General features: G+C 44.6%; 40 protein-coding genes (1 of these 40 running past the window's edge). 26 read left to right on the top strand and 14 right to left on the bottom strand.

Annotation, left to right across the window (positions count from 1 at the left end):
- Positions 1-95 precede the first annotated feature (95 nt).
- Both QT973_RS15775 and QT973_RS15770 read right to left on the bottom strand, forming a co-directional pair.
- Positions 96-1424, bottom strand: coding sequence for a response regulator (locus tag QT973_RS15775; RefSeq protein WP_333055391.1), 1329 nt, complete (start codon positions 1422-1424; stop codon positions 96-98).
- 5 nt (positions 1425-1429) lie between these two features.
- Positions 1430-5902 (bottom strand): PAS domain S-box protein, encoded by a 4473-nt coding sequence (locus tag QT973_RS15770; RefSeq protein ID WP_333391669.1) that lies wholly within the window; start codon positions 5900-5902, stop codon positions 1430-1432.
- Between the two features lie 981 nt (positions 5903-6883).
- On the opposite strand from QT973_RS15770, the gene QT973_RS15765 reads away from it, so the two are divergent.
- The 3 genes from QT973_RS15765 to QT973_RS15755 are packed head-to-tail and all read left to right on the top strand — an operon-like array spanning position 6884 to position 8868.
- The gene (locus tag QT973_RS15765) at positions 6884-8395 is read left to right on the top strand and encodes a mechanosensitive ion channel domain-containing protein (protein WP_333261306.1); all 1512 of its coding nucleotides are present in this window, start codon (positions 6884-6886) and stop codon (positions 8393-8395) included.
- Between the two features lie 10 nt (positions 8396-8405).
- Positions 8406-8558, top strand: a complete 153-nt coding sequence (locus QT973_RS15760; protein ID WP_333055395.1) for a hypothetical protein — start codon at positions 8406-8408, stop codon at positions 8556-8558.
- A gap of 16 nt (positions 8559-8574) precedes the next feature.
- Positions 8575-8868 carry a hypothetical protein gene (locus QT973_RS15755; RefSeq protein WP_333055396.1) on the top strand — a complete coding sequence of 98 codons (294 nt, stop codon included), beginning with the start codon at positions 8575-8577 and terminating at the stop codon, positions 8866-8868.
- Positions 8869-8888: 20 nt separating this feature from the next.
- Here QT973_RS15755 and QT973_RS15750 read toward each other — a convergent pair whose 3' ends face one another.
- Entirely contained in the window at positions 8889-10094 is a 1206-nt protein-coding gene (locus tag QT973_RS15750) for a transposase (protein WP_333055397.1), read from the bottom strand.
- Between the two features lie 127 nt (positions 10095-10221).
- Here QT973_RS15750 and QT973_RS15745 point away from each other — a divergent pair, with 127 nt between their 5' ends.
- Both QT973_RS15745 and QT973_RS15740 read left to right on the top strand, forming a co-directional pair.
- On the top strand, positions 10222-10368 hold the full coding sequence (locus QT973_RS15745; protein ID WP_333055399.1) for a hypothetical protein: 147 nt from the start codon (positions 10222-10224) through the stop codon (positions 10366-10368).
- Between the two features lie 112 nt (positions 10369-10480).
- On the top strand, positions 10481-10768 hold the full coding sequence (locus QT973_RS15740; protein WP_333055401.1) for a hypothetical protein: 288 nt from the start codon (positions 10481-10483) through the stop codon (positions 10766-10768).
- Between the two features lie 84 nt (positions 10769-10852).
- Here the strand turns inward: QT973_RS15740 and QT973_RS15735 are convergent, their stop codons facing one another.
- Positions 10853-11461, bottom strand: a complete 609-nt coding sequence (locus QT973_RS15735; protein WP_333055402.1) for a TetR/AcrR family transcriptional regulator — start codon at positions 11459-11461, stop codon at positions 10853-10855.
- Between the two features lie 115 nt (positions 11462-11576).
- Between QT973_RS15735 and QT973_RS15730 the strand changes: the two genes are divergently transcribed.
- The 3 genes from QT973_RS15730 to QT973_RS15720 all read left to right on the top strand — a co-directional run bounded on the left by QT973_RS15730 (position 11577) and on the right by QT973_RS15720 (position 15442).
- Entirely contained in the window at positions 11577-13004 is a 1428-nt protein-coding gene (locus QT973_RS15730) for an HlyD family efflux transporter periplasmic adaptor subunit (RefSeq protein WP_333374336.1), read from the top strand.
- Positions 13005-13153: 149 nt separating this feature from the next.
- Complete coding sequence (gene devC, locus QT973_RS15725; protein ID WP_333261300.1) at positions 13154-14338, top strand: ABC transporter permease DevC; 1185 nt, start codon at positions 13154-13156, stop codon at positions 14336-14338.
- A gap of 387 nt (positions 14339-14725) precedes the next feature.
- On the top strand, positions 14726-15442 hold the full coding sequence (locus QT973_RS15720; RefSeq protein ID WP_333391667.1) for a DevA family ABC transporter ATP-binding protein: 717 nt from the start codon (positions 14726-14728) through the stop codon (positions 15440-15442).
- Positions 15443-15663: 221 nt separating this feature from the next.
- Here the strand turns inward: QT973_RS15720 and QT973_RS15715 are convergent, their stop codons facing one another.
- Together QT973_RS15715 and QT973_RS15710 are read right to left on the bottom strand one after the other, a co-directional pair.
- Positions 15664-16677, bottom strand: a complete 1014-nt coding sequence (locus QT973_RS15715; RefSeq protein WP_333209052.1) for a glycoside hydrolase family 104 protein — start codon at positions 16675-16677, stop codon at positions 15664-15666.
- A 394-nt stretch (positions 16678-17071) separates the two neighbouring features.
- On the bottom strand, positions 17072-17989 hold the full coding sequence (locus QT973_RS15710) for a YihY/virulence factor BrkB family protein (protein WP_333055407.1): 918 nt from the start codon (positions 17987-17989) through the stop codon (positions 17072-17074).
- Between the two features lie 111 nt (positions 17990-18100).
- Between QT973_RS15710 and QT973_RS15705 the strand changes: the two genes are divergently transcribed.
- From QT973_RS15705 to QT973_RS15695, 3 genes are all read left to right on the top strand, one after another.
- Positions 18101-19186 carry a hypothetical protein gene (locus QT973_RS15705; RefSeq protein WP_333391665.1) on the top strand — a complete coding sequence of 362 codons (1086 nt, stop codon included), beginning with the start codon at positions 18101-18103 and terminating at the stop codon, positions 19184-19186.
- 369 nt (positions 19187-19555) lie between these two features.
- Positions 19556-20449, top strand: a complete 894-nt coding sequence (locus tag QT973_RS15700; RefSeq protein ID WP_333055409.1) for a CNNM domain-containing protein — start codon at positions 19556-19558, stop codon at positions 20447-20449.
- A 118-nt stretch (positions 20450-20567) separates the two neighbouring features.
- On the top strand, positions 20568-20762 hold the full coding sequence (locus QT973_RS15695; protein ID WP_333055410.1) for a hypothetical protein: 195 nt from the start codon (positions 20568-20570) through the stop codon (positions 20760-20762).
- Here the strand turns inward: QT973_RS15695 and QT973_RS15690 are convergent.
- On the bottom strand, positions 20754-21320 hold the full coding sequence (locus tag QT973_RS15690) for a DUF7638 domain-containing protein (protein ID WP_333055411.1): 567 nt from the start codon (positions 21318-21320) through the stop codon (positions 20754-20756). The two genes, QT973_RS15695 and QT973_RS15690, sit on opposite strands and share 9 nt — an antisense overlap.
- Positions 21321-21660: 340 nt before the next feature.
- The gene (locus QT973_RS15685) at positions 21661-28410 is read right to left on the bottom strand and encodes a glycosyltransferase (RefSeq protein ID WP_333391663.1); all 6750 of its coding nucleotides are present in this window, start codon (positions 28408-28410) and stop codon (positions 21661-21663) included.
- Between the two features lie 491 nt (positions 28411-28901).
- On the opposite strand from QT973_RS15685, the gene ftsH3 reads away from it, so the two are divergent.
- From ftsH3 to QT973_RS15665, 4 genes are all read left to right on the top strand, one after another.
- Positions 28902-30740, top strand: a complete 1839-nt coding sequence (ftsH3, locus tag QT973_RS15680) for an ATP-dependent zinc metalloprotease FtsH3 (protein ID WP_006633639.1) — start codon at positions 28902-28904, stop codon at positions 30738-30740.
- Positions 30741-31027: 287 nt separating this feature from the next.
- Positions 31028-31207 (top strand): hypothetical protein, encoded by a 180-nt coding sequence (locus tag QT973_RS15675; RefSeq protein WP_333055413.1) that lies wholly within the window; start codon positions 31028-31030, stop codon positions 31205-31207.
- Between the two features lie 351 nt (positions 31208-31558).
- Positions 31559-32197, top strand: a complete 639-nt coding sequence (locus tag QT973_RS15670) for a bifunctional 4-hydroxy-2-oxoglutarate aldolase/2-dehydro-3-deoxy-phosphogluconate aldolase (protein ID WP_333232878.1) — start codon at positions 31559-31561, stop codon at positions 32195-32197.
- A 101-nt stretch (positions 32198-32298) separates the two neighbouring features.
- A complete protein-coding gene (locus QT973_RS15665; protein WP_333055415.1) occupies positions 32299-32820 on the top strand; it encodes a L,D-transpeptidase in 522 nt (173 codons plus the stop codon).
- A gap of 167 nt (positions 32821-32987) precedes the next feature.
- Here QT973_RS15665 and QT973_RS15660 read toward each other — a convergent pair whose 3' ends face one another.
- Positions 32988-33815: a YwqG family protein gene (locus QT973_RS15660; RefSeq protein ID WP_333314198.1), complete on the bottom strand. Its 828-nt coding sequence runs from the start codon at positions 33813-33815 to the stop codon at positions 32988-32990.
- Positions 33816-33944: 129 nt separating this feature from the next.
- Positions 33945-35534: an Hsp70 family protein gene (locus QT973_RS15655; protein WP_333391661.1), complete on the bottom strand. Its 1590-nt coding sequence runs from the start codon at positions 35532-35534 to the stop codon at positions 33945-33947.
- A gap of 74 nt (positions 35535-35608) precedes the next feature.
- Here QT973_RS15655 and QT973_RS15650 point away from each other — a divergent pair, with 74 nt between their 5' ends.
- The 3 genes from QT973_RS15650 to QT973_RS15640 all read left to right on the top strand — a co-directional run bounded on the left by QT973_RS15650 (position 35609) and on the right by QT973_RS15640 (position 38443).
- Positions 35609-36943, top strand: coding sequence for an AAA family ATPase (locus QT973_RS15650; protein WP_333209039.1), 1335 nt, complete (start codon positions 35609-35611; stop codon positions 36941-36943).
- Between the two features lies 1 nt (position 36944).
- Complete coding sequence (locus tag QT973_RS15645; RefSeq protein WP_333055419.1) at positions 36945-37490, top strand: hypothetical protein; 546 nt, start codon at positions 36945-36947, stop codon at positions 37488-37490.
- Between the two features lie 272 nt (positions 37491-37762).
- On the top strand, positions 37763-38443 hold the full coding sequence (locus QT973_RS15640) for a CPBP family intramembrane glutamic endopeptidase (protein ID WP_333232885.1): 681 nt from the start codon (positions 37763-37765) through the stop codon (positions 38441-38443).
- A 28-nt stretch (positions 38444-38471) separates the two neighbouring features.
- Here QT973_RS15640 and QT973_RS15635 read toward each other — a convergent pair whose 3' ends face one another.
- Positions 38472-38684, bottom strand: a complete 213-nt coding sequence (locus tag QT973_RS15635; protein ID WP_333209093.1) for an ATP-binding protein — start codon at positions 38682-38684, stop codon at positions 38472-38474.
- 1365 nt (positions 38685-40049) lie between these two features.
- On the opposite strand from QT973_RS15635, the gene QT973_RS15630 reads away from it, so the two are divergent.
- The 4 genes from QT973_RS15630 (at position 40050) to QT973_RS15615 (ending at position 45042) form a co-directional block, all read left to right on the top strand.
- On the top strand, positions 40050-41201 hold the full coding sequence (locus QT973_RS15630; protein ID WP_333055421.1) for a glycosyltransferase family 4 protein: 1152 nt from the start codon (positions 40050-40052) through the stop codon (positions 41199-41201).
- A 589-nt stretch (positions 41202-41790) separates the two neighbouring features.
- The gene (locus tag QT973_RS15625; protein ID WP_333055422.1) at positions 41791-43161 is read left to right on the top strand and encodes an O-antigen ligase domain-containing protein; all 1371 of its coding nucleotides are present in this window, start codon (positions 41791-41793) and stop codon (positions 43159-43161) included.
- Positions 43162-43602: 441 nt separating this feature from the next.
- On the top strand, positions 43603-44397 hold the full coding sequence (locus QT973_RS15620; RefSeq protein ID WP_333055423.1) for a WecB/TagA/CpsF family glycosyltransferase: 795 nt from the start codon (positions 43603-43605) through the stop codon (positions 44395-44397).
- A gap of 201 nt (positions 44398-44598) precedes the next feature.
- On the top strand, positions 44599-45042 hold the full coding sequence (locus QT973_RS15615) for a DUF4079 domain-containing protein (RefSeq protein WP_333055424.1): 444 nt from the start codon (positions 44599-44601) through the stop codon (positions 45040-45042).
- Between the two features lie 81 nt (positions 45043-45123).
- On the opposite strand, the gene QT973_RS15610 is transcribed toward QT973_RS15615, so the two are convergent.
- Positions 45124-46032 (bottom strand): alpha/beta hydrolase, encoded by a 909-nt coding sequence (locus QT973_RS15610; RefSeq protein ID WP_333055425.1) that lies wholly within the window; start codon positions 46030-46032, stop codon positions 45124-45126.
- 490 nt (positions 46033-46522) lie between these two features.
- Here QT973_RS15610 and QT973_RS15605 point away from each other — a divergent pair, with 490 nt between their 5' ends.
- The 4 genes from QT973_RS15605 to QT973_RS15590 all read left to right on the top strand — a co-directional run bounded on the left by QT973_RS15605 (position 46523) and on the right by QT973_RS15590 (position 49965).
- Positions 46523-46900 carry a FeoA family protein gene (locus QT973_RS15605; RefSeq protein ID WP_333232886.1) on the top strand — a complete coding sequence of 126 codons (378 nt, stop codon included), beginning with the start codon at positions 46523-46525 and terminating at the stop codon, positions 46898-46900.
- Between the two features lie 158 nt (positions 46901-47058).
- Positions 47059-47301: a FeoA family protein gene (locus tag QT973_RS15600; RefSeq protein WP_333209033.1), complete on the top strand. Its 243-nt coding sequence runs from the start codon at positions 47059-47061 to the stop codon at positions 47299-47301.
- A complete protein-coding gene (feoB, locus tag QT973_RS15595) occupies positions 47301-49640 on the top strand; it encodes a Fe(2+) transporter permease subunit FeoB (protein WP_333055428.1) in 2340 nt (779 codons plus the stop codon). Before QT973_RS15600 ends, feoB begins: the two co-directional genes overlap by 1 nt.
- A gap of 58 nt (positions 49641-49698) precedes the next feature.
- Positions 49699-49965: a FeoC-like transcriptional regulator gene (locus QT973_RS15590; protein WP_333232888.1), complete on the top strand. Its 267-nt coding sequence runs from the start codon at positions 49699-49701 to the stop codon at positions 49963-49965.
- A gap of 191 nt (positions 49966-50156) precedes the next feature.
- Here QT973_RS15590 and QT973_RS15585 read toward each other — a convergent pair whose 3' ends face one another.
- Positions 50157-52130, bottom strand: a complete 1974-nt coding sequence (locus tag QT973_RS15585) for an ATP-binding protein (protein ID WP_333391659.1) — start codon at positions 52128-52130, stop codon at positions 50157-50159.
- A gap of 192 nt (positions 52131-52322) precedes the next feature.
- A protein-coding gene (locus QT973_RS15580; RefSeq protein WP_333339653.1) for an alpha/beta hydrolase crosses the window boundary here: on the bottom strand, positions 52323-52885 show its 3' portion. It continues 175 nt past the right edge of the window; 563 of the gene's 738 nt are visible here — the last part of the coding sequence; its start codon lies beyond the right edge, outside the window — the gene reads right to left on this strand; it ends in the stop codon at positions 52323-52325.

Below are 52885 nucleotides of genomic sequence, written 5' to 3'. Positions count from 1 at the left end.
CCCGCCCGTCCACTCATGACGGGCGGGACGCCCATCCCACTTTCAAGAGTGGAAGTTATTTAATTCTCATTCCTAAGAGACATTGTACCAGGAAACTAAGCAGCTTTACAAGCTTGCTGCCGAATAGGAATTTCAATGACGAATTCTATTCCCTTTCCTAATCCAGGCTGGCAGTATAATCTGCCCCCATGCTTTTCAACGATAATTTGGTAACTGATAGATAACCCCAACCCAGTTCCTTTACCGATAGGTTTCGTGGTAAAAAAAGGGTCAAATAGTTTCGGCTTTAAACTTTCGCAAACTCCCCGACCGTTGTCACTAATATGAATAGCCACCCAATTCTCATCAATTACTTTTGTAGCAATTTGAATGCGGTTCTTGTGTTGTTTCACTTCTGCAAAAGAACGCTGCTGATTCGATTCCTCTAAAGCATCAATGGCATTGGAAATAATATTCATAAACACTTGATTTAATTGTCCGGCATGACATTCTACTGGTGGAAGCTGACCGTACTTTTTTATTAATTCAATCTCAGGATGCTCTGGTTTTGCTTTTAAACGATGATGCAGGATGGTGAGTGTACTATCAATTCCTTCATGAATATTTACAGATTTCACCTCTGCCTCATCTAGGCGAGAAAAGATTCGCATAGACTTAACAATCTCCTGGATGCGCTGCGTTCCTAAGTTGATTGAGTTAAGAACTTTGATAAAATCTTCCTCCACAAATTCCAGTTCTATTTCATCCATTGCTGCTTGAATCCGAGGGGTGGGATTTACATAATCTTCTTGATAGAGATGTATTATTTTTAGTAAGTTGTGAGCGTACTCTTGGGCATAACCCAGATTGCCAGAGATGAAATTTATAGGGTTGTTTATTTCATGAGCAATCCCAGCCGCCATTTGCCCTAATCCGGACATCTTCTCGCTTTGAATTAACTTAAGTTGCAGTTGTTTTAAATCTTCATAGGCTTGGCTCACTTCTAAAACTTTTTGCTCCAATAATGTATTATTTTCTTCTAACTTCTCAGTTAAAACATGAAGCTTTAAATGCAGCTTGACGCGAGCTAATACTTCCTCCTGTTGGAAAGGTTTGGTAATATAATCTACAGCCCCAAGCTTAAAACCCTCAACTTTATTAGCCGTATCCGAGAGCGCAGTCATAAATATAATGGGAATCTGTTTAGTTTCTGGATTAGCCTGTAATCGACGACAGGTTTCAAATCCATCAATTTCTGGCATCATGACATCTAGCAAGATTAGATCTGGGAGAGCATATTTGACTCGCTCTAGTGCCATCTTTCCAGATTTCGCGACCCGAACTTCAAATCCTTCCTGACTTAAGGCATCAGATAAGACACCCAAGTTGGCTGAATTGTCATCAACTATAAGGATTGTACCATTTGCTTGAATTTCTGAATTCATAAACCTTACTTGTAGGACTGAATAAACGTTAAAATCTCTTCGTCTTGAAAGTCTTTTGCCATTTGATGCAATCTTTTAGCAAAGGGAATGTATTGGGGATCTATTTGTTCCAGTAATACCGCCTGCTTAACTATTTCTAGGAAATTTCCCTTCATAGCCAGTTCGTATAGCATTTCCATTTGTGTAGCAGGCGGGGGAATTAGCTCATCGGTGTCTGATGCGATCGCCTGTGGATCTTCATTAGCTTCATAAACCCATTCCAAATCCAGATACTGTTGTAATTTTTGCAGGAGCTCTGTTGCCTGAATAGGTTTGGGAATAAAGGCATTACCTCCTGCTTCTAAACTTCTGTATTGATCGGTTTCAAATACGCTGGCAGAAGAGACAATAATAACGGTGTCTTTGAAATTTTCCGATTCTCGAACCCGCTTAATCACCTCGAAGCCATCGAGTTCGGGCATTAATAAATCGGTAACAATTAAATCTGGCTGCACTTCTAGAATTTTTTCCCAGCCTTCCTGCCCATCGTTCGCTTCAGACACCTCAAAGCCGAGCGGACTGAGCAAATTGCTAATGACCGAACGGTTAGCCCATTTGTCATCAATAACCACAATCTTAGGTTGGCGGTGTTTGATGCCGATAATCTGCCCGCGATGGTCGATTTGAGATGTTTTAACCCATTCATCGGCTTGAGATAGATTGACATCAAACCAGAAAATACTGCCAACATTAATCTCACTTTGAACTTGAATGGTACTGCCCATTAGTTCTACAATCCTTTGGCTAATTGCCAGTCCCAATCCCGTGCCTTCCGTCTGCCGTCTGCGATCGCCTACCTGCTCGAAGGGCTGAAAGATAGCTTGGAGTTGATCCTGTGCAATGCCGGTACCTGTATCGCGTATTTCAAAGCGAATTTTTTCTTCTGTGGCAAAACTGACTATAAAAGTAACACTGCCCTCATCCGTAAATTTAATAGCGTTGCTTAAAAGATTAATTAAGACTTGTCGCAAGCGTTTTTCATCCGCACGAATCCCGATCGGCAGTTCGGGGCTTGATGGAAAATGAAAGTGAATTCCCTTTAGTTCAGCTCGGATACGACACATTTCTGCGACACCTTGCAGGAACGCCGGGAAATGAAAATCCGTGGGCATTAGTTCCACTTTCTGTGCTTCAATCTTCGACAAGTCGAGAATATCATTGATTAAGGTCAGTAAATGGGAACCGCACTGATAAATAACATCAATGCGCGATCGCTCTTCTTCATTCAAGACTTTGGAACGCTGAAGAATCTGCGCGTAGCCCATGATGCCATTAAGCGGAGTCCGCAATTCATGGCTCATGTTAGCAAGGAATTCACTTTTTGCCCGACTAGCTGCTTCTGCGGCTTCCCTGGCTTTTGCCATTACGAATTCCGCTTGTTTGCGATCGTGGATATCGGTGCAAGTGCCAACCCACTCCCGGATGCTGCCATCTTCATTCAGAATTGGCACCCCTCTAACTTGAAAATAACGATAGTTTCCATCCGCTCCGCGGAGTTGATATTCTATGTCATACAGGCTTCTCGTTTGCACTGCTTCGAGCCAGACTTGATTGGTTCGTTCGGAATCGTCCGGGTGAATTGCATCTAACCAGCCAAAACCAATTACCTCAGCTTCGGTTTGTCCGGTGTAAGCTCTCCAACTCGGTAGATCCGGGCATCTTCCTTCAGCATCCGCTGTCCAGACAATTTGGGATGTGGCAACTATTAGCGATCGATAGCGTTCTTCGCTTTGTTTGATAGCATCTTCTGCTTGTTTGCGATCGCTAATGTCATTATTAATTTCGAGTTGGGCACAAGGCTTTCCTTCCCCATCGCGCTGTAATGTCCAGCGACTTGCCACAATAATCTGCCGACGATCGCTGGTGGTGTGCTGCACTTCTCCTTCCCAACTTCCCTGCTGGAAAAACTCTGCCCTTACGATTTCTAACGGTTTAGGAAAGGCTGTTTCCAAGCAGGTGTGAATGTACTCCCCGACTACTTGGGCTTTTGTCCAACCATAGAGCTTTTCTGCACCTTGGTTCCAGTATATGATGCGGTCATCCATATCCCGAATAATGATACCATCGCTGGCTAAGTCTAGTATTTCTAGGGTTTGACGGAGTGTTTGCTCGACTTTTTTGCGATCGCTAATATCTCGTGTTGTGGCGATGATGCCCAGGATATTACCCTTAGCATCCCGCCAAGGAGCTTTTGTAGTAAAAAAAGTCCCGGTGGTCTCACCATGAAAGACATCTTCCTCGTAACTCTCAGTGATTCCTGCTGCCATGAGTTGGCGATCTTTTGCCATAATTGCACGGGCCGTGTCAGGCGGCAGTAATTCCAAATCATCTTTGCCGATGATTTCCTCAATGGGCTTGCCTATGAAGTTTGCCAAATTGGAGTTAAGGGCAACATGACGACCTTCCCGATCTTTAACGACAATGAAGTCTGGTGTACTTTCCAAAATAGATTTGAGCAGTGCATTACGATCGCGCAACTCTGCTTCCATTTGTTTGCGATCGTTAATGTTTCGTGCTATGGCGATCAGGCCGATAATATTGCCCTGAGCGTCCCGCCAAGGGGCTTTTGTGGTTAAAAAAGAAGTATTCTCTTTACCATTGAAAACCTCTTCTTCGTAGCTTTCAGTAAGGCCTGCTTCCATGATCTGGCGGTCTTTTGCCATTATTGCAACGGCGGCAGCCGGAGGAAGGAGTTCCGAATCATCTTTACCGATAATTTCCTCAATGGGTCTACCGTAAAAGGATTTTGCGACCTCGGAATTAAGGGCAACATATCGGCCTTCCCGGTCTTTAACCACAATTATGTCTGGCGTACTTTCCAAAATAGAGCTCAGCAAGACGTTGCGATCGCGCAGCGCAGCTTGCTGTTGGCGCAGAGCTTCTTCTGCTTGCTTGCGATCGGTAATATCTGTATTAGCCCCAATCCATTCCCGAATTGAACCATCCGCGTTCAGAATTGGGACACCACGACAACTCATGTAGCGATATTCCCCGTCATAGCGACGCATACGAAATTCAACTTCATAGAACGATCGATTAGCAACAGCAGTTGACCAGGCAGTGGCAATAGACGAGCGATCGTCTGGATGGATAGCGTTGAGCCCACCCCCTCCCTTGTAATCATCAAATGTCTGTCCTGTAAATGCACATAAAGTAGGTTGCTCGCTGGCCAATTCGCCCTCAGCATTAGCGATCCAAATAATTTGAGCGGTAGCTTCGATCAAAGAACGAAATCTTTCTTCACTTTGTTTCAGGACATCTTCTGCGATTTTGCGATCGCGAATATCCCGCGTAATAGTGGCAATTCCTATGGGTTCATTAGTCTCTGGATCTTTGATCAAAAATAGGGTGTAATCTACCGCGATGGGTTCACCTGTCACGAAATGTCTGAAGCGGAAATCACTCCGCCAACTTCCCTCTTGCATTATTGCAGGCATAATAAACTGCTGTACAAAGTCCAAATCTTCTGCCATGAAAAAGTCGTTCATGTGTTTGGTTTTGGCTTCGTCCAAACTGCTGAGTCCCACCAAATCCAGACCAGCCTGATTCACTAGCATCGGGCGACCATCCATTGAGGCAACGCCAATAAAGTCACGGCTGTTCTCGATCGTTGTAGCGAGCAATTGCCGTTCTTCCTCTGCTTTTTTGCGATCGCGAATATCCCGCGCAATAGTGGAGATAAACTCGACTTCACCCGCTGCGGTTTTGTGAACGATCAAAACCTGGGAGACTGGAATTTCTTCCCCATCGCATGACAAAAACAGAGTTTCACCAGTCCACCTACCCTCTCGCAAGGCGGTGGGAATTACTTCGTTGTGGAATTTTGCCGTTGCTGAGGGAGCTAACACAGAATCTATACTAAACGAAGCTCGTGCTTCCTCTGGGGACATCCCCAGCATTTCCTGTCCGGCTTTGTTGAGATAGACGCTATGCCCTGTCGTATCAGAAACTCCTACTAAGTCGGAAGTTGCTTCCAAAATGGCCGTCAGTCGTGCCTGCTTTTGTTCTGCCCGCTTGCGATCGGTAATTTCAATCACAAGGGCACCAACACCAAAAACCAGGTCATTTTCATCCCGCAAAGGATAGTAAGATGCTTGCCAGTAGCGCAGGAGGCCCGGTTGTCTCGGAGTTTCACCCACTACTTCATAGTCGAGAATTGGCTGGCCCGTATCCAGAATTTCTTGCAAAATTGGTCCCAGATTCGCAGCCAATTCTGGCAGCACTTCACACAGCGACCTACCAATATGATCTGCCACACAAATGCCATTGATCTCGGCCATAGCTTCGTTAATTTGGACGTACCGGAGTTGGCGGTCTAAAATCATCAGTCCGGCATTCGCAGCAGCAAAAAAAGCCTCGAAGTGAGCCTGTCGCCATACCTCTGCTGTTGTGCTCTCTTGCTGTGGCGGTTGGGTTTTCTCTGGTGGGAATTTGCTCATGTTGGCTCGTGCATTTCAGCTTTTATTCTAGAACTTCTGTCCAATTGTGCGATCGCAAGGTTTTCGTTGCCTCCAATTTGGGTACTGAATAAAACGTTCAGTAGCGCGACTATTAGGCTTTCAATCTGCGAGATATGTATCCCTTGCGACACTATGTTTTTTAATTATTCGGATGTATCGCCAAGTATTTCTATTTCTCATCAATTCTATTGCTAATCAATCCTATCGGTAGAACATTGATGACAACTTAACCTAGGGAAGCATTTGTCAATCAGTAATTATGCTCAGCCTTTACTCAGGTTTTGGGTGGACAACTTTGATTTGGGCGATCGAGCAATCATGTCTCGCGCCATATTGATGTCCACCTACCCTCAAATCGCCAATTTTCCACTCCTAAACAAGCAATATTTTAAGTAAAATTACGGATTGACAAATGCGATTAAGTTATATTTCGTCCCCCATATCGGTAGAATGCCAAGTATTCTTGAAACGTTATCAATTTTAGCTAGATCCGTTAAATTTTTACTTAGATAATACATAAAACGGACGCAACTGGCAGAGTAATAGCAATATCTCTCCCACCAGTTAAAGTCATTGTAATACTTGGATATTTGACTTGTCCACTTAAAGAGTCATTGAATAATCCCTGCTTAACTTGATAACGGGACTTAAAAAAAAAATAGTGGAGAGTATGATAAACTCGAATCGAGTTAAGGTTCACTAAAGTTACTAGAGCGCTTTAATAATAGATGAGTCGGCTCTCGGAACGCGAAAAAGTGGCACACTAACCGCAGGCCTGCGAAGACCAAGTATCCGAAAAATTGGCAATAGGGATAACTGCGTAGTATGAGGAACAACATCTCTATGTAACGACTTAAGTTTTTTTACCATAAAAATAGGTTAAAATTTATGATAACGAGTTCAGTATTTGATTTTTACATTGGGTACTGAGGACTTTATTTTTTACTCCTCTCCTTAAAAATGACCACACAAAAAACCTTATTCCCGGAATTTAAATTGAATACAATACCAGAAGAAGTGTTGACACAGATATCGCAAATATTTACAGCTACCCTATTTAAAATAGGTGACAATCCAGTATCCCTGCAGTCACTGGTAGAACTAATAGTGTTGTTTATGGCTATCCTTGTCATAGCACGCTCATTTACGAATTTCCTGAAGGAACGCTTGCTCGTCAGACTGGGAATTGACGAGGGAAACAGGGAAGCCATCGCAGTAATTATTGGGTATTTAATAGTAGCTTTGGGAGTAATAGTCGCCATCCAAAGCATCGGCTTCAACCTCGCTTCTTTTGCAGTAGTTGCGGGGGGATTGGGAGTCGGAATTGGCTTCGGAATCCAAGATTTAACAACTAATTTTGTCAGCGGCTTAACGCTGCTTTTAGACAGGCCGGTTAAAGTCGGAGACTTTGTGGAATTAGAAGGATTAATGGGAATCGTCAAAAAAATCTCGATTCGATCGACCATCATCCAAACTACTGAAGACTCTAGCGTCATTGTTCCCAACAGCAAAATGATTAGCAACAAAATTGTTAACTGGAGTTACGAAAATTCCCTACTCTGTCTGCGAGTTCCCGTAGAAGTAGCCGAGAATAGTAACCCCCTGTTAGTGACAGAAACTCTGTTAAATATTGCTTACGCAGAAGCTGGAGTATTGTACGAACCGAATCCGAAAGTATTGTTTGTCGAGTTTGGTGATGATAGTTTTAAATTTGAACTTTTAGTTTGGACGGACAAGCCGACTGAAAGAGAAATAATTAAAAGTTCTTTGAATTTTGCAATTGAATACAATTTCCGCCAGCATAAAATCGAATTTCCGTTCAATGACCGTGAAATTTATTTGCAAAATCCCGAAGTTCTGTTGTCCATGTTTAACAAAAAAGAAACTGCAATTGACCTCCCGAACAGTTACTCAGAAAATGAGCAAAAACCGCCTATTTTTGCAGAGAAACTGAAAAAGCCATCGTCGCTTAGCTGTTTGCTACGAGAGGTGGAATACTTTGAAAACCTGACTGACCTTGAATTGCGGCAATTGATTGAAGTTGGATACCGGAAACGGCTGCGATCGCAAGAATATTTGTTTCACGAAAACGACCCCGGAGATGCTTTTTACATGATTCTTTCAGGTTCAGTAGAAGTTTTTGTAGAAGCTATTGACAAACACCTGAATAACCTCGGCACTGGTCAGTTTTTCGGGGAACTTTCTTTGATGTTGGGAATTCCCAGAACTGCTTCGGTAAGAGCTTTGGAAGAAACAATTTTGTTTGCCATCAATAAAGAAGGTTTCCAGAAAGTTTTAACTGAACGACCGGATTTATCTGAACAGATTATTAAAGAAATAGTCAAACACAAAGAAGAACTCAGCGAGAGACAGCAATTATTGCGAGAAATGGAATTGGTAGATGCAGCAGAAGAGGATGAAAATCCTGTAGAATGGGTGAGAAAACGGCTAAAAGATATATTTACTGTTTGAAATAATTTCTATGACGCGATTTATTCACGATCTCTTTGCCAAAGAATACCTGGAGGAATTGCTGTCACCGCTCGGAACGGTTAATATCGGCCGCGATGTGACTTCAGAAGTCGGAGAAATCGATGTGTACTTCACTTTCTTCAATCTAAAATCTAAAATCTAAAATCTAAAATCGATCGATGCCCACAGCATCGAAAGCATTGGTAGATAGCTTTAATGCGATACCAGACACAGAGAATTGGATGCAGGGAATTTATTTCTTGGGGGAATCTTTGCGGACTGCAATTGTGGCGATTCACCAGTTGCCCGAAACTCCAGAAACTCTGTGGTTGAGGATTTTGGGCAAAGGGGGAGTGCAGCAAAGGGCTATTTCCCAATTAAGCGCTTTAGCAACAGACGATCCGTTGCGGATTATCGCGCTAGAATTGCTGTATCGGTTACAATCAAATTTATTGACATCCTCCCCGCCGTAAACGGTCGGGGATTCTAAACATCACTGTTTAGGCTTCCTCTTTCCACGACTCGACTTACATTGAGGAGTTGCCTCACCAATGCAGCGGTCGATGTCTCCAGAGGCGTTTAACGTTTCCGTGTGCCCCACGGTACGAAGTCCTAACTCAAGTATGTTGATTGCGGCATTCCAGTCACGTAAGAGTACAACACCGCAATGTTGGCAGCGGTGCGTTCTTTGACTCAAAGACTTTTTGACGATTTCCCCACAGTTAGAACAATTTTGCGAAGTGTAGTGCGGTGGTACAGCAACTGTTACCACTCCAAACACTTTGCCGAAATATTCCAACCATTGACGGAAAGCAGACCATGCAGCATCCGAAATAGATTTAGCTAGCTTTCTATTTTTGACCATATTTCGCACCTGCAAATCTTCGTAGGCAACCAAGTCGCTAGACTGGATTACGCATCTTGCCAATTTCACGGCAAAATCTTTACGTTGTCTACTTACTTTGAGGTGTTTTCTACTTAATCGGTTTCTTGCTTTGGCTTTATTTTTGGAGCCTTTTTTTGTTCTCGAAAGACGCCGATTCAGTCGTTTGAGAGCTTTCTCGGACTTTCTCAGATGACGCGGGTTTTCAATTGTTTGACCGTCTGAATCTGTGTAGAAGTGAGTCAAACCAACGTCCAAACCTAGTGTTTTACCAGTTGGCGTTCTCTTTTCTAGTCGTTCTTGGTCGATCAAAAACTGAACGTAGTAACCGTCGGCTCTACGAACAACACGCACGCGCTTAAGCTGCTTTAATTGGTAGAAGTGCAAGTCGCGAGTTCCCCACAACTTAAAACTTCCGGCTTCAAACCCATCAGTGAAAGTGATAGTACGTCTATCATCCGACAACTTATAGCCTGTTGTTTTATATTCAACAGAGTCGTGCGTCTGATGTTTTTTAAAACGCGGGAAGCCCTTTTTCCCTGGTGTGCTTTTTTTGCAGTTGTCGTAGAACCGCGCAATTGCAGACCAAGCTCTTTCGGCAGAAGCCTGACGCGCTTGAGAGTTGAGTTTAGCAGCCCAAGGAAATTCTTTGGCTAGGACAGCGCAGTAGGCGCTTAACTCGTACTTGCCGATTCCCAAGTTGTCGAGCCAGTATCTCAGACAGCTATTGCGAACGAAGCGAGCGGTGCGGATGGCTTCGTCTAGCCTCTCGTACTGTTGCTTCGTCCCCTCAAGTTTTGCCTCAAATACCAACATAGTTACGCTTGTCGTGTCAGCGTAAGTATAACACAGAAAGCCGTCCTACAAGGACGGGGCTTTAAACCCAATTATTTTAGTAACCGATGCGCCACAAGTATTAGAGCCAGAAGAGCGGGAGTTAATTATGGCCATTGCACCACTTTTTCAACAACAAATACAAGCAGCACAGCAACAAGCTAGAGAACAAGGACTAGAACAAGGACTAGAACAAGGACTAGAACAAGGCCGACAAGAACAACAGCGCTTAATATTAGGAATGAGAATTAAATAACTTGCATTTTTTGTAGGTTGGGTTTCGTTCCTCAACCCAACCTACGAAGTTATTTAATCGACGATCCTTAGAAAACTTTCTGCGAGTTAGATTTGGAGAATTAAGTCCAAAAATGGCACTTTTTCTATCTCCAATATCCAAGTTGGCGGCGGCGGAATTTACAGTGCTGTTGCTGGCAATATCGATGTTAACAGTCGATGAATCTGGGCGGGAATCAGCAGTGAAATTGTTGGCTGAAAGTGTCTTGCAAATACGATCGCCTGAATTGGGCGATCTTCTGCCTGCAGCAGTTACTAATTTATTGGCATTGCCTGTGGCAGAATTGACATTGTTTGTAGAACAACTGCCGCAGTTATCGGCGGAGGAATTGAGGGAAAGGTTAGGAAAAACACCTGACTAAAACCTGCGATCGCAGCCATAAAGGGATCTCGCTCTTTATGGCATTTAAATGATTCTCGAAAAAAAATCCTAGATTTTGTCGCACTTAGGAATTGGACTCCGGCCCTAAAATCAAGTGCAGCAGACCATCGATCAGTCGATCGCGCTCCATTGGGATAATCTCTTTACCGTGCATCATATGCTGCATTAACTGAAAATATACCAAAGATCCGATAAAAATTCGCGCCGTTGCCTCCGGATCGGGCAATTTTAACTCTGGATGCGATGCCAAATATTCCGCTAGCCGCTCGATACCCGGTTTACCTAAGTTTCTCACAAAAGTCTGCGCGAGCTGGGGAAAACGCCCTGACTCCGCAATCACTAACCTCACAAAATTGAGATATTCTGGTTCCTGGGTCGCCTGATCCAATATAGTTGTGGCAGCGAATCGCAGCGCTACGGCAGGTTCTTCATCCAGAACTGTAAAATGGACTTTTTCTCGCGCCAGCCGCTGTACCAAAGCCGCAAACAATCCCTCTTTATCTTGAAAATAGCTGTAAACCGTGGCTTTGGACACTCCCCCCGTCTTCGCTACCTTGTCCATACTCGTGCCCGCGTAGCCGTGGGCTAAAAATTCTTGCATCGCACCTTGCAGGATTTGCTCGGTTTTGTCACCTCCTGCTGCGTCTGGTTCGATCGGTTTTGTCCTTGCCATACCTTGCTTCTGTAATTTTTATTTGGGAGCTTGACATTATTATACTGAACGGTTTAGTATTAGGAGACATCGTAACTAAACCGTTTAGTTTTATTTTCTCACAAAGAGGTATGTCATGGTACACCAACCAACAGCGGACGGCTTATCCTCAAATCCATCCCTAGTTAAAAAACTCCTAGTTGTGGCAGCAGTAGCAACCCTGGGGGCAGCGGGAACCACAGGCTACACGATCTGGCGATCGCGCATACCCGATCCGAACGCAGTAGCCGCAGCAGCAGCCGTCACAGCATCCCAATTAACCACAGTTACAGCCTTGGGGCGACTCGAACCCAGAGGAGAAGTAATTAAAGTCTCCGCCTCCGGTGCCGCGGAAGGAAACCGGATCGATCGACTTTTGGTCAAAGAGGGAGACAGGGTGAAAACAGGCCAAGCGATCGCAATTTTGGATAGTCGCGATCGCCTGCAAGCCGCCCTCGACCAAGCTCAAGAACAAGTGCGCGTCGCTGAGGCAAATCTAGCAAAAGTCAAAGCTGGAGCCAAAAACGGCGAAATTCAAGCCCAGAAAGCGACTATTAGCCGTTTATCTGCCGATCGCAGCAACGAGATCGCAGCGCAACAGGCGATCGTCAGCCGCCTAGAAGTCGATCGCAGCACCGAAATCGCAGCGCAACAAGCCACAATTGCTCGCATCAGGGCCGAACAGCAAGGGGAAATTCAAACCCAAAAAGCCGCAATTGCCCGTCTACAAGCCGAACTCCGCAACGCCCAAAGCGAGGATCGGCGCTACTCCCAACTGTATAAACAGGGAGCAATTTCCGCCTCAACTAGCGACAGCAAAAGCCTCGCCGCCGAAACAACTCAACAGCAACTCAACGAAGGAAAGGCAAAACTAAATCAAATTCAGGAATCCCGCCAACAGCAAATTAACGAAGCCCAAGCCAAATTAAATCAAATTCAACAATCTCGCCAACAGCAAATTAACGAAGCCCAAGCCAAACTCAGCCAAGTTGAGCAATCTCGACAACAGCAGATTAATGAAGCCGTGGCAAATCTCGATCGCATCGCCGAAGTGCGTCCCGTTGACATAGCAGCCGCCGCCGCCGAAGTCAGTGCCGCCGCTTCAGCAGCCAAACAAGCCAAAGCCAATCTGGATCTAGCTTACATCCGTGCTCCCAGAGACGCCCAAGTCCTGAAAATTCATACGCATCCGGGGGAAAAAGTGGGAAACGACGGCATTGTCGAACTCGGACAAACTCGCGAGATGCTGGCTGTTGCGGAAATCTACGAAAGCGATGTGGACAAAGTACGCCTCGGACAAACCGCCAAAATTACTAGCGATGCTTTGACCGGCGAATTGCGGGGAACTGTCGAACATATTGGTTTGCAAGTGCAGCGGCAAAACATTGTTAACACCGATCCTTCTGCGAATATTGATAGTCGAATTGTGGAAGTAAAAGTGCGCTTAGATGAAGCTTCCAGCCAGAAAGTAGCGGGATTAACCAATTTGCAAGTCAAGGTGGCGATCGGGGAAATTAAGGATTAAGAATTTTTTAACCACAGAGAGCGCTGAGGACACAGAGGAAGAGAATAGAGAGATGAATCATTCTGACTTAATTATTAAAGATTAAGAATTGTTCCAACATCAGGTTGCTGTCTTTAATCCAAAATCCAAAATCTAAAATCTAAAATCCTATGATTGCACTAATCAAACCCTTAGAACAATTAAGACGCAGAACTTCCCTCGGATGGCTGCAACTGAGTCACGACAAAGGGCGAATGCTCGTTGCAGTAGCAGGAATTGCCTTTGCTGACGTTTTGATGTTCATGCAGTTGGGCTTTCAAAATGCGCTTTACACCAGCAATACGCGGCTGCACCAAAGCTTGCAAACAGACTTAGTTTTGATTCACCCCCAAGCGCGAAATTTGATTAATTTGTCTTCCTTCCCCAGGCGCCGATTGTATCAAGCAATGAACGTACCGGGCGTGAAATCAGCCGAACCGCTTTACGTGAAAATTGCTAACTGGAAAAATCCCGAAACTCGGCGCGAAACGTCGCTGATGGTGGTGGGTTTCAATCCGAATCGCCCTGCGTTTGCGCTTCCCGAAGTTAACCAAAATTTGAACGCGATTAAATTGCCGGATACCGTGTTGTTCGATCGAGCTTCTAGGGGAGATTACCAAGGGACGATCGCGCAAATCGATCGAGGAAAAGCTGTTAAAGCTGAGGTAGAGCGGCGCACGATTAACGTCAGCGGTTTATTCACAGTTGGAGCATCTTTTGCCGCCGACGGTATTTTGATGACTAGCGATCAAAATTACCTGCGCCTGTTTGCGAGACAAAACGCCGCGAGTGTTAATGCCGGATTAATTCAACTGCAACCGGGTGCTGACCCCGTGGAAGTTCAACAAGTTTTAAAAGCATATTTGCCGCCGGATGTCAAGGTATTAACAAAACAAGAATTTATCGATTTTGAGAAAAACTATTGGGCTAAGAATACTGCGATCGGCTTTGTGTTTAATTTAGGCGTCGCGATGGGTTTTGTAGTAGGAGTAATTATTGTTTATCAAGTTCTCTCAACCGATGTCAGCGACCACATGGGAGAATACGCTACTTTCAAAGCGATGGGCTACCGCAATGTTTATTTACTGGGCATCGTTTTTGAACAAGCTCTAATTCTTTCTGTCCTCGGTTTTTTGCCAGGAGTAGGAGTTTCTTTCGGACTTTATTCTTTAACTCGCAAAGCTACAAACTTACCCCTTTATATGACGCTGCTTAGAGCATTTATAGTATTACTTTTGAACGTGATTATGTGTACTATTTCGGGAGCAATTGCCACTCGCAAGCTGCAATCAGCCGATCCAGCAGATATGTTTTAAGGGAAAATGAAGAATATCATGTCCTCACGATTAACCATAATATTCCGGTCGGAGCGGGTTTTTGAGATGGTCAATTATTGGCCGGTATTGTTGGTGAACCCGCCCCTACAAAAATCGAGGTCGCTCGACCGGACATGATATAAGTGAGTCTGAAGGACACTAAATCCGGGTTATAAAACACTTTATCATACTCGGTGATTGAAACCTTTCCTACACAAATGAAGTCCGCCTCCGCAGACTAAAAAATAAAGGGGTATTAAAGCTAAATTTGGTAGAAATTCCTGAGTGCCAACATATTTTTTGTCAACTTATTTTCTTCTTTTTACTCGGCTATTTAGGCGATGTAAGCGATGAATCATTCAATCTCAAACCTCAAACCAAGAAGTTATGAATTCTACTACTCTCGACCCGACAACCAACGCCTTACAGATTCCTTCACCTATAATTTCCGCGCACCAACTCGACCACTACTTCGGTCAAGGTCAACTGCGAAAACAGGTACTTTTTGACATTAATCTCGACATTAATGCAGGTGAAATCGTGCTGATGACGGGGCCTTCTGGTTCTGGAAAAACTACGCTTTTAACTTTGATTGGCGGACTGAGATCCGGTCAATCGGGAAGTCTCAAAATAATCGGTCAAGAAATGTGCCATGCGAGTTCAGACCAATTGGTAAAGGCGCGACGCAAAATTGGCTATATTTTTCAGGCGCACAACTTGCATCGCAGTTTGACAGCGCTACAAAACGTGCAGATGGGTTTGGAAGTTCACGGGAATTTGTCGCGTTCCCAAATGCGTGATCGCTCTGCAAAAATGCTAGAGTTAGTAGGACTGGAACAGCGGATTAACTATTATCCAGATGATTTGTCTGGAGGACAAAAACAAAGAGTTGCGATCGCCCGCGCTTTGGTCAGTCAACCGCAAATTGTTTTAGCTGACGAACCAACAGCCGCCCTGGACAGCAAATCCGGTCGCGAAGTGGTGAATTTGATGCAGCAACTAGCCAAAGAACAGGGTTGTACTATTTTGTTAGTAACCCACGATAACCGAATTTTGGATATTGCCGATCGCATCCTTCACATGGAAGATGGAAAATTAGCCTAATTTTTAAATTTCCGAAGAATAGACATCCTATCTAATCCGTTGACATCGGAATTATTATCTCTCTCTTCTCTTTCTCTGTGTCCTCTGTGCCCTCTGTGGTTTAATCATTTCGATACAACCGGAATAGACATCACCCATAACTACCCCATTTTCAATTTTGGATGTCAAAATTTAATCCAAAATTCCCAAACTCGAATCTAAACTCGTCCTTGAACTTTTGACTAATTGCTAACCACCAATCCTTGCCGGTAAATTCCCAAATTTTGCAGGTACATTGCTTCGAGTTTGGGCATCGACGATTCTACAGAACCACCATAACGGCGAAAAGAAGGCCAGATGTAAGCGAGTTTTCTGACTGCTGGCTCCAATCGACCCGCTTCTATATCTTCTAATGCACCTTTTTCTCGGATTAACTCTATAGCCATCCAATCTTGATTTTCTGGGCTGAAATCGCGGACGCCAAATTTTTTGGCAAATCTGTCCCAAGTGGTGCTCAGAAACTGATATCGCCCCGCTGCGTCGGAACAGAGTTTTTTGCCGTAGCGACGGCCGCACCTCATTTCTCTGGGATGATCTTGAAAGCTGACAAATTTCGTGCCGGTGTACTGGGTGCGGTAGCCGTCGGGGCTAGCGGTTCCTTCGGCGGCTGCGATGGTGTCGAGAAAGGCTTTGACTCGACGTTCGGGGCTGATGTTATCGAGTCTGCTATCGAGTCTGGGCTCTGGTGAATTCTGGGTTGGAGTTTCGGGCGATCGATCGCGATCGATGTTATTCTCTCGTTTGTCTGGTGAGTCGATCGTCGCAACTTCCGGCAGCCGTTTCGGGGCGGGCGAGCTTCCTGCCGAGACCGATTGTCCCCACAGTCTCGGCGTCATTCTACCTAAGAAAAAGCACAAACAGATTAAGAAACCCCAAGAGAGTTGAAAACGAAGGCGTTTAGACCGATTCCGGCGCAGAACCGGCCACCGGTGAAGGGGGAGTGTTGCGGGCAAAATTTTCGTTTGCTGGCCGAAGGCGAACAGCGATTTCAGCGCTAGCAAGGTTTGCTGGTAGAAACGCGGTGGAAGTTTCCGAGCTCTCATCGCTGCTGCGAAAGTCTCGACATCAGTCAGAGTAACTTGTGCCAGCGGTTTTGCGACAAACACTCGAAAATGGTTGGCCGCCTGCCAGCTAAAGCGCCGGTTGCGGGGGGATTTGCGGTTTACCCACAGGCGAATTAGCTCCATGTCTGACATAGGGAGCAGGTGGCTTCCCAGATGTTTTGATGCGTACAAAAGTACCTCCTGATATCAGTTCAGGTTGAAATATCCCAGTTTGTGGACTTGAGATTGGTTTCACCTTTGAAATTGGGGACTGGCAAGGAAAAAAATCTCTTTCGGGGCGATCGCAAACTTCAAATTTTTCGGTCATCACCGAAGGGGAGCGACAGGGATCAAGATAAACTGGTTTCAACCATATCCAGTGATACTACTAAGTGTTCGCCCGGTCAAGTTCACGGGCAGATTTGGCGATGGGTTGAGTCTAAAATTTAGTGATTCCACAGGTCTCGCCGTCCCAACTGACATAGGTTTCAAGGTGCTGGCATTCGGCTGACTCAAAAGTGAGCGATCGCATTTTTTGTATCTAATATTAAGAATTCTGTCGGTGTTTGGACCCGGAGGATTCCTCAGCTTGAATGCTGAGCAAATTTTTGCGTTTTGCCAGCATCAGGGAACCGTAGCGGTTAGCCCAAACTTGAGTAAACTCAGCACCTAAGAAGAGAATCTGAGCTGAATAATTGATCCAAAGTAAGATAATCACGAACGAGCCAGCAGCACCGTAGGTAGAGGCAATACCGCTACCTCCTAGGTAAACTCCAATTAAGGATTTGCCGATCGTAAACAGCATTGAGGTGATGGCGGCGCCGATCCAAACATCATTCCAGGCAAGATGGACATCGGGCAAAACTTTGTAAATTAAAGCAAAAAGCAGCGTAACTACGCCAAAGGAGAGAGCAAAGTCCACAATCTGCCAAATACCCACTGGTAAGTGCAGCAAGCCGTTCAACCAAAAGCTGACGGCCGCTAAAACGGCGCTCAGGACTAAAGATACTAGCAGTAGAAAGCCTATGCCTAAAATCATTGCAAAAGACAATACGCGGTCTTGCAGAAATCCCCAGATCCCGCGTCCGGGAGGCGGTGAAACATTCCAAATAGTATTGAGGGCTTCTTTGAGATTAGTAAACACATTGGAAGCCCCCCACAAAAGTGTAGCGATACCGAGTAAAGTAGCAATCATTCCCGACTTTGGTTCGGAGGCTTTGAGGATGAGTTCTTGGATGGTTTCGGCGCCATCTTTGCCGATTAAACTTTGGAGTTGACCGACGATTTGACCTTGGGCTGCGTCTGCACCAAAGACTAAACCGGCGATCGCAATTACGATAATTAGCAGCGGGGCCAGGGAGAAGACTGTGTGATAGGCTAGGGCGGCTGCTAGGGTTGGCGCTCTATCTTCTTGCCATTGAGTAAAAGTTTCTTTGAGCAGGGATATGACTGTTTTTAATTTCACGGCATTTGGTTTCCTTATACTTAGAGTATAAAGAATTATACTAGGTTAAGAGTTTTTTAGCCTCAGCCACAAGATAGATTTATCGATTAGCAAATTCGGAAGATTATTTTTATGTCAGATTCCCACACAACTGTTAACAACACCGAGGTAAAACTGTCCAAAAAAGCAATTTCTTGGGCAAAAATTAGCGCATTAGTAGGGGTGGTCAATTTTTTGCTGGTGCTTTTTCATTTCAGTTACCTTCAGTTGCGCCCTATTTATCAGAGCTATTTTCCGGGTTTAGTTAAAATTTATGACCCGATTAAAGGCATTGATTCGAGTTTGCTAAATCCCGAATATTTGAAAAGTGCTGACCAGTTTTGGCGAATAGATACGTTTTTTATTGGTTTTTTTGGGGCGGAATTTTTGATTAAAAGTTTGTTCCACACCCGCCGTAAACCGGGGGTAACTTGGTTTGATTTTGTGCTGAGGCGCTGGTACGAGGTGTTTCTGGTGATGCCGATTTGGCAGGGGTGGCGGATTCTGCCAGTATTGGTGCGGCTGCACAAGTCTGGTTTGGTGAATCTCGATCACGTAGTTGCTCAAGTTACCTATGAACCGGTGGCTTATTTAGCCAATACGATGTCGGAATACATGATGGTGCGGTTTATCAATCAAGCTAAAAGTTCGATCAAACAGGGCGACGTGGCGCAGATGTTGCTGGCGCAGCAGCCGTACCTTCACGTCAATCAGGAAAATACGATCGAACAAATTACCAAACGGATTTTGGATCTGACAATTTACAAAGTTTTGCCACAGGTGCAACCGGATTTAGAAGAATTGCTGCACCACAATTTGGAAACAACAATCAAACAGTCTGATTTCTATCAAATCCTGCAAACTTTCTCTCCGATTAATATTTTGCCGACGGAGATGACTGAACAGCTAGCAAATTATTTAGCTCAAACTGCGGTGGATGTGGTAGCTACTACTTATGAAGACGATAAAGGTAGAAAAATTCTCGATAATTTCAGCCAAGAATTTAATCAAAGTTTACGGCGGGAATTGCAAGATGAGAAAACTCTCGCGGAATTGCAGTCGCTGCTGTCGGATTTGTTAGAAGAAGTGAAGTTGAATTACATTCAAGGCGGGTTGAAGTCCGATCCGGTGCAGACTTTTACGGAAATTAACTCGCTCCGGGGAGTAAGGGAGAGTTGATACTGCAATGAGTTCCGGTGTTGTGAATTAGATTCTTTTTTTTTACTCGCATCTTGCACCATTGTCAAGAACAGGCCGAAAAGCCTGTTCCACAAGAGATGAATTTTCTTGTGGAACAGGCCGAAAAGCCTGTTCCTAAAAAAGTAATTGAGAATGGTGCAATATCTCAGTTAAAACGAACCCCGAAGACGCCAAGGGCGCGAAGGAAGAGAAGAGAAAGAGTTCACAAGTTCTACGGGTAAGGTGTGCAATGCACACCTAGGAATATGGGTAGTGGGGATATCCGAAATGTCGGGGGATAAACCTATCTGAGTCCCAAGCTAAAATAAAAGCATGAACATAAAACATCTATCATATTAGATATCTATCTTGAACAACCTTACTTGCCTGGAAATAGAAGTAGCCCAAACAATGCTGAGTTTAGCAATGTTGGTGGGCTTAACACTTTTAATCGCCTTTTTTGTGGCGTCAGAACTAGCATTAGTATCAGCCGATCGCCATCAAATCCGCCAACTCGCCCACTTGCACGATCGCCCAACCGCCAAAACCGCCCAACTCGTCCACCAAGCTCAAAACAACATACCGCATTACCTGTCTGTGACTCAAACTGGCACAACAGCAGGGAGTTTGCTGTTGGGTTGGTTGGGTGAGGGAGCGACTGTACACTGGATTGAACCGTGGATCGACAAATTGCCGATCGGTCATTTTTCTGCCGTGCTGACTGCTCATTCGATCGCAGTTCCCGTAGCTTTTATCTTAGTAACTTACGTAGAAATAGTCTTAGGAGAACTAATCCCCAAAGTATTAGCAACCCACGCCCCAGAACGTACCGCTTTGCTGCTGATGCCGGCCCTCGAACTCTGCTCAAAATTACTGTGGCCGCTGCTAGTAATTCTCAACGGTACCGTGTGGCTGCTGACTGGTTGGATTACCAGTAAAGAGTCTCAACCGCTGGTGTCATCTTCCCAGGCAACTTTCGTTCAAAAAGATGCTCATTCGGCACTCATTTCTGGCCTATGGGAAGTGACAGCAGTTAACGAAAAACTAGGGTTAAACCTGCCAACTAACCAAGCTTACCAAACAATCGCCGGATTCGTAATCCACAATTTAGGTAAAATGCCCAATCAAGGCGATCGGCTATTGTGGGGCGAGTTAGAAATAGAAGCAGCAAATGTAGTAGAAGGCAGTTTAGAAACAGTGCTAGTGCGTCAGGTAACTCGCCCTTTGTTTGAGACTCAGCAGCCAGAACTTGTGTTAAATTGATCCTAAATCAGGCTTAAATACTTCCTCGATCTATGTATGTGAGGTTGTAATTAGTCGCTCAGTGCGACAATGTACCAGAAATCTGCAGATTGGATAAAGCACAGTTTATGAGGTGGATATGCTGAAAACACTTTGGGCTACTGTTCGACAAGGGAAAATAGAACTGCTGGAGTTATCAGAGTTACCCGAAGGGGCAAAAGTATTAGTAACAGTTTTACCTGATGAAGAAGCTGAGTTTTGGCTTCAAGCCAGTCAAACATCACTAGATACAGTTTGGGACAATACTGAGGATTCAGATATTGGCTTAATTTAACCTTTTCCAGATATATTCATAGCGCCTATAGACGCTTTTTAGTATTTCCTGGGAAACTTCTGTATCTTTGACACAGGTTATGATAGCGGAATCTTTACAATCCATATCGCCAAGAACATAAATTCTCAGATGTTTTGGAATAGCATTGTAAGCTTCTCGCAAGCTACTTTTATTTTCTTTTGTTGGGAATGTTAGGAATTTAGCAAAGGCTTGAACACAAGTATCTGCAACTGTTTGCTTTCCCTGAAGCTGAGCGATGGTATCTTCTACTTCTTTTACAAACTCATCAATCTCTATATAATAAAACTCTAAAGTCGAATTTCCGTAGTAGAGATGGTGACAGCTTATCCTCGCACCCTTGGGAACTTGGGTAACAACCCATCCCTCGGCAACTTTGGTTTTGAATTCCTCAAAGTTAACCCATTCCCAACAATCGATCATACCGTCTTCAAAAACTCGGATGATGGTTTGGTAGTAGTCGCCGTTGTGTATAAAGGCCGACAACCCTTTACCCCGAATTATTTCTCCATTTTCACCGTTTCTATATAATTGAAGCATTTCTTTTGCCCTTAACAATCAAGCGTATTCCAGTAGGGAAACGGCACTGCCGTCTCCTCTTACGGACACGGCGCCGTGCCCAAGGGGTGTCAACTTAAGGTAAAACCCATAGTCCGGCAAGGGTTGAAACCCCTGCCTCAAAGCGAAAGTCCTCTCAAAGAGGACTAATGAGTTAAGAATTCTTCTTCTCAGTCCTCTTTCAGAGGACTTTCGCTATTAGACAGGGAATTCATTCCCTGGCGGACTGCCGGGTGAGCGGGAGAACTGGCGGACTAAAAGCTTAAGTTGACACTAATGGGCAGTGCCGTTTCCCTACAGATATCGCCTACTCCGCCTTCGTTTAGTTCACAGCCACCTTCACCGCACCCCCAACCAACTGCTCGTAATCCGCCAACAACCACGGAGGCAAACAAGTATTCGCATCCTGAACCTGCAACTGTCCAGGGCGACAATACAGCATCGCCGCCAACAAATTATTCACAGCTTTAGGCGCTCCAAACCCTTTACTCAACTCAACAACCAACGAGTTAAAAAACTCGCGATCGCTCTCATGCAGCGGCTCGTTAATAAACCCGCTGCCCAACATTGCTTTGTAACCCTTGCCAAAATCGCTCCGGTACAAAAGTTCCAGTTGTTCCCCGGAAACGCTCAGCCACAAATCTGCAATTTGCTTGCGAATCTCCCGCAAATCTGCTATTGCCAATTCAGCCGTCGGATCGATTTCATAAAAATTGACCGCAGCAGTTAATTGATTGAGAAACTGCGGCAGATAATCTTGTTTGACAAGTGTTGGTTCTGTTGTCGTAAATGCGCTTTCAAACACCTTTTCGTAATCTTCAACCAACCACTGGGGCAAGCGGGTGCGAGCATCGGGAACCCGCATTTTACCGGGTACAAAATACAGCATCGCCCCCAGCAGAGCATTGATAGCTTGAGGCTGCACCAACCCTTTGCTAATTTCGGTCAATTGCTGCAAAAATTTTTGTTCTGCTTCAGTCATTGCTTCTGCTTGCAAGCCACATCCGAGTATTGCTTGATATCCCTTGCGAACTTCTCCTCGGTAAAAAGTTTCGAGTTTCTCTGAAGGAACAGTCAGCCAAAAATCTGCCATTTGTTTTCTGATTTGGCGGAGTTCCAAAACAACCGATTCGTCAGACGGATCGATGCGGTAAAGATTGACGCATCCTAACAGTTGATTCGCAAATTGCGGGGATTGAATATATTGAGCGAGCAAGTCAGAAGTGGACTCAGACTTGACGGTGGCTTCCATCTCAAAAACTTGTTCGTAATCCCCAATTAACCAGTGCGGCAAACGGTTGCGAGCGTCGGGAATTCGCATGGTTCCCGGCGGGAAATACAGCATCGCGGCAAGCAAGGCATTGACAGCTTTGGGATGCACTAATCCTTTGCTAATCTGGGTTAATTGCTGCAAAAATATTTGCTCGCTTTCGATCATCGCTTGACGTTGAAAATCGCTCTTGAGCAGGATTTGATAGCTCTTACCTGAAGCGCTTTTGTAGGCTGCTTCGAGGTTTTCGGTGGGAAGGTTCAGCCAAAAATCAGCGATTTGTTTGCGGATTTGACGCAATTCGGATATTGCTGAGATGTTTGAGGAGTTTCTCTGATAAAGGTTGACGGTGTTCGAGAGAATCTCGTCCAAAGCTGGCTGCTTGGGAATGCTATCCTGTAAGTTGCGCGATGCTTCCAGGTGGCTGGTTTGCCAGTTGCCAAAGAGTTCTTGGAATAATTTGCCGATCGCCCCAGAGTATGCAACACTGTCAAAACAAGCCGGATTAGCTTGCATTTTTTGCTGAATTTCCTGCCGTTTTTGCTGCCGCAATTGCGGGTTAGTGCCGAGGGTAACGGCTAGCTGAATGTAAGATGCTTCGCTATTGGCAATTAAATCAGGCATTTGCAGTTCCCGCAGCATCGCCGAACCTTGGCGGAAGCGCAAAGCATTTCCTTCCACAACCACCGCCGGCAATCCTACTTGCAAAGGATCAATTAACGATGTTGCCCCAGCATAAGGATAGGAATCGAGATAAACATCTGCTAGCTGCAAAAATTCTTTCACATCCGCGCGGCTTGGCAGTTGTTTTACGAACCGCAAGCGGTTGTTATTGACGCCGTATTTAGCGCAGGCAGCGTTCAGATTGTTGACAAAAGGTGTCGCCGGATAGGTGCGAGTCCAAGCCGGCCCGAAGGGATATAAAATCAAGATTGAATCGGGTACAGCAGCTAGAATTTTTACCCAACTCTCTCTCAACTCCGGCAGAATTTTGTAGAAGTTGGCGCCGGAGATAAAAACGGTTGTATTGTCTGAAATTCCCAGACTTTGGCGCGTAGGTTTAACTGTAGCAACTTCGGATTCTGTTGCGTATTTGAAACAAAAACCGCTGCCTTCGAGAACAGCCAACTGTTCGCGATATTGTTCTTGATAACTAGCATCTGGCGCGGTAAATTGACCTGCGATGTAGTAATCCATGTGCCGGATTCCCGTGGTTGTCGGGGAACAGAAAGATGTAGTTTGTACCCGCGCTAAACGGTGGATTGCTAGTGAAGTCAGCGGTTTGTTAATAGCTGTTAAATTCGTACCGAAAAACAGGATATCTAAGTCGTCGGCGCGGATTGTTTTGACTTGCGATGCAAAGTCTTTCGGGAGTGCAACCAGTTTGTCGGCGCGACTTTGACAGTATTGTTCTAATTGGTGGCCGCTGGTGTTGAGCGCGTACAGGTATATCTCGAACTGGTTGCGGTTTAAATGCTCGAAAACCGGGATGGTAGCGAAGGTTTCGGTTTGGGGCGTGAAATGGTCGTTGATGATGCCGAGGCGGATTTTTGTCCGATTTGGCGATCGCGCCGGGAAGATACAATCAATTGAACTGCCGCGATTTTTTAGCGAAAACTCAATAATTTCCGCCCGTTTGGTGTAAATATCGCGCAGGTTTGCCGTGGCAAAATACACCGGGATAAAGTTCGCAACTTGCGAGAAAAATAAGGCAATATTTTGCCAAAGTTGCGAATCGGGATTGGTGAATATATTGCTATGAATGTAATTCACCCATCTTTGCATAAATTCATAGTAGTTGTCTGCTTCTCCAACTGTTTGAAACAGGTTGGGACTGCCAAACATAAATTTGAGATAGTCATTGGCAAACCAGTTGGGAATTTGAGCGCGCTCGTACTTAATCTGCAATTGATCTGCACGTCGGTAAAGCATCGCTGCTAGCAGGTAATTGATGGCTTTTGGCTCATTAAATCCTTTGGCAATATTTGCAGCTACTTCATTAACAAAACTCTGTTCTGCGTGGGTTAGCGGTTCATCTTTAATGTCGCTCTTCAGGAGTATCTGATGTGCCTTACCTGCATCGCCAGCATAGGCATTTACCAGTTGAGCGGGGGGCAGATTCAGCCAATAATTGGTAAGTTGCGTACGACATTGGCTGATGTTAGCGAGGCTTACTGGGTTAGACTGGTCTTTTTGATACTCTCCCAAGTATTGAGATAGCGAATTTAAAAGTTGCGCTATTTTGTTTTCGGGAACTAATTCATCAGCTATTAAGTAGCTATGTTGCTGCAAAATTTCCTCTGACCAACGGACTTCTTCGGGTTGGTAAAGTTGAGAGTGCAGGTGAATAATGAGGGCTCTCATTAAGTATAATTTTGCGCGAACGCTAGCCATTTTTTGGGTTCGGCTAGAGCCGTCACCGTGCTGCCTATAATAGAGATAAGGCTTAGGTAATCGATACCCTAACCAGCCTTTTTCATAGGCCGACACCCAAAATTCCCAGTCTTCACATCCCAGCTTCATCACTTTTTTTAACCCGCCTACTTCCTCGAAAATTCCCTTTCTAAATAAAGAACTAACGGGAGCTTGATTGTCTCTCAAAAACCTATTGGGATCGAAATCACCGTGGATAACTAAATCACAGTTGGCTCCGAAGTGCTGCATATCTGTATAGACAAAACCCACCTGCGGTTTTGCTAATAAAATTTCCAAGCACTCCTCTAGAAAATTCGGATGAATTCGATCGTCAGCATCTAGGAATAAAATAAACTTTCCTGACGACTGCTGAACGCCAACATTTCTCGAATCAGCGGGCCCCGTGTTGGGTTTATCTATGAGGCGAATCGATGTTTGAGGATACAGTTGAATTAAATAATTTGCGAAGTTGCTGGTATCATCCGTGCTGCCGTCATTGACAATTATGCACTCCCAGTTTTGATAAGTCTGACTGACAACACTTTCAACAGCTTCTCTGACATATTTCGCGTGATTGTAGCACGGGATAATTACGCTGATAAGTGGCTGTGGGGGTGTGCGATAAGGTAACGCATTCAGTTCCGAGGCAAAAACCGAGACAGGAACCGAAGAAATATGTAGGATCCCTCGTTGGCGGATGCCGTATTCATCCCATATTTGGTAAGCTTCTTGCTGGGATAATTGCGATCCATGTTCCAAACCTTGTTGATTTTTATAGTACAAACCGAGAATTTCGGGCAAGTGGACAATATTTTCGCTTTTGCCAATCCGCAGCCAAAATTCGTAATCGCCAGCAGCCGTAAATTCGGTTCGGAAATAGCCGTATTTTTCGTGCAGCGATTTTCTCCACATCGGTTGGGAACCAATAATGCAGCGCCGTTCGAGTTCGCTGTAGTCAAAGGCTGGCCAATTCCAACGCTTTTCTGCTTGGGTTTTTGCAAAAGTATCGTTCGCTGTGTTGGTGATTAATTGGTCAGCATAAACCAGACTTACTGGGGAATTTTCATCCAAGTATTTCGCCATGAATTCTAGGGCATCGGGGCGGTGTCTGTCATCGGTGTTAGCATTAGTTATGTAAGCTCCGCGCGACATCTTAATGCCTCGATTCCAGGCTGCATATAATGTTTCGCGGTCAGAAGTGCGATCGTACACAATATTCGGATATTTCGCTTGAAATTCCCGCACAACAGACTGTTCGTTTTCTTGGGAACCGCTGTCAATTACTATGATTTCGAGTTGGCCTTGTTTGTACAGCGTTTGCTCTACCAAGTCCTGCAAGCAGCCGCGGATAAATTTTTCGGAATTGTAAGTAGAAACGATCGCAGATACTTTAAAAGCGGACGGGACAGGCTGGGAGTTCTCACCATTCCCGAATTCCCTCTGCAAAGCTGCATCAGTTTGCTGTTGAACGGAAGCATTCTCCGAATGTGCGCGATCGGCTACTTGAACCAAAGCTGAACTAACAATTGCAGCCATTTTCGACCAGGAAAACTTCTTAGCTTGCTCTAAACCCGCCGCAATTAATGAGTTGCGGACACCGGGATTCTGTATTTCCCGCAAAGCATTGACAAGCCCAATAACATCATCTCCATTTACATAAACCGCTGCTTTTCCTGCTACTTCAGGAATCGAACCGTTTGGACAGGTGATGACTGGACAACCGCAAGCCATTGCCTCAAGGACTGGCAACCCAAAGCCTTCATATTTCGACGGATAAACTAACACTGAAGCACCAGAATAAGCAGCTCTCAGTTCGCTGTCGCTTAGTTGCAGCGTGTGGACAGTATTCCCAGAACAGTACAATTTCAACTCTGGTTCTAATGCAGGTTTGCCACCTGCACAGACTATATCAAAGTCAAACTTGTTGGCAAGTTGAGAAAAGGCTTTGAAGAATAATATTCCGTTCTTGTAACCATGCCAGCCTACCCTTTCGCCTACCAAAAGAAAATAGGGCTTGGTAATGCTGTATTTTGACTTAAAGCCTGAAATTTCTTCTCTATCGGATGGCGAAAAATTGGCATCAATGCCACAGTGCGCTACAGCGACCGAATTTGAAGAAATCTGCGGAAAAACCTTTACTAAATCGCGGGCTGTATTTTCGGAAATGGTGATGTAGGCCGAGGCGTGGCGGATACCGCAATGCTTTTCTCTCCACTCGGAATGACCAATATTTTGCCCCATCAACTCTGGGATCATGTCATAAGCCATGAAGACCGATCGCGTTGACAAAGGCGTTGTATAATAAGTAGAAATAAATAAATCGGCTTTTTCTTCATCGCAGATTTGTTGGAGCATTTGGCGGTCAGCATCGGTTTGGCTGTAGTCGTAGCGAGCTACATTCCGGTACTGAATGCCGGGAATTTTGGGGGCGGTTCCCGCTCTGTCAAGAACTATAATTTGTTTGGCAAAACCATTTTCTGCCCAGTTTTCTAGCAGCGATTTCCAGACGCGACCAATGCCCGTGCTGTTGAGCTGAAAAAATACGCCGTCTATCACAATTTTTCTACTTGTTTTAGTAGGAGGCATGGCTGCGGGAGTTATCATTGATTTGCGGTTCTCTCTGTCTGCGATTTTTCTCAGGGCTTCCTCGTAATCCTGTTGGAGTAATGAGGGTTTTTTCAATTCCGGCTCTTTGTAAGATGATAAGCTATGAAAAAGTTGAGGCTGAATTTTCTTGTCTGAAAAAATATGCAAAGAATCGCCGTTAGAGTAAAAGTTTAAATTAAATTTTTCGGCAATTATCGAGAGTGCCTTGCTGGTATAAATAGAAATGTGCTGACCTTCATCTAGCGCATAGTACCACCATTCGCTGGGCTTGGGATTGTTGGCTGGCAGCAGTTTGGTACTGAATAAAATATTGCGGGAAAATTTGAAGATTTTTTGGATCTCCTCCAGCGGCTTAACAAAATGCTCAAATACTTCAAAAGCTGTCACTAATTCGTAGCTGTAGCTGCTGTTTTCGTCTGCCTCAAATCCTTGAGAGAATATATTTTTACAATATTTGTCGTGCCAATAAAAATCAAATCCTAAATCTCTCATCATCCGAACAAATACACCGTATCCGCCCCCGTAGTCTAAAAATTTAGCGCTGTGATCGAACAAATTAAAAATAATATTATTGGCGGCGTTTGAGAACATCGTGCTTCTCGATAACATTCCCACGTCGCTGCTAGCTATGGCTTCTGAATAAGCCTCCTCAAGCCAGTAGGGTTCTTCCGTTTGAACAAAGCCGCAATTTGAGCATTGAAAATACTCGACGTTATATTTTTTTAGTACCCTAGCAGCAGCAAAGGTGTTGGTTGGAAAATCACAAATATTGCATTTCATTTTAATTATTTAAACTTACAAATTTATTCAAGTAACTGCCTGTGTTGGAATGCCGAATATTTATGAGACTTAACTAAGTTTATAATAGTCCTAAGTGATTGCAGTGCGATCGGCTAGACTGTTTTTATGCTGACGCTTGAACTCTTCGGACGGTTCCTCAAGGGTTTACCATATGGCTTGTGAATAAACAGGAACATTCCACAACAATATAGCCCTGACTCAGATATCTTATCAGGAATCAGCTCCCTAAAAATTACTGCGACTAAAGGCTTGACAATTTTTTATTTATGGTATAGGTAACTCGTGATTGCAGCACCCGCATCTCCTGACGACGCCCAGGGCTGTTCCGTTCCCACGACCTCACCTGAGACCGCCGCAGCATGGCCGGGAATCCTCACCACACAAAAACAAGTTACAATTACGTTAAGATTGATGAACATAAATAAAAAATCCCAAATCACAGGGACTAAAAATTAGGAGGATCGACCTCGGTGAATAAACGCTGGAGAAACGCTGGCCTGTACGCACTGCTGGCTATTGTAGTCATTGCCTTAGCAACGGCATTTTTTGACAAACAGCCCCCAAGTAGGGAAGTTTGGAAGTACAGTCAATTCATTCAGGAAGTCGAAGGCAAGAGAGTAGACAAAATAAATATCAGTTCCGATCGCAGCAAAGCCCTGGTCACAGCCCAGGACGGCAACAAGGTACTCGTTAACCTGCCCAACGACCCCGAACTGATCAACATCCTGACCAAAAATAACGTAGATATTTCAGTTCTGCCCCAAAGCGACGAAGGCTTCTGGGTAAAAGCCCTCAGCAGCCTGTTCTTCCCAATTCTGCTTTTGGTCGGACTGTTTTTCCTGGTGCGGCGCGCCCAAAACGGGCCCGGCAACCAAGCCATGAACTTCGGCAAATCCAAAGCTAGAGTCCAAATGGAGCCGCAAACTCAGGTGACTTTCGGCGACGTGGCTGGCATCGAACAAGCCAAGCTAGAGCTCGCAGAAGTCGTGGACTTCCTGAAAAATGCAGACCGCTTCACCGCAGTCGGAGCAAAAATTCCTAAAGGCGTGCTGCTAGTGGGCCCTCCCGGAACAGGCAAAACCCTGCTCGCAAAAGCAGTGGCTGGAGAAGCAGGCGTTCCCTTCTTCTCGATTTCCGGTTCAGAATTTGTGGAAATGTTCGTGGGTGTCGGTGCTTCCCGCGTCCGCGACTTGTTTGAACAAGCTAAATCGAACGCTCCTTGTATCGTATTCATCGATGAAATTGACGCCGTAGGCCGCCAGCGGGGAGCTGGTTTGGGCGGTGGTAACGACGAACGGGAACAAACCCTGAACCAGTTGCTGACAGAAATGGACGGCTTTGAGGGTAATACTGGCATCATTTTGATTGCTGCTACGAACCGCCCCGACGTGCTCGATGCGGCGCTGCTGCGTCCGGGTCGCTTCGATCGCCAAGTTGTGGTCGATCGCCCCGACTTCGGAGGTCGCCTAGAAATTCTCAACGTTCACGCCCGCGGCAAAACTTTGTCCAAAGACGTGGACTTGGAAAAAATCGCCCGCCGGACACCCGGTTTCACAGGTGCGGATTTGTCCAACCTACTCAACGAAGCAGCAATTTTAGCCGCCCGTCGCAACTTGACCGAAGTCTCGATGGATGAAGTCAACGATGCGATCGACCGCGTGCTCGCCGGCCCAGAAAAGAAAGACCGCGTGATGAGCGAAAAGCGCAAAACTTTGGTAGCTTACCACGAAGCCGGTCACGCTTTAGTCGGCGCGCTGATGCCCGACTATGACCCCGTGCAGAAAATTAGCATTATCCCCCGCGGCCGCGCTGGTGGTTTGACTTGGTTCACACCCAGCGAAGATCGGATGGATTCTGGCTTGTATTCTCGGTCTTACTTGCAAAATCAAATGGCGGTAGCTTTGGGCGGCCGCATTGCTGAAGAAATTGTCTTCGGCGAAGAAGAAGTAACCACTGGCGCGTCGAACGACTTGCAGCAAGTGGCAAGAGTAGCGCGGCAAATGGTGACTCGCTTCGGAATGAGCGATCGGCTAGGCCCTGTAGCTCTCGGTCGCCAACAAGGCAATATGTTCATGGGTCGCGATATCATGGCCGAACGCGATTTCTCTGAAGAAACCGCAGCCACGATCGACGATGAAGTGCGTTTGTTGGTAGAACAAGCTTACCGTCGCGCTAAAGATGTACTCGTCGGCAACCGCCACGTCCTTAATGCTTTGGCAGATATGCTAGTTGAAAAGGAAACTGTGGATGCGGATGAATTGCAAAATTTGTTAGCTAATAGCGATGTGAAAATGGCGACGATCGCCTAATCAATTTTGGATTTGGGATTTTGGATTTTAGATTAAATCTAAAGTTTGAAATCGATAATGGGGGTGATTCTGGGATTGTCTGGAATCGCCCCGATTTTTTTATGAGTGCGATCGATCGATCGATTTTAGATTTTAAATTTTGGATTTTAGATTAAATCTAAAGAATGATATTATGTCCGGTCGCTTCGCCCGAAATCAGGTAGGGGCGGGTTCACCAATAATATCGGCCAATAATTGACAATCTCAAAAACCCGCCCGGCCGGGATATTACGGTCAATCGATCGGACATGATATCAGACATTCAGCATACCTTTTTCCAGCAGCTAGCGCTTAAATTCTTCCCAGAGAAATCTTGGTTCATCTTTTCTAGATTCAATAATCACACAGTCCTCAACATCCTCCCAGATATCGTCTGGGTACTGGAAGTCAAGCAGCACCACGACTTTTTAGCCTTGAGACTCAACTAATATCAAATCCGTATTATTCATCTCTCTCTTCCCTTTCTCTGTATCCTCTGTGTCCTCTGTGGTTTCATCATTCCGATACAACAGGAATTGATATAAAAACTGAAAATCTGTCGGTTCGCCGCATTCAGCCAGCACGTCAGCTCAAAAATCTCTGTGATTTTTGAGGTCAACAATTGCAGCGGTTTTGTTGCCTAGATTGTCCGTTAAAAATTGAACGCCGCACATATTGTAAATTGCCATATATCGAAGTTAGCAACCTGTATTAAAATTAGATGCGAGTCACAATCATATGAGTTTACAATTTGGGAGCCTTCCCAAATCTAAAATCTAAAATCTAAAATCTAAAATTGTATGAATCATCAATCTTGGTTGACACTACTAAAAAAACACCGGGCGATCGCAGTCATCCGTTCCTCCGAAAAAGAACTCGCTCGGCAGATGGCATCATCGGTAGCAGCAGGAGGAATCCAGTTTATTGAAATTACTTGGAATACCCACAAATCTGCTGAATTAATTGCCGAACTCCGCTCCGAATTCCCTACTTTTAGTATTGGAACCGGTACTTTATTAAACTTAGAAGAGTTGCAACAAGCAATAGACTGCGGCGCTCAATTTCTGTTTACTCCGCACACCGATTTAGCTATGATTAAAACAGCCGTTGACGCCGGAGTGCCGATCGTCCCCGGTGCTTTTTCTCCCACGGAAATTGTAACCGCGTGGCAAGCAGGCGCTACCTGCGTTAAAGTGTTTCCGATATCGGCTTTGGGAGGCGCGGCTTACCTGAAAAGCCTGCAAGGCCCCCTGGGAAACATTCCTTTAATTCCCACTGGCGGGGTGACGCTGGAAAATGCGAAAGTATTTATTGACGCCGGGGCGATCGCCGTTGGTTTAGCCGGAGACTTATTTCCTAAACACTTAGTGGAAAATAGCGATTGGCGGGCGATCGTCCAAATTGCCCAAACTCTCTCCCAAAACTTAACAACTTGTTAAGCCCTGTTTCCAAATCCAACATTTCAAATCTAAAATCTAAAATAGGACAAGCCAATCTAAAATCTAAAATCTAAAATCTAAAATAGTACGAGGTGTGAGAAATGAACAGCATTATCAACTCAACTTACTTCCGCCGCGCTGGAACTTTCTGTGCCGGCTGCGCCCTCACTTTTGCTGCATTCTGCGGCGGTTCAATGACCGCATTTGCCAGCGAACAGCACAACATAATTGCCAATAAAATTATGCTGTTGCAGCAATCCAGCGAACGCTGGATTGAAATAGATTTGTCAAGACAAAGGTTAATAGCTTGGGAAGGAAATACACCTGTTTACGCGGTGATTATTTCCAGCGGCAAATCATCGACTCCCACCCGCACGGGAACCTTTGCCGTTCAAACCAAGCACCGCGTTACTAGAATGACTGGGGATGACTACGACGTGCCCGACGTTCCCTATACAATGTATTACGACGGAGGCATGGCAATTCACGGCGCTTACTGGCACAATTTGTTTGGCAATCCCGTTACTCACGGCTGCACAAATGTAGCTGTCAATCACGCTAAATGGCTATTTGAATGGGCTTCGGTGGGAACACCCGTGGTGGTGCACAAATCTCAGGTTTAGGGAATTGGGCATAGTCGAACATTATTAGAACTGATGCACCGGTGGTCAGAAACCGGGTTTTTTTGGGAAATACTGCGTTACAGCCGTAGATTCGGTCAAAAACCCGGTTTCTTCGATCGGAGTTCATCAGTTCTGGTTTTTGTAGCTTGCTTACTTCATTACTGCCTTCAAGCACAATCCCAATTATATAAAACCTTACTAAAATCTAATTCTCTTAGTGCTGATTCATCAATAAAAAAGTTACCTACACCAGTGTCTCCCCACATGATATCTACTGTCTCATTGCAATCGGTATCCATTTGCAATAGAAGAATGTCTAGCTTTTGTTTTTGCTCGGAGTTACTACTATATTTTCTTACGTCCTCTTGTGTAAAATCAGGATAACCACCTATTTTATGACCAACGGGTTGTGATATTTCTAGGTACTCATCCTCTATTTCAGAGTTCATAAATAACTCTTCAATTTCCGATCCTAAAATTTCTGTAAATTGGTAGTCACTGGTACTAATCGGCGCATATTTTTTAGTAAATTGCAAGCCGCAACAGCCATGAACAGGAAAATATTCTGGTTCCGGCAAAAAATCATAATTGGTAATCATATTTTCAACTGTGAAGTCTGGCTGAGGAAAATAGATTATTTTGAATCTGTCTTCGAGTGCGGGATTATCTACATTGGCGGAATTGCCCAAATCTAAACCATATAGGTCATCGTCGGCTATATAGAACTGTAAGATACCCCGATCGGGAAAACCATCTAAAGGCGGTATTTCATCAAAGTTGAGTTGCGCTAGCAAAAATAAATATTTACCGTCACAAGTTTTGGGATATTCAAAGCCTTTAGGTAAATAGGGCAATCCCCCAAATTTACTCTGCCACCAATTAACGTCATCATTATTCTGGGTTTGAATTTCGATGTAAGGTTTAATGGTAGCTTCGATTCTGTCGCGATACTTTTCTAGTTCTGGAGAGAGTGAACATTCTAGTTTGTAGTTCATCTGCTTTTAATAATTTTAGTCTTGGACACACTCCATCAAAGAAACCGGGTTTTTCACTTAATCGGCGGGCTGCAACGAATGATTTTCCTAAAAAACCCGGTTTCTGAGCTCCTATGCGTTCAGGAATGCTTAACTTAGCTGCACCACGGGTTTATCCTCTAACAATGTTTGATTTGTCAGCAAATCTTCCACGGTAATTCGTAAAAAGCGCTGTTCGTCAACGCGGAAGAAGATTTTGATGCGATCGCTCCCCGGATACCCAGGCGGCGTCAATTGCGCGATGCTGCGGGCTCCTTCTTTATCATTTAAGGGCTGTACCGATGTTTGGCCCGCGAGTTGGCGAGTAATTAGTCTGTCGCCATCAAAATATATCTCCGTGCCGCCAGTTTCCGCTCCCAATTCGCCGATAATTAATTCTATACTTGGCTGACTTTCTAAAGAAGCCCCCAAGACTAATTCTACCGGTTCGCTCATCGGATAAGACTGGCCGGATTTAATTAAACTGTGCCAACTGTGGCAATTGTCGCGGCGGTTCCAGTAGCGAATTCCGTAACTGTGATAGAGAAAATCTTTGATTTCTATGCCTTGACTCAGTTGCAGAGCACCTTGGGCGATCGCCTCAAAGGGTTTGTCGCAGCGAATTTTTGTCGGCTCGAAATATTGCTGCACCCAACGCTGAACAGCGGGAATTTGTACAGTACCGCCAACTAGCAAAACTGCGTCGATGTCGCCAATTTCTAAGCCTTGGCGCCGCGCTTGCTGCAATACTTGATTCATGCACTCGTCGAGTTTGTCAAAAAACTGATGTTCACCGAGGATAGATTCAAAACGAGATCGATCTAATTCTAATTCGTAACTCTCAAAATTTTCATCATCAAAATAAACCTCAACTGCCTGATTTACTAAAGATAACTGAATCTTTAACCGTTCTGCCAATCTCGTTGTAATCGGAGATTTTGCCAGCCCTTTTGTTTGAACAAAATAGTCAACTAGCCAATTATCAATATCAGAACCGCCTAAATTTTGTCCGGCTTTAGCCAAAACCCGGGCAACTTTTGTTTTTTGCGCTGAAGATTCAGCTAATAGCTTTTCGCCCCACTTGAGAATAAAACCGAGGGGCTTTTTGTTGGAGGAAGCGTCCAAACGCACCAAAGAAAGGTCGAGAGTTCCGCCGCCGAAATCAATGACTAACAGATTTTCGCGATCGGCTAAACCGTAACCCAAAGCAGCCGCCGTAGGTTCGTCCAGCATCCGCACCTGTTCTACTTGCAGAGATTGAGACACTTTGCCCAACCAATGGCGGTAAGCTTCAAAACTATCTACCGGCACAGTAAAAATCAAAGAATCGATCGGCAAAGGCACTTCGCGAATTGAGTTTACAATTTGGCTCAAATACCACTCACCTACTCGTTCAAAAGTAATAAGTTGCCCGTCAAGTTCCGGCACAAAACCCTGAACAGAAGTGCCAATTCCCCGCTTAAAATTGCGAAAAAACCGAGAATCTCCGCTCAAATCCAGACCTTTGTCGCGGACTTGCTGACCGAGTATTACTTTATTTGCAGCAGCGTCCTCAACGTAGAGTAAACTCGGAATTAGGGGCGGATTTTGAGCCGAGATTGCCGACAATCCCGGTAATTTTAAAGTTTCGGGCTGCTGGAGGACTTGATTCCAGCGAGCGACGACGGTGTTGCTAGTTCCAAAATCAATTGCGATCGTCATTCAGCCAAAATACACAGCTACTAGGGATTAGATTATAATATGGTATTTGGAGCGGCAAAGACCAACATAATATTATGACTCAATCCACTTTCTTTGAAACCGAGAACGAAGAGCCTGTACAGGGAATTACTGAAATTGCAGTATGCGGCTACAAGTCTATTTACGAAGAGTGCCAGATTGAAGTGCGATCGCTGACAATTCTAGCCGGTGCCAACAGTTCTGGTAAGTCTAGCATCATGCAGCCACTATTGCTGATGAAGCAAACGCTAGAAGCCCCTTACGACCCAGGTGGTTTGAAACTTGACGGGCCTAATGTTAAATTTACATCAGCAGAACAGGTATTGTCTAAACTTTCTCCAGAAAAATACAGGGATGAGTTTTCTCTCAGGCTGAATATAGACACAGATAATTTTTTTATCAGCTTATTCAGAAAGCAGCCAAAGCACGGGATTAAAGTTGTTAAAGCGACTTACTGTATTCCTTATTACGATGGTGAAAATATTACTATATTTCCCGGAATGCAGCATCAAGAATTGTTGAAAACTATTTCCGAATATCTGGCTGAAACTTACAATTTATTGTTAGATAATAACTCCTACGAAGAACCGCCATTATTGAGTGTGAGTAATGTCCGATGTTTTCTAGATTTGAAATTTGGCGACAGTCAGTTTGATTCACCCTATTCGGCGAATTTCCCCAAACATATTCGCCGCATAGTCCACGTTCCCGGGTTGAGAGGCAATCCAGGACGCACCTACAATACCGCAGGAGTTGGCAGTGAATTTCCGGGTCTTTTTGAAAATTATGTTGCTAGTATAGTTAATTACTGGCAAGAAACAAAAGACGAGCGACTGATAAAATTGGGTCAAGCTTTTGAGTTATTAGGACTTAACTGGAAAGTTGAAGCCAGACAGATTAATGACGTACAAATTGAACTGCTAGTAGGTCGTTTATCCCGCAGCGGGAGTGCAAGCGATACTGTTAGTATTGCTGATGTTGGCTTGGGAGTATCGCAAACCTTGCCTGTTTTAGTTGCTTTGCTTGTAGCAGAACCAGGACAATTAGTTTATCTAGAACAGCCGGAAATTCACTTGCATCCTCGCGCTCAAGTTGCTTTAGCACAAATCTTAGTGGATTCTGCAAATAGAGGTGTGCGAGTAGTTCTAGAAACTCACAGCGAATTGCTGCTTTTAGCAGTTCAATCGTTAGTTGCCGAGGGTAAAATACTACCGGATTTAGTAAAACTTCACTGGTTTAAACGGCGCGACGATGGTGTTACAGAAGTCACCAGTGCCGATTTAGACGAGACGGGAGCTTTTGGAGAGTGGCCTGAAGATTTGGGCGATGTTTCTTTGCATCTAGAAAGCCGCTATTTGGATGCAGCAGAAGCTGTTTTGTGGAAGCGTTAATATGGCAGATAAAGTTTCTAAACGCCTGGTAATAGATGCTTCTGTTGCGCGTGCTACTGGTAGAGAAGATGCAACCTATCCCACATCGGTTTACTGTCGGAAATTTCTCCAAGCTGTCTTGGATCTTTCTCACCGAATTGTGATGACTCCAGATATTAGAGATGAGTGGAACAAACATCAATCAAAATTTGCTCGTAAATGGCGGTCCCAGATGGTGGCCAAGAATAAATTATGTTTCTTCGATATCGAGGTAGATAATGATTTGTGGTGTCAAGTTGAAGCAATAGCCGAGAGCGATAAAGAGCGGGAAGTAATGGTTAAAGATTTGCGCTTGGTGGAAGCTGCGATCGCTACAGATCGCACAGTAATTTCACTTGATAACAAAGTGAGACAATGTTTTGCTAAAGTAGCAGTAGATGTTGATCCGCTAAAAGATATTATATGGGTAAACCCAGCCCAAATAGCAGAAAAACCCCTTGATTGGCTGCAAAATGGTGCTGAACCTGAAATAGAACGATCGCTCGGATTTCAGAAAGCAGACAACTGAGTAGATTTAGAGTAATGCCGGGTTAGTAGGATCGTCCGTGCGATCGCCATTTTACCAATTTTTAGTTTCAAGAAATAAACGCAAATTTTATAAACTGCACACAACTCATACCTTTTAGATTAAAAACGTGAGAATGACTGACTGCATAAGGGTTTGGATCGCGGCCCTACAGTTGCATTGTTTCTTGAAAGTGGTATAATCTGTCCGCCTCCACCAAGCTTTTTCATTCGATCTCAATCCAATTTTTTAAGGAATCGTGCAAAATGTTGGACATGGGCGATCGCAAAACAGCACTATTGGCTTTAACATTGCTTGTCCCTGCCGCTAGTATCGGTATCATAGCAGCCTTGTATCTTGCCCCTGGAAGCTGGGGACAAACACTCTCAGTCTTTTGTCAAGTTTGGTTGCTGGTTTTTCCGATCGCGTGGTCTGTTTTTGTCGATCGCAAAAAGCTCAGTTTATCCCTGCCCAAGCCCCAAGAATTGCTGGCTGGATCTATTTGGGGAATATTCATGTTTGCGGTAATTCTGGGTATCTATAGCCTTTTTGGTCAGCAGTGGATCGATCCTGTAGTTGCTAAAGAAAAATCGTACCAGTTAGGTATTAGCAGCCCTACTATTTACTTGATTGTCGAAGCATATTTTGTGCTAGTTAACTCGCTGATTGAAGAATTTACTTGGCGGTGGTTTGTCTGCAACAAGTGCCAGATTCTCATACCGGGTACAAAAGCAATATTTCTGAGTTCGCTATTTTTCACCCTCCACCACATTTTTGTAATCGCAGCTTACAGCGACTGGCAGGCTGTGATCTTAGGTTCCTTAGCTGTCTTCACCGCCGGGATAATTTGGTCGCATTCTTATCTGACTTACCGTTCGCTTTGGTCGAGTTATATCAGCCACGCGATCGCAGATTTAGCCCTGGCAATTATTGGTTGGCAAATCCTTTTTAACTAGCTGCTTTTTCAGCTACAATCGTCGGCAATTATACAGTAAACATTGACCCTTTTCCCAAATCGTTCTCCCGACTAATATCTCCCCCCATCATCACACAGAATTTCTGGGCGATTGCCCGTCCCAAACCCGTACCGCCGTACCTGCGAGGAGTATAATCGTCCGCTTGCGTAAAAGCTTGAAATACTCTCTCAATTTGCTCTGGCTTGATTCCAATTCCAGTATCGCTGACTGTGAAACTAATCCATTCTTCAGCAGCCGGAATATCCGAACTCGGCTATTGATTGATGCTGTGCAATAATCGAAGTTCATATCTTCCCACCGGAAGATGCTTTCCGTTCAGGCATCTGCTTTTAATTCTAGGTTTGGTTTTGCTGGCGATCGCATAATTTTAGCTGCATAAAAACAGGCCAACATATCGCTACAAGCATCGGCGGCCCGGCCCCCAAGATCACACCGATTGTCATCGGGAATTGCCAACTTAGGAAAAATTATGATTTCATAACATCAAATTTTTTGTAGGCGAAATCGTTTGATACATTCCACGAAGCTGCTGCTACTACTTAGGAGTCAAAGTTTGCACGATATTGACCAATCCACCTTGAGTATTCCTTGGATCTTGATAGGGTCATTTGATAATTTGCTGCTGAATTTTTGTTACGGTAATTACTTAGACTGGAATTGGGCAGGAACGCTACATATACTCTGCCCCCCACTGGCAGTCTCTTGTGGGAACTTTTTCAGGCGATCGCCTTTTATTAACAAATTTAAAACTCATGCCGCTAATTAAATTTATATTGGTGAAACTCTATGTTCTGTAGCACGATTGGGAAACCTATTTTTTCAAACAGTGGACGCATCAACTAGGTTTTTTTATGAACAGACGAAAACTGAGGGCGAGGGGGATCGCTTTAAAAATCCGCTTTATCCCCTCATTCGCGGCTCCACGACGATGATTCGCGCGATCGCGCCCCTGCAGGTTTCTGAGAAAACCACCATCTCTGAATCTTGACCAAATAGGATATTGTGTCAAGCAATACCTACAGCACATTTACCAAAAAATTACAGCCACTGATGGTATTTATATCTGTTATTTTCATGGATCGATCAACATTCTCAAGGTAAGAAGTCCCCTCTTGAATCCAGTATAAAATTTTGCCAAAGGCGATGTCAATCTACTGAAGATTGTTGCAGATGCTACCTTTATCCCTCACATGAAAAGTTTGCTGCTATTCGGTTTACCGTACATTCCTATCTGTTGGCTCAAATGATGTTATCTTGAACAGAGGCTGTTACAGAGCTTGGTGTTTGTCGCGAAACAAGCTTCTATTTGATGAGGTATCTATCTTCGGGCTGAACTTTCGCCGATCTGCAAATTATCCCGATGGGAACTGTTTCTGGCTAACATCAATCCTTATGATCAATGCAACGACATTCAAGTTGTGGCAGATAGATATTGGGGTGTTGCGAACAGTCGATCGGTTCGATTCTATGTAAACACCAGGAAAGCGGTAATTAATATTCACCCGCCCCTCTTTCCTTTTGGGCTCTAACATCAGCGCTGCTAGCAGCGCCGAAAGCGAGTAAAAGTCTTCAGCGGGACTTAAAAATGAAAATCACCTTTGTTCTTCCTACTCTGTCTCTAACTGGTGGAATACGAGTAATATCTATTTTCGCAGAACTTTTGAGAAAGCGAGGACACTCCGTGTTCGTCATCTCTGTACCCAGTCCCCAGCCGAGTATGCGCCAGCAAGTCAAGTCGCTGCTGCGAGGAGGGGGTTGGATTTCCCCACCTGAAAATGAACCCTCATTTTTCGATAACTTAGGTGTAGAACACAAAATTACCGATCGCTACCGCCCCGTAGAAGACAAAGATGTACCTGACGCTGACGTAGTAGTGGCCACCTGGTGGGAAACCGCCGAGTGGGTAGCCAAACTCTCTCCTAGCAAAGGAGCAAAAGCTTATTTTATCCAGCACCACGAAATTTTTGACTATCTACCTCAAGGAAGAGTAGAAGCAACCTGGATGCTGCCCATGCACAAAATTACGATCTCTGAGTGGTTAGTTGACCTAGCTCGGACTAAATATGGCGATCGCGAAGTTTCCTTAGCTCCTCCTACCGTGGACACCAAGCAATTTTACGCCTGTCCTCGCAACAAACAATCGGTTCCTACAGTTGGCCTAATGTACTCTACAATCTACTGGAAAGGAACCGACATCGCCCTCAAAGCTTTTTCCCTAGCGGCAGAAAAGATCCCCAACCTGCGTCTGGTTGCCTTCGGTACAGGGGCCCCATCCTCGGAATTGCCCCTACCGGCCAATGCCGAGTATGTAATTCAACCCGACCAAGACAAAATCAAAGACTATTACAGCAAATGCGATGCTTGGCTGCTGGCGAGCCGCTCAGAAGGCTTCGGCTTGCCAATTATCGAAGCGATGGCGTGCCGCACTCCCGTCATCAGTACCCCAGCAGGTGCTGCTCCTGAAATTTTGAGCGGCGGTACTGGCATACTTGTAACACCAGAAGATCCCGAAGAAATGGCAAAAGCCATAGAGTCTATCTGTCAGATGCCAAATTCCAAGTGGCAAGCCATGTCTGAAGCCGCCTATGCCAAGGTGAACAACTATACTTGGGAAGATGCCACGGATCATTTTGAAGCGGCATTGAAAGTTGCTGTAGACAAATCTAAACAGCGCGACGTTAACGTAGATTCCTTTTCTCCCTACTCTGCGAAGGAAAAAATTCCAGTTCGATGCTAAGTGCCGCGCCGCCATTTGAAACTCGGCGCTACGGGCGTTTTAGGTGCGGGATTCTGGGGAGAAAATCAATATCCTCTGGTGGGTTTCTTCTGCCACAACTAAAATCGCCCGTGTCCTGTTTTCTACGCAGCAGTCTCGACACGAGTTCTGACCGCACTGACGTGGGAATACTGGTTATAAATTGCTCAGCCAAAATCTGAACCAGAGGGCGACGGAGGTTTTCAGGCTGGCTCCGTTACAGGCTAAACTTGTCTAGTCATCAAACATCTGCCCATTTGTAATTGGGACTTGTCCCTGACGACAAAGTAAGATCGGCTAGACTATCAAGTGACGATCGCCTCCTGCAGAGATCCGCACCCCGCAGAAAAGGCAAAAATAGGCTGGTAAGTGCGAACTTGCTGTTATGGACGATGCAACTAATCTCCTCGATGCGGCACTGTACACTGCTTTGGAACGTCAGGCACAATTAACCAACAACACGTAAAATTGAGGTTGATTGAAAAGATTGGGGTTGGGCGATCGTTTAATCAAGAATTTTGAGCGGGCAATTTGAGTTGTCTTTCTAAAATTTTACTGCCAAAAAATACCTATGGTTGCATTAATCCCACTTGCTCTGTTCGGCTTTATTCCAGTCGTTTGTTACCTGTTTGTGAGGTTTCCGGCTCAGCGTGCAGTAATTATAAGTTTTGTGGTAGGGTGGCTGTTTTTGCCGCAAGCTTCTTATCCCATCCCCTCATTGCCATCCTATACCAAAATCTCGGCTGCTTGCTACGGCGTTTTGTTGGGGACTCTTATCTACGATCCTGCGCGCCTCACATCTTTTAAGCCCGGTTGGCTGGACGTGCCAGTGGTAATTTACTGTTTGTGTCCAATTGTTTCACAAGTTAGTAATGGCGGCAGTCCAATTTCTCCGACTATCAACCAAATCGTTACTTGGGGTCTGCCTTATTTTTTAGGACGCTTGTATCTAGGTAGTTTAGACGGGCTGCGACAATTGGCGATCGGGATTTTTGCAGGTGGGTTGGCCTACATTCCTTTTACTTTAATTGAAGGGGTTAGGGGCCCAATTCTGCACCTAATGATTTACGGCGTCAATGCCTTTGAGGACTGGGGTCAAGCAAGGCGCCTGGGGGGGTGGAGACCGGTAGTATTTATGCAGCACGGTTTGATGGTGGGTCTATGGATGATGACAGCCGCCTTAATCGCACTTTGGCTTTGGCAAACTGGGACGCTCAAAAAGTTTCAGGGTCGTAACATCAAGACTTTAGCAATTATATTAACTATCGCTTTTTTCCTATGCCGTTCTACTGGCGCCTACAGTTTATTTGCAATGGGGTTACTCGTATTATTCTCTGCCAAGTGGTTTCGCACCCCTTTGCCCCTGCTATTCATAATTGGATATATAGTGTTTTATCTGTACGTCGCTGCATCGGGTCAATTTTCGAGCAAAGACGTGATGGACTTCATCACTCCAATATTTGGCGAAGAACGCTCCGCCTCTCTGAAGTTTAGATTTGACATGGAAGAGATTTTGGGGGAAAAAGCGCGGCAAAGATTTCTTTTTGGCTGGGGAGATTCCGGCGGAAACCGCGTTTACGACGAGTCGGGTAAAGATATCTCGGTCACCGACAGCTTATGGATTATTGCATTTGGCGTCAACGGTGCAGTCGGTTTAGCTAGTTTATTTTCTTCTTTGTTACTTCCTGTTATCGTCTTTACCCTGTTCAAGTATCCCGCCAGAACCTGGTCAAATCCCAAAGTAGCGCCCGCTGCCGTCCTGGGAGTAGCCTTAACTATGTACGTGTTTGACTGTGTTTTGAATGCTATGACTAACCCGATTTTTGCGCTGATTGCTGGAGGAATATCGGGTCTCGTCTTAAAAGCTCCAGAAAGTCTTAAGGCCAAGAAAACCAGTTCGCCACCAAGAAGACATTCGCTGGTTCACCAAAAATCAGGATGATTTTCAGGAATACGATCGCCACTTCACTTCAAGCTGGAGACTATATTGCCTTCCCTAGAGACCAAAAACTCAAAAATCTACCACTTTTGGATGAAATCCCGTTCGGAAGTTGCCAGATATTTGTCACTAGGTTAAACTCTTAATCTCATAAACTCTTTTTTTTACATTCATTTGCAATGCTTCAACAAGTATTAGCACTGGATGGCTTTTTACTTGAAACTGTCTTGCGACTTATAAACTTAAAAATTGGCTTTATACACTTTTTCTAAAACGAGCTGATTCTTTACATAATCTTTAAAAATCCTGACTAGACAGGTAGGGCATAGGAGGATATACTGAGAAAACTATGTTCACTGAAGCGCCTAGTTACAACACGCAACTGTATTGTGGGCTATAATAGTTTGAGTTGTAGTTTAATATAAACCGGGAAGGGCATAATAAATGAAAACAGTTAATTTATTGAATGTCTCGATAGATAACTTGTCAATCACAGAGTTGTTTGAAAAACTCGACGGCGAAGGTGGTGTCGTATTTACACCAAATGTAGACCACTTGATTAAGTTGCAGTATGACCGCGACTTCTATGAAGCTTACAATACATCTACTTACAGAGTCTGCGACAGTCAAATATTGATGTATGCCTCCAAGTTTTTGGGTACTCCTCTCAAAGAAAAGATTTCTGGTTCGGATTTGTTTCCGGCATTTTATATGTATCACAAAGATAACGAGAAGATTAAAATATTTTTGCTAGGAGCGGCTGAAGGTATTGCTAGGAAAGCCCAGGAAAAAATTAACCAAAAAATTGGTAGACAAATAGTGGTTGAAGCACTTTCTCCTTCTTTTGGATTTGAAAAAAATGAGGAAGAATGTGAAACAATAATTGATGCGATCAATAAATCAGGAGCGACAGTTCTGGCTATCGGAGTGGGAGCGCCAAAGCAAGAGAAGTGGCTGGTTAAATACAGGAGCAAATTAACACACGTCAAAATTTTCTTAGCCGTAGGTGCAACCATTGATTTTGAAGCTGGTTGCAAAGCCAGAGCTCCAAAATGGATGAGCGAAGTCGGCATAGAATGGGCGTACAGACTGTTAAGTGAACCGAGAAGGTTGTGGAAAAGATATTTGATTGAAGGTCTGCCTTTTTTCCGGTTAATCTTAGAACAAAAATTAGGGTTTTATAAAATGCCTTTCATGGAGAGCAAAACCAGCCAGCTAGAATGGAAAGGTGGCTCCTAAAAAGGTGCTCCACCAATATCGAGCGTAAATTAAGCTGAGTATCGGAGAAAGTGGGTTTGACTTCAAGGTAAGACTGATGCAATCTGTGGATAGTCCGATCGCACATCGCACTCGATCTCAAAATAATTCATTTTTGCTTTCAAGTCCAGGTAAAATCGGAAAGAAACCTTTTGTGGAAAATCCTAATTAGGGATGCAACCGATGAATCTGCCTTCTTTCTTGTGGTTGTGGAAAATAGCGGCTTGGTCAATGGGTGTTTCCCTGTTGGCTTACCTGTTGCTGGCCGTTACTGGAACGTGGATGTTTGCCGCTAGGAGTACCAAAAAACCGCGCCCAAAATGGCTGCGTCCCTTTCATTTAGCCACTGGTGCGGGGATGGCGACTTTGGTAATTTTACTGCTGGGAATTGGTGTAGTCGGCACCCTAGGATACTACGGCAATTTGGGTCACTCGGCTCATTTACCGGCGGGGTTAGCTGTTGTGGCTTTGGTGTTGGTTTCTGTTGGAAGCGGGCTGCAAATTGGCCCTAAACATCCTTGGGCACGTCCCCTCCACATCGGCACTAATTTGGCCTTGTTTGGGGGATTTGTGACTGTGTTGCTCACAGGATGGACGATCGTACAAAAGTATTTGCCGAAAGTTTGAAACCTGTCTATTTGACCTCAAACTATACCAAATTTTCCAGGGAAACCATATATGTAAGGTGCGCCGCAGCGCACCCTAGGTTTAATTTTTTTGCGTGAGTCCGCTTTTGGTGATGAATTCTAAAATATGCTGCGCGGTAATCTGTGGCTTTTCTAAGTGGGGAACGTGCCCACAGTCGGGTATCCAAATTAGTTGAGAATTTGCGATCGCCCTTGCAAACTTTTCCGCATCCGCCGTCCCCAAAATCCGGTCTTGTTTTCCCCACAAAATCAGCGTCTGCTGCTGAATTTGCGATAATTTTTCCCCAAAACCACCGTAACCGCCGCTTTTGGTAAACGCAATTAAAGCTTGATTCCAGTTGGGCATTTCCAAGTGCAAAGCAGCACAAGTTTGAGCGTCAACAGAAGCCAAATTTTTATCGAAATAAGCATTGACGCTAATTCGCTGGCGAATTTTGGGATTGCGTAAAAATGAAGTTGCCAGATATCCTAAAGGAGGAATTAAAAACTTCCCCTTATTAGAACTGATGGCAAAACCTGCGCTATCTATTAACACTAATTGTTTTACAGCTTCGGGATAATTGAGAGTAAAATCAATTGCTGCTGCACCTCCCATTGAAGCACCGACTAAGATTACAGGCTGCGAAATTAGCGTTTTCCAAAAATAGTAAAGGTGACTTTCAATTGCCCTCGCGCTGAATGCCAAACCTGCTGCTCTTTCTGTAAAGCCAAAACCCAACAAATCAACCGCCCAAGTTTCATTTTCGGCAGCCAGCAGCGGCAACAGGCGGCGGAATTCAAACAAGGAACTGTCGAAGCCGTGAAGTAGCAAAATCGGTGTGTTGCCGCTGCCTTGGCGCACGTAGGTTGTGGCAATTGGTTCAGAAGATAGGGGAGTTGTAATTGCCTCCCGTTGAATGCTTTGGGCTAAGGCAATTGAGGTAGATTCTGTGAGTTGTGCGATCGACTTTGGCAGAAAACTTGCTGGCATAATTCTTGATAAATTGTGAATCGGTAGGGGCGATGCCACTCTGTCCGCCCTAACATTTAAGTATATATGCTTGCTCGATCGCTATTTTAGGAGTTGGGGCGAGTCATTAAAATTCGATCGATATTTAGTATCGCGGCGTCCCACCAATGGCTGATTCTGTTTCTGGTTAATATATTTGAGAATTGTTGCTAATAAACAATTTTTCAGATAAGATGCTTAAGAGCAGTAAGTTTGACCATCGCGCAATTTAACCGCAAATTGGCATCTAACCTAAGAGAGATTTCAACTCTAGATCGCAAAAAAAGCATCAAATTTCCGATCGCGGGGAACAACTGTATCCGAAATCTTCCCAGAAAACAAGTAGCCTGACAACCGAAGTTTGGCGATGCGTGGACTGCGGTGTAAAGTTTATTGAGAATATATCTCAATTGTTTCCTGGGAGTAACGCCAAAAAACTTGCTGCTAAAACCGATCGACTGTGAGAAGACCCATGAAACAAAACCAAGCATACAGCCAACAGAAGCAAGAGTTAAACCCCAAGTCTTTCGAGGGTTTCACCTTTTACGGCGAGACACCAGAAGTCTCTCAAAGCGAAGACAGCAGCACAGAAACTCAGCCTGCTTTGGGTGAAGGTAAATCATTTCCCCTAGCAATGGCAAGCATCGGCGAGACACTGCAGATTGTCAAACTCAAAGGTTCAGAAGGCACGGTACGCCGTCTGATTGGTATGGGATTAGTCCCCACTATTGAAGTTCAAATCGTCAGCACCTCTGGCGGTTCCGTCATCGTGGCAATTGGGGACAACCGCATCGGTTTGGGGGCAGGGATGGCACAGAAAATTATGTGTAGGAATTCAAAATTGCCATAAAAAATTTGCATCTACAGCAATCCTATTTCATTGGTAAAAAGATTTTTTTTATTAACCGCAGAGGGCGCAGAGGGCGCAGAGTCAGAGAAAAGAGAGATGTTCACAGATTCTGAAATTTCATTGAATTTTTACCAATTTAGACTGCATTCAAACAACAGATGAACGAGAAAAAACAACTAGGGGATTTAGCTGTCGGCGCAATCTGCCGCGTCATTGGCTATGAGAAAACAGCCCGCGCCTATAAGGGCAAATTGTTGGCAATGGGGCTGACACCGGGAACTGAATTTACTATCACCCGCTACGCACCTTTGGGAGATCCCATCGAAATCCTCGTGCGGGGTTTCAAACTCAGTTTACGCAAAGATGAAGCTAAAACTCTATTTGTAGAAGAGGTTAAATAATGGCTAAGCAAATTATTGGATTGGTAGGCAATCCTAACTGTGGCAAAACTACCTTATTTAATGCCCTGACTGGTGCCAAGCAGCGAGTAGGTAATTGGCCGGGAGTAACTGTCGAACGCAAAGAGGGAAAATACACTCACGATGGTTTAGCAATTACGATTGTTGACTTACCGGGAGTTTATTCTCTTGATGCGGAAGATGGAGATACTGGACTCGATGAATTGGTAGCGCGAGATTATTTGCTATCTGGGGAATCTGACTTAATTATTAATATTGTTGATGCTTCTAATTTAGAGCGCAATTTGTATCTCACTACCCAAATTTTGGAGATGCGCGTACCGACAATTTTGGCGCTGAATATGATGGATGTTGCCAAAGAACGGGATTTCAAAATCAAGGTCAATAAACTTGCAGAACGCCTCGGCTGTACGGTAGTGCCGATGAGTGCTTCCTCGAATGACGGAGTGCCTCTGTTGCGTGATGCGATTAATCGGGCGCTGTCTCAGCCGATCGTACCATCTGCCTATGTCGCTTATCCGGCTACGATCGAAGATGCGATCGTCCAACTCATCCCGCACATCGAAAAACACAGCCCAAATCGCACCGTAGATGCCCGCTGGACAGCCCTGAAGTTGTTAGAATATCAGGATGAAGTCGCCCCGGAACTCGCCAGTACAGAACTCGAAAAAATCGTCGTTCCGCACCGCCGCCGAGTCCATGAAACCCTCGATGACGACCTCGATATTATCATCGCCGACAGCCGTTACACTTTCATCCGCAACCTAACCCAAGGCGTCACCGAATGTTCTAGAGAAGTCAAAACCAACGTTTCCGACAAAATTGACCAAATTGTTCTCAACCGTTTCTTAGGCATTCCCGTATTCTTAGCGGTAATGTACCTAATGTTCACCATTTCGATTAACGTTGGTGGAGTGTTTATCGACTTTTTTGACATCGCCTTGGGGACAATTTTTGTAGATGGTTTCGCTAAACTTTTAGAAAGTATCAGCGCACCAGGATGGTTGATTGGACTTCTCGCAAAAGGTGCTGGTGGTGGCATTCAAACCACATCTACATTTATCCCCCAAATTGGGATGATGTTCTTGTGTTTGTCTGTTTTAGAAGACTCCGGCTACATGGCGCGGGCTGCCTTCGTGATGGACAGATTGATGCGATTTGTCGGACTTCCCGGTAAATCCTTTGTGCCGATGATAGTCGGTTTCGGCTGCAATATCCCCGGAATTATGGCGACGCGGACATTGGAAAATAAGCGCGATCGTACAATGACGATTATGATGAATCCATTCATGTCTTGCAGCGCCCGATTAGCAGTTTACGCCCTATTTTGCGGCGCATTCTTCCAAGTCGGCGGTCAAAACATGGTATTAGGACTTTACCTAATCGGAATTCTAGCCGCTGTTCTCACCGGACTAATCCTCAAGAATACCATCCTCCAAGGAGAAGCCGCGCCTTTTGTTATGGAATTGCCGCCCTACCACATTCCCAAGCTCAAAGGAGTGCTGCTGCGTACTTGGGACAGGCTGAAAGCTTTTATCACAAAGGCCGGAATTGCGATCGTGATCATGGTGGTTATACTAGGATTCATGAGCTCAGTGGGCACCGACGGTTCCTTCGGCAAAGACAACAGCAAAGACTCAATTCTTAGTGCAGTCGGCCACGCGGCAACACCTGTATTTACACCAATGGGAATCACCCAAGAAAACTGGCCCGCCACCGTCGGTTTGCTAACAGGAATATTTGCCAAAGAAGTAATGGTTGGAACCTTAGATTCCTTGTACACCCAACTAGCAGACGAACAAAAAGCAGCAAGTGGAGAACCGGAGAAAGAAGAAGAATTTAGTTTCTGGGGAAATATCGGCCAAGCATTTTTTAGCATACCAGAGAATCTTACAAAACTTCCCGGTCAACTTTTCGATCCCCTCGGCTTAAATTCTACTAATATTACCGACCAAAAACAAGCGGAAGAAGACCAAGGTATCTCTGGTAGCACCTACGGACAAATGTCCCAGCGGTTCGGTTCCAATCAAGCAGCTTTTGCTTATTTGCTTTTTGTATTGCTGTACTTTCCCTGCGTCTCCGCAACGGCTGCGCTTTACCGCGAAACTAACTTGGGATGGACTGTATTCGCAGGCTTATGGACTACTGGTTTAGGTTACTGGATTGCAGTCCTCTATTATCAAGTCGCGACATATGCAGAGCATCCAGAATCTTCAGTTATTTGGGTAGTGAGACTGGTAATAGCTATGGCGCTGACACTTGCGGGATTAAAAATGATCGGTGCAATACGCCCCAAGCGACGCGCAGCAATCAGTAGTTAGTTGACTGTTGACTGTTGACTGTTAACTACGTTTAAGAATCAAACAAAGGAGAAAAGCCATGATTTTAAGCGAAATCCAAAAATTTATTGCTGACAACAAAAGAGCCTCTATCGCGGATCTAAAAATCCACTTTCGCATGGATGGTGATGCTTTGCGCGGAATGTTAAATCGCCTAATTCGCAAAGGCAGAATTAGCAAAATGGCAGAAGCAAAAAAGTGCGGCGGGTGTGGCAGTTGCGCCGACGATGCAACGGAGATTTATGTATGGGTAAATCCTGGCGAGTCGGTGTCAGCAAAAGAGCCAGTTTCTGCAACTTGCCATTAAGTGATATTAAGTTTGTAGTAAGGACTTCAGAAATCAGGAAATGGCACTGCCGTTTCCCTACAATTAATCGGGGTAGGGAAACAGCAGTGCCGTATCCTCCTCGCGAGTTCATGATTATTTTGCGGTAGGGATACGGCAATGCCGTCTCCTCTAATCAAATAGCTAACTGATATTCAATTCAAGCAACTGTCTTAACTCTGGCACAAACAAGCGGCTTCTTTGGTGCGGGCTTTAATCGGCAAATAAATCACAAACTCTGCTCCCTGCCCTATTTCCGAATTCACTTCTATTTTCCCTTGATGCTTCTCGATTATCTGGTAGGAAATTGACAGCCCTAAACCAGTTCCTTTACCCACAGGTTTAGTGGTAAAAAATGGGTCAAATAGCTTATTAATTGCATCCGGGTCAATCCCATTACCGTTATCTCTAATCTTCACCACCACTTGATTTACTCCTGCTATTTCTGTGAGGATTTCAATCTCATTGTTTCGCAGATTTGGATTGCTCAACAGTGCATCAGCAGCATTGGCTATGATATTCATGAATACCTGGTTTAACTGCGACGGATAGCACTCTACTAAGGGCAATTTTCCATATTTTTTAATTACTTTAATCGCTGTTTTGATTTTGCTGTTTAAAATTAATAGCGTGCTGTCAATTCCTTCATGGATATCGACTGGTTTCATTTCAGCTTCATCTAACCTAGAGAAGTTTCGCAGGGACAAAACAATTTGCTGAATTCGCTCAGTACCCATTTTCATCGAAGATAGTAACTTCGACAAATCTTCTGATAAAAATTCGAGTTCAATTTCCTCGATGCAGTCTTGAATCGGCGCGCTTGCATTCGGAAATTCCTGCTGGTAAAGTCCAACAAGCCTGAGCAAGTCTTGAGTATATTGGTTAGCGTGAGAGAGGTTGCCATAAATAAAGTTAACTGGGTTGTTAATTTCGTGAGCAATACCAGCCATCATCAACCCCAAACTGGACATTTTTTCGGCTTGAATTAGTTGAGATTGGGCATTTTTTAAATCGTGAAGCGTTTGTTGCAGTTGGTGCAATTGTAGGTTTAGTGTACGATCGCGATTTTCTACTTGTTCTATCATACAGTTGAAAGCTTCCGCAAGTTGACCTACCTCATCAGAGGAAGGAATGGGTACTCTACCAGAAAAGTATTCATTGCTTGCCATCCAATTCACATTTTGAGTTAAATCTAGAATTGGTTTTCCGATGATTCGGCTAACTACAGCACCAACAATCGTGGCTAGAATTACCCCTGCCCAAAAGAAACTATCTAGCCGTTGAGATAAAGTTAATTGCGTTTGCTGCACTGTCGCCATTGGGCTAAACACACCTAGAGCTATGCTATCGCCTATTTCGGAGATTTCTACCGTTTTCATTATGTAAGACAGGCGCTCAATATCTATTTTAGTAGTCGATGTCTGTGGTGTAGGTTTTTTCCAAGATTTAGAGCGAATTTGGGGAAAATTAGTAGCAATTAATTCTCCTGATTTAAAGATTGCGAAGTAGTTTTTACTCTTAGTATCAATGTTGATTCGATCCAATTTTTCGTCTGTCACTAAGTCACCGACGACTACAGCACCAACTATCCTATTCTTGCTTCTAATCGGTGCAAATCCTACTAGCAATGCTTGCGGTTTGCCATCAATGCTGACAATATTTGACTTTTCTAAGCCTTTAAGTGCTGAATTTATCGCTGCGCTATTGATTAACTTCTTATGTATGAGCGAATCTTCTCGCAACTCTGCTACCATTTCGCCCCGCCCATCTACTACTTTGACTAAATCTAGTTTAAATGTGGTTTTTAGAGATAATATATCTTGACGCAAGATGTCTGTGTTTTTCTTTTCTATAGCGCGAATAAGTTCGGCTTCTTCTGATAGCAGTTTGGCTTGCATTATCAATTGAGTCGATCGACTTTTGAAGTCTCGCACGGCTAAAAATGCTTGGTTTTCAACTTGATCGCGCACTCCTTTTTCGAGAGTGTTGGCAAATCCGATTTTAACTGTGTGTATGACTAATAACAATAGAGTGACGGATACGCTTAGAAACGGCACGATAATTTTGAGGCTCAGCGGTACTCGAAAGTACGGCGGGCTCTTGATTGAGCTGTTGTCGCCCTCGATCGCACTCCTTATATTTTTCATAATTATTAAGAATAAGACTCATTAATATATCATAATACATTAACCGTAAATTTTCATTACGGGGAGCTGCTACTGCTGCAAAGTCTTGATATATAAAGAGTTGAATCTGTAGTAAATTTTGGCAGGCTGGCGAGGAGACTGCTTTTAGCACCCCAAAACTTGTTAGTTATTTATCTCAATAGTGGCGCGAATCTAGAACCTCAAATCTAAAATCGGTTGGCGGCTGTGTAGAGACAGCCAAAAGTTTAGTATTTCTTCCCCAACTTGTTCTGGATAGAAGTGATGAAAAAAATGCCTACCCTCTTTACATTCCCAAAGTCGATCGCCCTTTTTCAGAAACTTAAGCCAGGGGCGCATGACAATAGGAGATACTACAAAGTCCGTCTTGCTACTGCATAACAACAAAGGTACTTCTACACCCCCATCGGATAAATTAGTCGTACTAAATAACGAGTGAGGCGAAGGCGAAAGTGCTAAATCTTCTTCAAAATATGATACAAATTTTTGATTAATATACTGATTTTGTTCTCCCAACATATCGCCAACCATTTGAGTTAAAATTTGTTTGCGGCTCCAGGAAAAAGCTGAAAGATGTGTATAGTAATGAGCTTGCCAATTAATAGCAGATGGCAAGCCGACAGCTAAAAGTCCCAAAGAGCTGACTTTGTGAGGATAGCGGCGGGCATACATTAAACCAATTAGTCCGCTGGTACTGTGACCGATTAGATGAATTGGGCTATTCCGCGCTTTCAAAT

This window comes from Microcoleus sp. Z1_A1 (assembly GCF_036700305.1).
Taxonomy (GTDB): domain Bacteria; phylum Cyanobacteriota; class Cyanobacteriia; order Cyanobacteriales; family Microcoleaceae; genus Microcoleus.
Note: the sequence above shows the minus strand (reverse complement) of the source record. Positions and strands in the feature narration are given on the sequence as shown.

Coding starts and splice junctions, on each gene's coding strand:
- QT973_RS15690 (WP_333055411.1), bottom strand. CDS start 21,320: ATGCTTCAATTATATAGAAACGGTGAAAATGGAGAAATAATTCGGGGT.
- QT973_RS15600 (WP_333209033.1), top strand. CDS start 47,059: ATGAACGAGAAAAAACAACTAGGGGATTTAGCTGTCGGCGCAATCTGC.
- QT973_RS15755 (WP_333055396.1), top strand. CDS start 8,575: ATGCCCACAGCATCGAAAGCATTGGTAGATAGCTTTAATGCGATACCA.
- QT973_RS15760 (WP_333055395.1), top strand. CDS start 8,406: ATGACGCGATTTATTCACGATCTCTTTGCCAAAGAATACCTGGAGGAA.
- QT973_RS15640 (WP_333232885.1), top strand. CDS start 37,763: ATGGGCGATCGCAAAACAGCACTATTGGCTTTAACATTGCTTGTCCCT.
- QT973_RS15730 (WP_333374336.1), top strand. CDS start 11,577: ATGGTACACCAACCAACAGCGGACGGCTTATCCTCAAATCCATCCCTA.
- QT973_RS15620 (WP_333055423.1), top strand. CDS start 43,603: ATGAAAACAGTTAATTTATTGAATGTCTCGATAGATAACTTGTCAATC.
- QT973_RS15660 (WP_333314198.1), bottom strand. CDS start 33,815: ATGAACTACAAACTAGAATGTTCACTCTCTCCAGAACTAGAAAAGTAT.
- QT973_RS15745 (WP_333055399.1), top strand. CDS start 10,222: ATGGCCATTGCACCACTTTTTCAACAACAAATACAAGCAGCACAGCAA.
- QT973_RS15765 (WP_333261306.1), top strand. CDS start 6,884: ATGACCACACAAAAAACCTTATTCCCGGAATTTAAATTGAATACAATA.
- QT973_RS15715 (WP_333209052.1), bottom strand. CDS start 16,677: ATGTCAGACATGGAGCTAATTCGCCTGTGGGTAAACCGCAAATCCCCC.
- QT973_RS15615 (WP_333055424.1), top strand. CDS start 44,599: ATGAATCTGCCTTCTTTCTTGTGGTTGTGGAAAATAGCGGCTTGGTCA.
- QT973_RS15655 (WP_333391661.1), bottom strand. CDS start 35,534: ATGACGATCGCAATTGATTTTGGAACTAGCAACACCGTCGTCGCTCGC.
- QT973_RS15770 (WP_333391669.1), bottom strand. CDS start 5,902: ATGAGCAAATTCCCACCAGAGAAAACCCAACCGCCACAGCAAGAGAGC.
- QT973_RS15625 (WP_333055422.1), top strand. CDS start 41,791: ATGGTTGCATTAATCCCACTTGCTCTGTTCGGCTTTATTCCAGTCGTT.
- QT973_RS15605 (WP_333232886.1), top strand. CDS start 46,523: ATGAAACAAAACCAAGCATACAGCCAACAGAAGCAAGAGTTAAACCCC.
- QT973_RS15650 (WP_333209039.1), top strand. CDS start 35,609: ATGACTCAATCCACTTTCTTTGAAACCGAGAACGAAGAGCCTGTACAG.
- QT973_RS15775 (WP_333055391.1), bottom strand. CDS start 1,424: ATGAATTCAGAAATTCAAGCAAATGGTACAATCCTTATAGTTGATGAC.
- QT973_RS15590 (WP_333232888.1), top strand. CDS start 49,699: ATGATTTTAAGCGAAATCCAAAAATTTATTGCTGACAACAAAAGAGCC.
- devC (WP_333261300.1), top strand. CDS start 13,154: ATGATTGCACTAATCAAACCCTTAGAACAATTAAGACGCAGAACTTCC.
- feoB (WP_333055428.1), top strand. CDS start 47,301: ATGGCTAAGCAAATTATTGGATTGGTAGGCAATCCTAACTGTGGCAAA.
- QT973_RS15720 (WP_333391667.1), top strand. CDS start 14,726: ATGAATTCTACTACTCTCGACCCGACAACCAACGCCTTACAGATTCCT.
- QT973_RS15675 (WP_333055413.1), top strand. CDS start 31,028: ATGATATCAGACATTCAGCATACCTTTTTCCAGCAGCTAGCGCTTAAA.
- QT973_RS15705 (WP_333391665.1), top strand. CDS start 18,101: ATGTCAGATTCCCACACAACTGTTAACAACACCGAGGTAAAACTGTCC.
- QT973_RS15695 (WP_333055410.1), top strand. CDS start 20,568: ATGCTGAAAACACTTTGGGCTACTGTTCGACAAGGGAAAATAGAACTG.
- QT973_RS15630 (WP_333055421.1), top strand. CDS start 40,050: ATGAAAATCACCTTTGTTCTTCCTACTCTGTCTCTAACTGGTGGAATA.
- QT973_RS15610 (WP_333055425.1), bottom strand. CDS start 46,032: ATGCCAGCAAGTTTTCTGCCAAAGTCGATCGCACAACTCACAGAATCT.
- QT973_RS15740 (WP_333055401.1), top strand. CDS start 10,481: ATGGCACTTTTTCTATCTCCAATATCCAAGTTGGCGGCGGCGGAATTT.
- QT973_RS15585 (WP_333391659.1), bottom strand. CDS start 52,130: ATGAAAAATATAAGGAGTGCGATCGAGGGCGACAACAGCTCAATCAAG.
- QT973_RS15685 (WP_333391663.1), bottom strand. CDS start 28,410: ATGAAATGCAATATTTGTGATTTTCCAACCAACACCTTTGCTGCTGCT.
- QT973_RS15735 (WP_333055402.1), bottom strand. CDS start 11,461: ATGGCAAGGACAAAACCGATCGAACCAGACGCAGCAGGAGGTGACAAA.
- QT973_RS15670 (WP_333232878.1), top strand. CDS start 31,559: ATGAATCATCAATCTTGGTTGACACTACTAAAAAAACACCGGGCGATC.
- QT973_RS15665 (WP_333055415.1), top strand. CDS start 32,299: ATGAACAGCATTATCAACTCAACTTACTTCCGCCGCGCTGGAACTTTC.
- QT973_RS15750 (WP_333055397.1), bottom strand. CDS start 10,094: ATGTTGGTATTTGAGGCAAAACTTGAGGGGACGAAGCAACAGTACGAG.
- QT973_RS15645 (WP_333055419.1), top strand. CDS start 36,945: ATGGCAGATAAAGTTTCTAAACGCCTGGTAATAGATGCTTCTGTTGCG.